The sequence below is a fragment of the Xanthomonas sp. F4 genome (assembly GCF_011761895.1).
Map to the genome: position 1 here is coordinate 857,004 of NZ_JAASQX010000002.1, position 57,326 is coordinate 914,329.

A 57,326-nucleotide genomic window follows, 5' to 3' on the forward strand; every position below is an offset into this window, starting at 1 on the left:
GCCGCCCTGTTCGCCAGCGCCAGCAGCGCTTCCGCCGCCACTGCCGGCGCCGACGATGCCACGCTCGGCTCGCTCACCCAGATCCAGCGCGCCCTGGACAGCGGCGCCTCGGTCGCCGTGGCGATCGACCTCAGCCAGTGCACGCCCACCTCCGGCGGCGCCACGCCCAGCCAGACCCGCGGCGGCCTGCGCATCGGCGCCTATCGCGTCACCGCCGACGGCACCCTGTCCTTCGCCGACGACCACGTCACCGTCGGCCGCGACGGCAAGCCGATCCAGCAGTTCCTGCGCTACCAGGTGCATCCGGACAACACCGTGGACTTCACCATGTTCGTGTTCGCCCTGCCCAGCTACCAGCAGACCGGCAGCACCCTCGGCTATCGCTGCGCGATCAACCAGGGCCTGCGCTTCAACGTGGGCTACTGAGGTCGCGATCGATCGCACGCGACAGCAGTGCAACGCCACTGTCGCAAAACGCTTGACAGCATCCGCCTCCACACGCACAATTCTCGTTCTGAGTTGCCCAGGTGGCGGAATTGGTAGACGCACTAGTTTCAGGTACTAGCGGGTAAAACCGTGGAGGTTCGAGTCCTCTCCTGGGCACCACGACCGACAGGTCGAGAAAGATCTCAAAACCCGCTTCGGCGGGTTTTTTGTTGGCTGCGCGCAGGCCGCGACGCTCAGCGCTGCGGCGGACGCAACGGACCGATGTCCACGCGCACGCCCTTCACCCACACCGCCACCTTGTAGGCACGGTAGCCCGGGTTGTGGCGTTCGGCCGCACGCGCGGCCAGGTAGGCATTGGCGGCATGCACCAGCACCTGCAAGGACGGCTCCAGTTGCGCGATGCGCCGGAGTCTCACCTCGTAGGTGGCCATGCGCCCTCCCCCACGCACCGGCAGGCGCCGCGTCGTGCCGCGATCGGCAAGCGCGGGGCGGCGGCGCACCGCGGCGCCGACACCCTCGTGTCCACAACGTCCATGTCCTGCATGCGCATCCTCGCGCGTCCGTACATTCCACACCGCGCAAGTATTGAATCTCCGAACAATTGGAGTCAAGCGTGGCTGTACGACAAGCCGACGGATGCTCCATATCTTGGTAGGCCCGCCGTCCCCCGAGGCCCACCGCGATGAATAGCTTCGGCGACCGTTTGCGCGAAGCCAGAAAAGCCGCCGGGCTCACCCAGGAACAGTTGGGCTTTGCGCTGGACGTGACCAAGTCGTCGGTGTCGGCCTGGGAGAACGACCGCGAAACGCCGAGCTTTCGCCTGCTGCCGACGCTGCGCAACGTGCTGAATCGCTCGCTCGACGAACTGGTGTGCGGCGTGGGCCCGGGCAAGCGCGTGCAGGACCTGCCCTCCGACTATCCCTTGCTGGCCCAGGATGCGCAGGAGCGTGCGCTATTGGCACGCTATCGCAACGCGCCGCCGGGCCACCGCGAAGCCGTGCTGCAACTGCTCAAGCCCAACAGCGGTTGAGTCGCGCTGGCGGCGGTTGCGGCTTGCGGGCACCGCCAGCAACGAAGGCATGCCATTCGTAGGAGCGGCTTCAGCCGCGACAGGGCGTTATCGGTAACGCCTCGTCGCGGCTGAAGCCGCTCCTACGAGGACAACGCCGCGTCCCGGTGAGCCGCGGCAAGCGTGATGTTGGAGACTCCCTTCAGCCACCGACGCCGAGCTTGCGCAGCGCCTCGCCCCAGATCGCGTAGCCCGCTTCGCTGGGATGGGTGCCGTCAGGCATCAGCGCCGCCGGCAGCGTGCCGTCCAGCTGCAGGAAGCGCGCGCCGATGTCGAGCCAGCGCACCTGCGGGTCGTGACCGAAGCGCGCGGCCAGCAGGCGGTTGGTCTCCAGGATCGGCGCACGCTGCGGCGCATCGGCGGCGAAGCCGCGCGGGAAGATCCCCATCAGCACGATCCGGCTGCGCGGCAGGCGCCGCCGGATGTCGGCGACCACCGCCGCCACGCCGTCGGCGGTCTCCTGCGGCGTATTGGTGCGCGCATGTTCGGTGCCGGCGAGATTGTTGGTGCCGAGGTTGATCACCACCCAGCGTGGCGCCAGACCGTCGACCTCGCCCTGGCGCAGCCGCCACAGCACGTTCTGGGTGCGGTCCCAGCCGAAGCCCAGATTCAGCACCCGCGCATCGCCGAAGGTGCGCTGCCAGGCCTGCGGCCCGTTCACCCGGATCGCCTGCGGCGCGCCAGCCCAGAAATGGGTGATCGAATCGCCGAGCATCACCACCTGCGGCCGCAGCTGTCGCGCCGCGTCCAGCGCGGCACGGTGGCGGCCGTACCAGTCGTAGGAATCCTGCTCCAGCCAGGGCACCGGGATGCGTGCGGTATCGACGTCGGTCATCGCGTCCAGCGGCACCCGCGGCGCTTCGTCGAGCAGCCGTGCCAGGGTCGGCTCGATGGCTTCGGCCATGCGCCGCTGCCCGCGCGTGTCCGGGTGCAGCGCACCGCTACCCGGACGCTGCCGCGGATCGTAGAACAGGCCCTGCTCCAGCGTGCCGTCGGCGCGCTGGAACACCGTGCCGATGTCCAGATAGGCCACGCGCGGATGGTCGCCGTAGCGCACCGCCAGCGCGCGGTTGACCTCGGCATCGCGCGCGCTCTTCTGCGCCGACAGCGCGCTGGGCAGCAGGCCCAGCAACAGGATGCGCGTGCGTGGCAGGCGCTGCTCCAACGTAGCCACCACCGCATCGATGCCGCGCACCGTGTCCGCGGCGCTGTGCCCGTCGCGGCCGGTGTTGTTGGTGCCGATCAGCAGAACCGCGACCTTGGGCCGCAGGCCGTCGACTTCGCCGTGCTGCAGGCGCCACAGCACGTGTTCGGTGGCGTCGCCGCTGAAGCCGAGGTTGAGTGCGCCACGGCTGCCGTAGAAAGTCTGCCAGGTCGACTGGAAGTCCTGGTCCGGCGCCTGCGCCTTCTCGTAGTTCTGGGTGATCGAATCGCCGATCAGCAGCAGCGGCGCATCCGGATGCGCGCGCACCTGCGCCAGCACTTGCTGGTGGCGCTCGGCCCACCAGGCTTCCTGCAGGCGATCGGCCGGGGTCACCGGAACCGACGAGGGCACAGGCAGCGGCACGGCCTGGGCGCTGCCCGGATGCGCACCGAGGCACAGCACTGCAAGGACGGCCGCACGCGGGAGCGATACGGCGAAGCGGGCGCCGAGGGCGCGGAGAAAGCGCTGCATGTGCGGGGCTGCCGAAGCCTGCGAAGAGCCGCATTCTGGTGTGCGGGCCGCAGCAGCGGCAAGTGCCCCGCGCAGGAGCGCGACGCCGGGCACGCATGCCGTGCCGGCAGCGTTGGCACGGCATGCCGGGCGCTACGCCAGCGTGCAATGGGACGCACGCGACGCGATCGCATCACCGGCGCGGACTGTCTGCAGCCCGCGCCGGCCGAACTCCGGACTCAGTGGCCGCCGGCCGCCGCCGCGCCACCGCCGCCGCCGAACGGCGGCTTGGCCAGCCACAGGAAGAAGATGATCCCGAGGAAGGTCCAGCCCAGCAGGTAGAAGATGTCGTTGAAGCCCATCTGCGAGGCCTGGTGGTTGATGGTGTTGTTGAGAAAGGCCGCGCCGCTCTGCAGGCTGCCGTTGCCCATCATCTGCACCTGTTCCTGCATGCCCGGCGTGTAGGTGGAGATGTGCTCGGTCAGGTGCGCATGGTGCAGCTGCGTGCGCTTGGCCCACAGGTAGGTGGTCAGCGAGGCGGCGAAGCTGCCGCCCAACGTACGCAGGAACGTGGCCAGGCCGGAACCGGCGGCGATCTCGCGCCCGTCCAGGTCCGACAGCAGGATCTGCAGCACCGGCATGAAGAACAGCGCCACGCCCACGCCCATCAGCAACTGCACCCCGGCCACGTGCGGGAAATCCACCTGCAGGTTGAAGTCCGAGCGCATGAAGCTGGTGGCGGCCATGAAGATGAAGGCGATGCTGGCCAGCATCCGCAGGTCGAAGCGCGAGGCGTACTTGCCGACGAACGGGGTCATGATCACCGGCAGGATGCCGATCGGCGCGGTGGCCAGGCCGGCCCAGATCGCGGTATAGCCCATGTCGCGCTGCAGCCACTGCGGGATCAGCAGCGACACGCTGAAGAACGCGGCGTAGGCCACGATCAGCGCCATGGTGCCGGCGCGGAAGTTGCGGTGGCGGAACAGGCGCAGGTCGACGATCGGATCCTTGTCGGTCAGTTCCCAGATCAGGAACACCGCCAGCGCCACCGCCGAGATCGCGGCCAGCACGATGATCTTGGTCGAATTGAACCAGTCTTCGTCGTTGCCCAAGTCCAGCACCACCTGCAGGCAGCCGACGCCGATGATCAGGGTGATCAGGCCGACGTAGTCCATGCGCGGGCGTTCGGTCGGCTCGGGGCGATCGCGCAACTGCGAGCCGACCACGGTCGCGGCGATGATGCCCAGCGGTACGTTGATCAGGAAGATCCATTCCCAGCTGTAGTTGTCGGTGATCCAGCCGCCGAGGATCGGCCCGGCGATGGGCGCGACCACGGTGATCATCGCCAGCAAGGCCAGCGCCTGGCCGCGTTTCTCGCGCGGGTAGATCGACACCAGCAGGCTCTGGGTGATCGGGTACATCGGGCCGCAGACGAAGCCCTGCAGCGCGCGCGACACCACCAGCATGCCCATGCTCTGGGCCAGGCCGCACAGCAGCGAGGCCGCGGTGAAGGCCAGCGTGGCCCACACGAACAGCTTGGTCTCGCCGAAGCGGCGGCTGAGGAAGCCGGTCAGCGGCAGCGCGATGGCGTTGCTGACCGCGAACGAGGTGATGACCCAGGTCGCCTGCTGCGAACTGGCGCCGAGGTTGCCGGCGATGGTGGGCAGCGAGACGTTGGCGATGGTGGTGTCGAGCACCTGCATGAACGAGGCCATCGCCAGGCCCACCGTGCACAACGCCACACTGGGCGGACGAAACGCGGCGGCCGGTGCGCCCGGAACCCCGGGCGCGGCGGGAGCGGCTGCTTGGTTGGACATGGCCGGGCTCAGTTCGCCTTGGCGGCGTCGGGCAGGTTGGCGTGGATGATCTGCTTCACGGCCGCATCGGCCTGCTGCAGTTGCTGGGCATAGACGTCGGTATCCAGCAGCACGCCGCTGGCCGGCTTGCTCGGCAGCACCGAGCCGTTCTGATCATGCAGGTTGACGTTGACCTTCATCGACAGGCCGATGCGCAGCGGGTGCTGCTCCAACTGCTTGGCGTCGATGGCGATGCGCACCGGCACGCGCTGCACGATCTTGATCCAGTTGCCGCTGGCGTTCTGCGCCGGCAGCAGCGAGAACGCGCTGCCGGTGCCGATGCCCAGGCTCTGCACGGTGCCGCGGTAGCTCACCGCGCCGCCATACAGATCCGACTCCAGCTCCACCGGCTGGCCCAGGCGCATGTGCTTGAGCTGGGTTTCCTTGAAGTTGGCGTCCACCCACACCTGGTTCAGCGGCACCACCGCCATCAGCGCGGTGCCGGGCTGCACGCGCTGGCCGACCTGCACCGAGCGCCGCGCCACATAGCCGGACACCGGCGCGACGATGGCGCTGCGGGCGTTGTTGAGGAAGGCCTGGCGCACCTGCGCGGCGGCACCCTGCACGTCGGGCTGGTCGGCCACGCCGTTTTCGTCGATCAGCGCGCGGTTGCGCGCCAGGCTCTCGCGCGACCCGCTGACCGCGGCCTCGGCAGCGGCCAGCTGATCGCGGGCATGCGCCAGCTCTTCGGCGGAGATCGCACCGGTGGCGACCAGGCTGGCGCGGCGGGCCACGTCGGCGCGGGCACGCTGCAGGGTCACCTGCTGCGCGGACAGTTCGGCCTGGGCGCCCTCGACCGAGCGGTACAGACCGCGCACCTGGCGCACGGTGCGCGCCAGATTGGCCTCGGCCTGCTGCAGCGCGACCTCGGTGTCGGCCGGGTCGAGCTTGACCAGCGGCTGGCCGCGCTCCACGCGCATGCCGTCGTCGGCGTCGATGCGCACCACGGTGCCGGCCACCATCGGGGTGATCTGCACCAGGTTGCCCTGCACGTAGGCGTCGTCGGTGTCCTCGTGCCAGCGGCCGACCAGGAAGTACCAGATCGCCAGCGCGATCAGCACCAGCACCACTACCACGGCCAGGCCGCGCAGCAGCTTGCCGCGCCGGCTGGTGGCGGGAGCGGGGGAAGCGGGGGTCGTTGTCTGATTCATTGCAGCGATCTCAGGAATGCGAAGGTGCGGAAGAAGAAGAGCTCGGCGCGTCGGCGGCGGAGGTGGCGTCGTAGCCGCCGCCCAGCGCCTGATTCAGGCGCACCGAGACCAGGATCTGGTTGGATTGCAGCGAGGCCAGGCGCTGCTGCGCGTCCAGCAACTGCTGCTGGGCGCTGAGCACGTCCAGGTAGTTGCCGATGCCGGCGCGGTAGCGCTGCTGCGACAGGTCGAAGGCGGCCTGCGCGGTCTCCAGCGCCTGCGTCTGCTGCTGCACCTGCTCGGCCAGCGAACGCGCCGCGTTGACCTGATCGGCCACCTCGCGCAACGCCGCCACCAACGTCTGGTTGTAGTTGGCCACCGCCAGGTCGTACTGCGCATCGCGCTCGGCCAACTGGCTGCGCAGCCGCCCGCTGTCGAACAGCGGCAGGCTCACGCCCGGGCTGAGCAGGCCCAGCACCGACGAACTCTTGAACAGGTCGCCCGGGTTGGTGGCGGCGACGCCGCCCAGCAGGGTCAGATTGATGCTGGGATAGAACTGCGCCTTGGCCGCATGGATGCCCTGCGAGGCGGCTTCCACCCGCCAGCGCGCGGCGACCACGTCGGGCCGGCGGCCGAGCAGGTCGCTGGGCAGCACCGAGGGCACCCGCGCGGCCTGCGGGTCGAGCAGGCGCGGCCGCTCGATCTGCAGCCCGCGGTCCGGGCCGCGGCCGAGCAAGGCGGCCAGCGCAGTGCGCGCTTCGTCGATCTGCTGCTGCGCCGCCGCCTGCTGCTGCCGCGCCGCCGGCACCCGCGCTTCGGCCTGGCGCAGTTGCAGGTTGTTGTCGATACCGGCATCGCGGCGCTGCCGCACCAGCTTCAGGCTGTTCTCCGAGCGCGCCAGTTCGGCGCCGGCCAGGTCGTACAGATGCCAGGCATACCCCAGCTGTGCGTAGGCGCGGGCGACGCCGGCCGACAGGTCCAGGCGCGCGGCCTGCGCGTCGACCTCGGCCGCATGCGCCTGGTCCACCGCCGCTTCCCAGGCCGCGCGCTTGCCGCCCCACAGGTCGAAGCCGTAGCTGAAATCCAGCAGCGCCTGTTCGTTATGGAGGTACTTGCCGCCGATCTCGTCGCCGGCCAGGCCCTTGGGCAGTTGCAGGCCGGTGTAGCCGGCCGACAGCGACAGCTTGGCACCGCGGTCGGCATCGGCGGCGCCGGCCTGCGCCTGCGCCAGGCGCAGCCGCGCATCGGCCGCGTCCAGGCTGGGCGTGCCCTGCAGGGCCTCGGCGATCAGGGCGTCGAGCTGCGGGTCGCCCAGCGCCTTCCACCAGTCCTGCTGCGGCCACGGCGCCGGCGCCAGGGCGTCGGTGGCCAGGGTCTTGCCGATGTGCAGTTGGCGATCGGCATCGAGCCGGCGCCCCTGCGGTTCCAGGCCGCGGCTGCTGGCGCAGGCGGCCAGTGCCAGGGTGAGAGCCGCGACCGCGAACGGGAGCAGGCGGGAGAGAGAAGGAGACAGAGTCATGTGGGCGGGTTCAGGGCGAATTGAGGGAATCGCGGACGCGGGCCAACAACGAAAACAGGTGCTCGCGCTCTTCGGCGGACAGATCGCGCAAGGCGTCGGCGATGGCGTCGTCGCCGCGGCGCTTGAGCTGCTGCCACAACGCCTGGCCTTCGTCGGTGAGCACCAGCCGCAGCGCGCGGCGGTCCTGCGCGTGCGCCTCGCGGCGTACCCAGCCCAGGTCTTCCAGCTTGTCCAGCAGGCGCGTCACCGCGCTGGGGTTCTGGTCGATGGCCTGGGCCAGTTCGTTGGCGGTGCACGGCGCCATGTGGGCCAGGGCTTTCATGCCGATGTAGTGGCTGAAGCCCAGGTCCGGCTCCAGCCCGGCCATGGCCTGGTCGAGACGGCGCATCAGGCCGTCACGCACCTGGCGCAGCAACAGGCCGAACGACGGCGGGCCAGGCAGGGAGGGAGCGCAATTCATGGGCGCCTATTATTTTCATTTAGAAATATATGTCAAGAAAATATCCCTAAGGAAAGTAGATGCTGCGTTGCAGCGGAGGAACGCTGGCGGCGAACGCACTGTAGCGGCGCACGGTCATGGCTCGGTATTACAATCCGGACAATGGATATCGAAATCGAGCCATCCCACTCCACCCCCACCCCCGCTACTGCCGGCTCCGACAGCGCCCTGGACCCGCGCGCCATGCAGTGGTTCGAACGCGCCGATGGCCCGCCCGCGCTGGCGTTCATGGCGCATTCGCCGGTGTCGCTGCGGCGCGAGGTGGACTGGCATCGCCACGTGCGCGGGCAGTTGATCTACGTGGAGGACGGCGTACTGGGCACCCGCACCGCGCACGGCCAGTGGTCGTTGCCGCCGGGCTGCGCCGGCTGGATGCCGCCGCAGGAACTGCACACCGTGCAGGTGTCCGGGCGGGTGCGCAGCTACCTGGTGCTGATCCGCCCCGACGTCTGCGCCGACCTGCCGCCGCGGACCTGCGTGATCGGCATGAACGGCCTGTTCCGGGAGCTGCTGCGGCGGATGACCCAGTGGGGCGTGCCGCTGGAACTGGAAGCCGAGCAGCAGCGCCTGTGCGCGGTGCTGCTGGACGAGGTCCGCAATGCCCCGGTCGAGCACCTGCACCTGCCGATGCCGCGCGACCGGCGCCTGCTGCGCATCGCCACCCAGTTGCTGGAAACCCCCGCCGACGACCGCTCGCTGGCGCAATGGGCGCACTGGGCCGGGCTGTCGCCGCGCAGCCTGAGCCGGCACTTCCGCGACGAGACCGGCTTCGGCTTCGCCGGCTGGCGCCAGCAGGCGCGGCTGGCCGAGGCGCTGCGCCGGCTCAGCGACGGCGCCAGCGTCGCCGACACCGCCTTCCGCCTGGGCTACAGCAGCCCCAGCGCCTTCGTCACCGCCTTCCGCGGCCGTTTCGGCCATCCTCCGGCCCGTTACCTGGCCAGCGCCGGCGGCACGCGCGGCTTGGCATCGCCGGCCGCATCCGGATAATCGACCGGCTGACCTGCGGCGCCTGGCGCCGCGTCCCCCTATAGGTACTTCCTGCGCATGACCGATCTCGCCCGCCCCGCCTTCCATGGCTTCGAACAGCTGCCGCTGCGCGAATACGCCGAACGCGCCTACCTCGACTACTCCATGTACGTGGTGCTGGACCGCGCCCTGCCCTTCCTCGGCGACGGGCTCAAGCCGGTGCAGCGGCGCATCATCTATGCGATGAGCGAGCTGGGCCTGAACGCGACGGCCAAGCCGAAGAAGTCCGCGCGCACCGTCGGCGACGTGATCGGCAAGTACCACCCGCACGGCGACAGCGCCTGCTACGAAGCGCTGGTGCTGATGGCGCAGCCGTTCTCCTACCGTTACCCGCTGATCGAAGGCCAGGGCAACTTCGGCTCCACCGACGACCCGAAGTCGTTCGCGGCGATGCGCTACACCGAATCCAAGCTGACCCCGATCGCCGAAGTGCTGCTGGGCGAACTGGGCCAGGGCACGGTGGACTGGTCGCCGAACTTCGACGGCACCATGGACGAGCCGACCTGGATGCCGGCGCGGCTGCCGCACCTGCTGCTCAACGGCACCACCGGCATCGCCGTGGGTATGGCCACCGACGTGCCGCCGCACAACCTCAACGAGATCGTCAGCGCGCTGATCCGCCTGCTCGACGACCCCGACGCCAGCGTCGCCGACCTGTGCGAACACGTGCGCGGCCCGGACTACCCGACCACCGCCGAGATCATCACCCCGGCCGCCGACCTGCGCACCCTCTACGAGACCGGCCATGGCAGCGTGCGCGCCCGCGCCACCTACCAGAAGGAAAACGCCAACATCGTGGTCACGGCGCTGCCCTACCAGGTGTCGCCGTCCAAGGTGATCGAGCAGATCGCCCAGCAGATGCGCGCCAAGAAGCTGCCGTGGCTGGAAGACATCCGCGACGAGTCCGACCACGCCAACCCGGTGCGGGTGGTGCTGGTGCCGCGCTCCAACCGGGTCGATGCCGACCAGTTGATGGGCCACCTGTTCGCCACCACCGACCTGGAGCGCAGCTACCGGGTCAACCTCAACGTGATCGGCCTGGACGGCCGTCCGCAGGTCAAGAACCTCAAGACCCTGCTGGAGGAATGGCTGCGCTTCCGCAGCGACACCGTGGTGCGCCGCCTCAACCATCGGCTGGAGAAGGTCGAGCGCCGCCTGCACCTGTTGGAAGGCCTGCTGACCGCGTTCCTCAACCTGGACGAAGTGATCCGCATCATCCGCAGCGAGGACGAGCCGAAGCCGGCGCTGATCGCGCGCTTCGCGCTCAGCGAGGAACAGGCCGACTACATCCTGGAGACGCGCCTGCGCCAGCTGGCGCGGCTGGAAGAGATGAAGATCCGCGGCGAGCAGGACGCGCTGGCCAAGGAACGCGAGCAGTTGCAGGCGGTGCTGGCCAGCAAGACCAAGCTGAAGAAGCTGATCAAGGACGAACTGATGGCCGACGCCAAGAAGTTCGGCGACGCGCGGCGCTCGCCGCTGGTGCAGCGTGGCGCGGCCCAGGCCATCGACGAGACCGAACTGGTGCCGAGCGAGCCGATGACGGTCGTGATGTCGGAGAAGGGCTGGATCCGCGCGGCCAAGGGCCACGACGTGGACCCGGCGGCGCTGTCCTACCGCGACGGCGACGGTCTGCTGGCCGCGGTGCGCGGACGCAGCACGCAACAGGTGGCGTTCCTGGATTCGGAAGGCCGTGCCTATTCGACCCTGGTGCATACCCTGCCCTCGGCGCGTGGCAACGGCGAACCGCTGACCGGACGCTTCTCGCCCGCGGCCGGCGCGTCGTTCCAGGCGCTGGCGAGCGGCGAGAGCGATTCCCGCCTGGTGCTGGCGTCCTCGCACGGCTACGGCTTCGTCACCCGCTTCGAGAACCTGACCAGCCGCAACAAGGCCGGCAAGGCCATGCTCAACCTGACCCCGAACGCCAAGGTGCTGCCGCCGGCACCGGTGAGCGGCGCCGGCAGCGACCGCATCGTCGCGGTCACCAGCGCCGGCCACCTGCTGGCCTTTCCGGTCGCCGACCTGCCCGAGCTGGACAAGGGCAAGGGCAACAAGATCATCGACATCCCCAAGGCCAAGCTCAGCACCGAACGGGTGGTGGCGATCGCCGCGGTGGCGCCGGGCAACACGCTGCTGGTGAAGAGCGGCCAGCGCACCATGTCGCTGTCGTTCAAGGACCTGGACGCCTACCTCGGCGCCCGCGCCAGCCGCGGCGGGCTGCTGCCGCGCGGCTGGCAGAAGGTCGACGATCTGGCGGTGGAGTAAGCGCTTGCGCTTGGCGCTTGGCGCCAAGCGCGGGATTGGGGATTCGGGATTGGGGATGTGGGTTTCGCGCAAGTGCGGCGTTTGCGTGCGGCCCGGCATCCCGCTTTTCGTAGGAGCGGCTTCAGCCGCGAAGCCTTACCGCTGAACCATGGCGGTTGAAGCGTAAAAAACAACCACGAGCTGCACGCGCATCGCGTGCGACGCCAAGCGTCCCGAATACCTGCACGTCACGCGGCTTTTTGTGGGAGGGGCTTCAGCCCCGACGCGCATCACCTGCAGCGCGTCGGGGCTGAAGCCACTCCCACAACACGGCCATCCGATCAGCCGAGCACACGCATCGCCTACCCAGCCGATGCTCCATCGCGCAGCTGCTCGATATGGCTGGCGATCATCGCCGCCACGGTGTCGGCCACCGCGCGGGCGCTCAGGCGGGTGTCGAACAACAGTTCCACGGTGGCGTAGATCAGGTCGACCACGATGCGGCTGACCAGTCGCAACTGGCGCGGATCGGCGTCGGGAAAGGCCTCGCTGAGGAAGCGCACCTGGCCCTTGGTCACCTGCGCATGCGAATCCAGGCGCACCTGCTGCAACGCCGGCACCGCGCGCAGCGCGCGCAGCACCCACACCCCGCCCTCGGTCGCCTTGGTGACGCGGTAGGTATCCAGCACCAATCCGGCCAGCGCACGCTGCAGGTCATCGCGCGTGCCGCTCATCGCCGACAGGGTGATCCACTTGGGGATGAGCTGGTTCTGCCGCTCCATCAGCCTCCGGCCCAATTCCGACAGCAGCGCGTACTTGTTGGGGAAATAGCGGTACAACGCCGGCGGCGTCAGCCCGGCACGCGCGCACACCAGGTTGGTGGACAGCCGCTCCACGCCGACGTCGCCGAGCAGTTGCGCGGTGACCGAAAGGATCTGTTCGTAGGTCTCGGTGGCGCGATGCTGGGCCGGCACCTTGTTCCCGGTCAGGCGCGGGCGGTGCGGTGCGGAGGGACGCGGCGTGTCGGCGGGCATGGGATCTCGATGGTGGTGAAGCGGCAGGCGCCGCGGTGGCGGCACTACGCCAGCCTCACGGCACGCATCGTCGCGGCAATGGGCGCGCGGACTGCGCCGCGACGTCGTTGCACGCGCCGACATCGCATCTTACCGCGCCCGTACCTGACACACCGGCAGCAATGATCAGCGCCGCGCCAGCCACGCGCTGAGTCCGGCCGCCAAGCGCTGTTGCAACCTGGTGTACGGAGGAAAGAACGCCTTGACGATCGGCAGGCGGCCGCCCTGCAGCAGCGCGCGTTCGTGCGAGAAGGCGCGGAATCCGTGCACGCCGTGCGCGCTGCCGAAGCCCGAGGCGCCAACGCCGCCGAACGGCAAACCGCTGTGCACGAACTGCTGCAGGCAATGGTTGACGACCGCGCTGCCGGAACTGGTACGCGCCAGCACCCGCGCGATGCCGGCGCGGTCGCGGCTCCACAGATACAGCGCCAGCGGCTTGGGCGCGGCGTCGAGGCGGTCGAGCACGTCGTCGAGACGTTCGAACTCGATCACCGGCAACACCGGACCGAAGATCTCTTCCTGCGCGATCCGTGCCTGCGCTGGCACCTGCGCCAGCAGCGTCGGCGCCACGTAGCGCCGCCCCGCGTCGTGCTCGCCACCGGCCAGCAGCTGCGCGCCGCCGGCGCGCGCCTCGTCGATCAGCGCGGCCACGCGCGCCGCATGCGCCGGGTGGATCATGCGCGCCAGGTGCGGACTGGCGGCGACCGCCTGCGCATCGGCGCCGTAGCGCTGCGCCAGCAGGGCGCGACAGTGGTCGAGCAGACGCGCGCTGACGTCGCGATGCACGAACAAGGTATCCGGCGCGATGCAGGTCTGCCCGGCGTTGACCAGCTTGGCCCAGACGATCACCTCGGCGGCACGGCGCAGGTCGGCGCTGCGGTCGACGATCACCGGCGACTTGCCGCCCAGCTCCAGCGTCACCGGCGTCAACTGCCGCGCTGCCGCGGCCATCACCTGCCGACCGACCGATGCCGAGCCGGTGAAGAACACATGGTCGAACGGACACGCCAGCAAGGCCTGCGCGGTCGCCGCGCCGCCTTGCACCAGGGCCACCTCCTCCGGCGCGAACGCTTCCTCCAGCACCGCCTGCAGCACCGCATTGACCTGCGGGGTGAACTCGGAGGGCTTGATCAACGCCGTGTTGCCGGCGGCCAGCGCCGACACCAGCGGCCCCAGCACGGTGGCTACCGGGTAGTTCCAGGGCCCGATGATCAGGCAGCGGCCCTTGGGCTGGAACGCGATGCGCGCGCGCGTGCCCAGGGCCAGCAGGGTCGGCGCGACCTTGCGCGGACGCATCCAGCGCGGCAGCTGCGCGATGGCGGTGGCGATCTCGTCGACCACCGGCAACACCTCGGTCAATTCGACTTCCAGCGCGGGCTTGGCGAAATCGGCGGCGAAGGCCGCGATCAGCGCCTGCCGCCGCGCCAGCAGCGCATCGCGCAGCGCACGCAGATGTGCGCGCCGTGCGTTCGCCGAGGAGTCGCGCCAGGCCAGCGCGGTGGCCTGCTGCGCGGCGAACAGCGCCACGATCGTCTCCGGCGCGGTGTCCTGCACGGGCTCAGGCGACATCGCCACGCTCCTGCTTGTCGGACATCGGCCATCGCCCTGTGCGTGGCAGCACCCTGCCCTGCACCACGCGCGGCCTACCGGCGCGCGTCGCGATGGCGGCCAGCGCGCTCACACGGCCACCATCACCGCGCATGCGATCCAGCCTCCACGACCGCCAGGCGATGTTGCCGCCGGCCGATCCACAGCGCCAGCAGCGCCGCGGCCAGCGCAAATCCCAGGCCGACCAGCGGCACCGGCGCCGGATCGTCGGCGTGCAGCAGCAGCGAGGCCAGCAACGGCCCGCAGGCCGATCCGATCAACTGCGCGGCCGGCACCAGCACCGCCACCCGCCCCTGCGCATCGGCGCGCAGCGCCAGTCCGACATGGAACGGCATCAGGAACATCCAGGCGAAGCCGAACGCCACGCACACCGCGGCAAAGCCCAGCGCCGCATTGCCGGGAACCCGGTACATCGCCGCGGCGACCAGGCACAGCGCCACGCTGCCCAGGGTCAGGGTCGCCGTCACCGACAACCGGCGCACCCAGTAGATCGCCGCCAGCCCGCCGACGATCTGCATGCCCAGCACCCACGAGGTCTGCAGCTGCGCCGCGTGCGCATCCAGCCCCGCGCGCAGCGCCAGCGGCTCCAGATAGGCCCACAGCGCGCCGATCGCCGACATCTGCAGGAAGGCGACCAACAACGGCGCCAGCGTCGCCGGCGACCAGCGCAGCCTGGCGGTGGCGGTCGCCGCGCAGTGGGCAGCGGCTGCGGGGGCCAGGCGCGCCGGCGCCGGCAGCGCCGCCGTCAGCGGCAGCACCAGCAGGCAGGTCGCGGCCATCGCGACGAAACCGCCCTTCCAGCCGGCCGCCGGCAACACCCACAGCGCCAGCGCCGACGCCAGCGCGATCTGCGCCAGCGCCTGCAGCACCATGAACACCGCGGTGATCCGGTCCGGCGTGGCCGCGCGCACGATGCTCACCGTGGCCACCCAGACCAGCAGGCCCTCGGCCAGGCCGGCGATGGCGCGCAGCGCGACGAAGGCCGCATCGCCCTGCGCCTGCACTGTGGCCAGGTTCAGCAGCGCCGCCAGCAGCGCCGCCACGATCGCCGTGTTGCGCTGCCAGGACACCGGCAGCAGCGCATCGCCCAGCGCCACCCCGATGCCCAGCGCGATGATCTCGCCCATCGCCACCACGCCCACCCCGGGCAGGGTGATCAGGTGCTGCTCGACCAGCGCGCCGAGCACGATCGGCTGCACACCGAGGATCAGCAGGGCGATGGCGCCGATCGACAAGGCCGCAGCGAGCGGACGCGCCGCCTGCGCGGCGGCGGGCAGGATGGACGTTGGAGAGGGCGTGGCGGTCATCGCAGCGATTCCTCAATACCCGGTGGTTTCGGCCGGCAGTTCGCCTGCGGCAAAGGCCGCGGCGGCACGCGTCTGGTCCTTGCGCAAGCGCCCGTTGGCGATGCGCCGCACCCACCATGGCAGTTCCCGCACCTGCCCGCCGGTGGCCGCGGCAAGCACATAGGCCTTGGCGCACTTTTCGAACAGTTCCACGTTCAGTGCCAGCCGTTGCGCACTGGTCCCCAGGCACAGCGGGCGCCCGCCCAGCAGCAGGGCGTTGCCGATCTGCGACGGCGCACCGGCCAAGGCGTCCGCGGCCGCCAGCGGCGCCGGCATCGGCCCGATGTGCCGGGCCTGCTCGTCGAACACCTGCGGCAGCACGCCGCCGACGTCGGCCAGGCGGTTGCCGAACGCGCCGGCCGACCAGGCGCTGGCGCCGACGTCGGGACGCCGCAGGTAGACCTGCGCGTGCACCTGCGCCGACGCCGGCAGCGCCGGGTCGCGCCAGTCCAGCCATTGCGGCCGCTCCGCGTCGAGCGTGCCGCAGCACATCGCCGTGGTGCCTGGGCAGCGCAGCGAAAGCGCTGCCGCATCGTCGCCGAGCAGGCGCTTGGCCACGAGCCGCTCGCGTGTGTGCAGCCACAGCGCTTCGATTTGCTGGACGGTGGGCATGCGCTACACCAGCTTGAACACGTCGTCGAAGCGATTCAGCGCCTCGTCGATCACCGCGTCGGTATCGGCGCGACTGGTGTAGATGCGGCTGCCGGCCAGGGTGATCAGCCCGTGTGCCGAGTACGCCGCGCCCATCTCCTCCATCATGTGCTTGCGCTCCTTGGCCTCGTTGCGCACGCGCCACAACTTGTACAGGTTGCCGGTGTCCAGCAGCAGCACGCCGGAGGTCTGCAGGTGCACGATCGAGCCCATGTTGTAGACCACGTACGGCAGGCCGAGACGGCGGATGATCGCCTCCAGGCCCTGGCGCAGGCGATCGCCGGCCCGGCCGGCCTGGCCGGCGGCGTCGCTGCGCTGCGCCTCCAGCAAGGCGTGGTAGCCGGCCACGCAGGACAGCGGATTGGCCGACAGCGTGCCGCCGACGAAGGCGCGTCGCGCGGTGGTGCCGATGCCACCGACCAGGCTCATCATCACCTCGCGGCGGCCGCCGATCGCCCCGGCCATCGGATAGCCACCGGCCAGGCATTTGCCGAGCACGGTGATGTCCGGCAGCACCCCGAAGTAGCCCTGCGCACCGCCCGGGCCGAGCCGGAAGCCGGTGACCACTTCGTCGAAGATCAGCAGCGCGCCGAACTCGTCGCACAACTTGCGCACCTGCCGGTTGTAGTCGTGGTGCACCGGCCGCGTGCCGCTCTCCGGCCCCAGCGGCTCCAGCAGCACCGCCGCGGTGCCGCCGCGCAGGCGATTGAATTGCAGCTTGCGGCGCAATGCCTCCAGATCGTTGGGATGGCATTCCTGGGTGTAGGCGGTGGCGCCGCGCGGGATGCCGATCGCCTCCATGCGCCCGGTGCCCGGCAGGCGCATGCCGTACACCAGCTGATCGCTCCAGCCGTGGTATGCGCCGCCGATCTTGATGATCCATTTCTTGCGGGTGTGGGTGCGGGCCAGGCGCACCGCGCCCATCACCGCCTCGGTGCCGGAGCCGAGCAGGCGCAGCATCTCCACGGCCGGCATGCTGGCGCAGACCAGTTCGGCCAGCTTGACCTCGTACTCGTGCAGCAGGCCGGTCACCGGGCCGCACTGGTCCAGCACCGCCTGCACGTGCTCGCGCAGTTCCGGCGGATTGGAGCCGAGCAGGGTCGGGCCACCGGCCTGCAGGAAGTCGATGTAGCGGTTGCCGTCCACGTCGGTCAGGTACGCGCCCTCGGCGCTGTGCATCGCCAGCGGGAACGGATGGTTGAACGCCAGGTTGTGCTGCACGCCGCCGGGGATCACCTGCTTGGCCGCCTCGCCCAAGCGCCTGGAGCCCTGGCAGCGCTCGTCGAAATAGCGCATCACCTTGGCCATGCCGGCGGCGCCGATCGGCCGCATCGGCTGGTTCACCAGTGCATGGAAACGCGCGTACAGCTGGTCCACATCGGGCCATTGCGAAATGGCGGGAGTCTGGCTCATGGTCGGTGCCGGGTTCGGGGGAACGGAAACGGAAAGGGCGTGCATGGGTTCAGGCCTCCAGTGCGGTGAGGACGGCGCGCAACGGCGCAGCCATTCCGGCGTCGTGCAGCGCGCGGCGTTCGATGCGGCGTGCCAGGTGATCGCGCGCCACCTGCTCCAGCGCATCGACCGCGGCCACCGCCTGTTCCAGGCTGCGGCCGCAGCACAGCACGCCGTGGTTGCGCATCAGATAGGCGTGGCTTGACGGGCGCAGTTGCCGCGCCAGCAGCCAGGCCAGCAGCCCGGTGCCGGACGGGAAGTAGCCGACCATCGGCACGCGTGCGCCGATTACCGCCTGCAACGCGGTGTCCTCCACCGGCAGCGCCGCGCCGAGCAGCGCGCAGGCGCTGGCCACCGGCTGATGGGTGTGGATGCTGCAGGCCACGTCGGGCCGGCGGCGCAGCACCTGCGCATGCAGGCCGGTCTCCACCGACGGCGTGGCGGCACCGTCCAGTTGCCGCAGATCGGCCAGGCGCACCACGCAAATGTCCTCGGCGCGCATCGCCAGGTAGTCGGTGGCCGACGGCGTCACCGCGAAGCGCTCGGCGTCCAGGCGCAGCGCGACGTTGCCGCCGGTGCCGGCCAGGTAGCCGCGCCGCGACAGCTCCACGCACAGCGCGACCACGCGCGCGCGTTGTTCATGGGCAAACATGCTGAGGAACCTCCGGCACGCACTCGGGAGCGGGATTCATGCGCCGGTAGATCGGCGCCAGGGTGCGCTGCAATTCGCGGAACGTCGCATAGCGGTCGTCGTACAGCGCGCGGTTGCGCGGCGACGGCTCGTATACCCGGCGCGCGCGTTGCAACGCCGGCAGGTCGGCGAAGCGCAGCCGGCCCAGGCCAACGCCGGCGATGAAAGTGGCGCCGATCGCATTGGCCTGGATCGGATTGTGCAGTTGCCGGATCGGCTGGCCGCCGACGTCGGCGATGATCTGGCACCACAGGTCCGACTGCGCACCGCCGCCGACCGCGGCGATCACGCCGGGATCGCGGCCGAGCAGGCGCGCGAATGGCTCCATCATCCAGCGCGTGTTCAACGCCACCCCTTCCATGAAGGCGCGGATGATGTCCTCGCGGGTATGCATCAGCGACAGATTGACCAGCCCGGCGCGCAGGCTGTGGTCCTCCACCGGGGTGCGCTCCCCGAACAGCCACGGCATGTACACCAGGCCGTTGGCCCCGGGCGGCACGCGCGCGGCGATGACGTTGAGCACTTCGTACACGTCCGGACGATCCTCGTCGCGGAGCAACTCATCGGGATGGAACAGGATGCGGTCGCGCAGGAACGACAGGTTGGCGCCGGCGGTGGACTGCAGCGCGGTGGCCAGGTAGCGCCCGCTCACCGCACACGGCACCGCGGCGATGTTGCTGAACACGTCGGTCTTCATCCGCGGCACGTGCGCGCCCAGCCACGACGAGGTGCCCAGATACAGATGCGCGGCATAGTCGTCGACCGCCGCGGCCACCGCCACCGCCGAGTTGTCGATGGCGCCGGCGATCACCCGGGTCTGCGGCGATAGCCCCAACTGCGCGGCCACCTGCGGCAGCAGCGGCCCCAGCACCTCGGTGGAGGCCACCAGGTCCGGCAGCTTGTCGCGCTCGATGCCCAGCAGCCGCAGCAAGCCATCGTCGTAGCGGATGCGCATCGGGTCGCGGTTGTCGGTGACCCAGGTGGTCAGCACCGAATCGGCGGTGGCGCAGAAGCGCCCGGTCAGCCGCAGGTTGAGATAGTCCAGCGCGTTGAGGAACTTGTGCGTGCGCTGGTAGCGCTGCGGTTCGTGGTCGCGCAGGTAGGCGATGTGGCCGGCGCAATCCTTGCCGCTGCCGGCCGGCGCGCCGCCGCTCAGGCGCAGCCAGCGCAACAGTTTCACCGGCGCATAGCCGCGCACGTTGAGCCAGCGCCCGCGCAGGCGCCGCGCGATCGCCGCCTGCCCGCGCATGTCCAGCCACAGCATGGCGTTGCCCAGCGCCTGGCCGTCGTGGTCCACGCACACGGTGCACTCGCCCTGGGTCGAGCAGCACACCGCGGTCACCCGACGGCGCAGCGCCTCGCCCCCTTGCAGCACCGCCGCGGCGGTGACCAGCAGCGCGTTCCACCAGTCGCGCGGATCCTGCTCGGCACAGACCCCGTGCACGTGCAGCGGCACCGGTTCGAACGCCCAGGCGATCACCTGGCCGTCCAGCGTGACCAGCGCGCACTTGCAGCCGGAGGTTCCCAGATCCACCGCCAGCACCAGCGGCTGGTCGCCGCCACGGTCAGCATCGAGCAGTTCGCTGCGCATGGGTCAGAACGTGTAGCCGATCGAGGCCACGAGGGTGTCGCCGTCGGTCTTGCGGATGCGTCCGCCGTCCTGCACCCAGTACAGTTCGTGCGCGTTGACCCGGGTGCTGACCCAGTCCAGGTTCCAGTCCAGGCCCCAACGCTTGTGGGTGACGCCGATCTGGTAGTCGGCGAAGCTGCCCTCGCTGAAATTGCGCAGCTTCTGGTAGCCGGCGTGCAGGCGCAGCGTGGTCGACGGCAGCAGCGACGGCAGCAGCGGGGTCTGGTAGTTGAGATCGCCCAGCAGGGTGCCGCGCGAGTCATGTTCGCCGCGGGCGAAGCAGCGCAGCGCCGTCGTCGGGTCGGCGGCGAACTGCAGGATCTGCGCGCACACGCCGCCGGTGTCGGCGCCGCGGTAGGTCTTGGAGAACACGTACAGCACGCGGCCTTCGATCGCGCCGTAGCCGAGTTCCAGCACGCCGAAATTGCTGTCGTAGTCGGTGCGGCGGACATCCGCCGGCGTGCCGGTCTGCAGATCGATCTGGTGCGGGGCCAGGAAGCTGGCGCCGGGGAAGCGCTCGGTGGCCAGGCCGACGCCGGCATGCCAGGCATCGGGATTGCCGAAGCGGTAGCCGGCCGCCGCGGTGATACCCAGGCCGTCGCCGTCGAGGAACTGCTTCTTGCTGACCTTGGCCACCTCCAATAGCGCAACGAAGCCGCTGGCATGCACGAACTGGGTGGTCCACTTCAGCGACGGACGCATCAGCGAGTCGGACACGCCGCGCGTGCGCTGCTCGCTCATCAGCTTGATCTGGTTCTGGAACTCGTAGTTGACCATGCCATCGGTCTCGGTCTGCTGGGCGTGGGCCTGGGCGCAGCACGCGCCGTGCAGGGCCAGTGCGCCCGCGAGGGTCGCCATGAAGCGGACTGCCGTCATCTCAATCTCCCCTGGTTCGCTGAGGAAGGTGGGACGCGCGGTGGCCGTCGTCGGCCCCGCACGTCGATGGCGCCGGCGCGTTGCGCGCGCGGCGAGTCGACTACTTGGCGCAGACCGGCGTGCTGGGCAGCGCCTGCACGCGGGTGAAGCGTTCGGTCTCGCCGAGCACTTCCACGCCGACGAAGGCGCGCAGGTCCAGCGACTTGCCGCTGGCGCGCAGCGTGGCCTTGTAGCGCTTGCCGCTGCGCGGATCGAAGGCCCAGCCGTCGCGCCAGGTGTCGCCGTCCTCGCGGCCCAGGCGCGCGATCTGCACGCCGCAGGTATCGGTGGCGGTGCCGGCGTCCTTGTCCCAGACGATGCGCCCGCACAAGGCGGTGGCCGCATCCGCGCAGGGCGCGAACTCCACCACCGCATCCTTGGCCGCGGTCAGCCACAGCCCCTGCGCCGCGGCCGGTGCGGCGCCCGCCGCGGCCGGCGCCAGCAACCATCCTGCGACGAACGCACCGACCGCGCCGTACCGCTTCATTCCCAGATTCGCCTGCATCGAACGCCCCCTCGCCATCGCGCAATTCAGTAGTGAAAACTACCGTATAGCGATCACTACTGTTTTGCAAGCATTGCCGGTACGGCGCTTGGCGCGGACCTGACGAGGCGCACAAGTGACTGTATTTCAAGGGATTCCGTGCGTAGCGCCATGCCGGCGCCGGCCGTTTTTTGCGGCATTGCAACAGCAGCCAGCGGGGGCTTCGAAGTGGAGCAGTCCGCTTTGCGGCCATGTCCCAACGCCTCGAACCCGCTGAATGCGTCGATCACACGTCCTCGGACAACGCAACCACACGTGCGCAGCCGAACACGGTCGGCAACGGCACGAAACGACCAGGGAAGCTGAGGTTGGTCCGCGTTCGCTGCAGCCTGGCTACAGCGACCAACGCGACGACATCGATGACACGCATCGCCCGCGAGTGCGGCAGTGCCGATGCGGGCCAACGAGAGAGATGGCGACGGGCACGATCGACCGGTCGCAAGCGGCCGGCGATGGCGCGGCCGCGGTGGCGGGAAGCTCCCGCTCAACGCATCGGCGCCTCCCGCAGGCGGGAGACGCGCGCTTGGATCAGGCGTCCTTGCCGGACACGTGCCCGTCGATCTTCGAGGTCTGGTACAGCGCCATGCCGATGCGCTTGATCAGGCCAAGCTGCTGCTCCAGCCACCACGCATGGTCTTCCTCGGTGTCGCGCAACTGGGCCAGCAGCACGTCGCGGCTGACGTAGTCGCCGTGCTGCTCGCACAGCTTCATGCCCGCAGCCAGGTTGGCGCGCACTTCGTACTCGACCTTCAGGTCCTTCTCCAGCATCTCCTCGACCGTGCGCCCGGGTTCGAACGCATGCGGACGCATGTCCGGGTCGCCCTCCAGGAACAGGATGCGCCGCAGCAGCGCATCGGCGTGCTCGGTTTCCTCTTCCATTTCATGGTTGATGCGCTCGTACAGCGCCTGCAGGCCCTGGTCCTCGTAACGCCGCGAGTGGATGAAATACTGGTCGCGCGCGGCCAGTTCGCCGCGCAGCAGCTCCTTGAGGCATTGCACAACGTCGGGGTGTCCCTTCATGGGGCGGGCTCCGTGGGGTCGACTGAGGGCGCCATAGTGCCCGATGCCGCCACGCCGCGTTCCAATCGGAATCATTCACATCCCGACTCGCACGTCCGCGATGCGTGACCCCGCGCACAGCGCGCCGCACCTACGCGGGAACGACACGCACTCGTGTCTAGAATCGGAGACTTGCCTATCCGGAGAGAGACGATGCGCGGTCGATGGAAACGCCTGCTGCTGGGGACGCTGCTGCTGGCGGCGGCCGTGGCGCTGGGCGTCTGGCTGCTGCTGCGCGGCAGCCTGGCCACGCTCGACGGCACCGCGCCGCTGCAAGGCCTGCGGGCGCCGGCGAGCATCCAGCGCGACGCGCTGGGCGTGGTCACCATCGATGCCGCCGACGAGGCCGATGCGATGCGCGCGCTCGGCTACGTGCACGCGCAGGAACGCTTCTTCGAGATGGACCTGCTGCGCCGCGCCGCCGCCGGCGAACTGTCCGAGCTGGTCGGCCCACATGCGCTGGGCGTGGACAAGGCGCGGCGCGCGCAGCGCCTGCGCGCCCGCAGCAGCGCGCAACTGGCCACGTTCGCCGGCACGCATACAGCGGCGCTGCAGGCCTACAGCGCCGGCGTCAACCAGGGCCTTCACGCATTGCGGGTGCGGCCGTGGCCGTACCTGATGCTGTTCGCCACGCCGCGCGACTGGCAGCCGGTGGATTCGGCGCTGGCCGGCCAGGCGATGTACTTCGATCTGCAGGGCAAGCAACTCGAGCGCAAGCTGGACCTGTACCGCCTGCAGCAGCGCTTGCCGGCGCCGCTGTATGCCTTGCTGCGCCACGAAGGCAGCAGTTGGGACGCGACACTGGACGGCAGCGTGCGCGGCGACGCGGTGCTGCCCGATGCCGGCCAGGTCGATCTGCGCCGCCTGGCCGACGCGCCCGCGCCGGCCGCGACGGAAGCGGTCGCCACCAGCGCGCCCGGCAGCAACAACTGGGCCATCGCCGGCAGCCGCACCGCCGACGGCCGTGCCATCGTCGCCAACGATATGCACCTGGCCCTGCGCGCGCCCAGTCTGTGGTTCCGGGTGCGCCTGCGCTATGCCGATGCGCAGGCACCGGGCGGCCGCGTGGACGTGTCGGGGTTCTCGCTGCCGGGCCTGCCGGCAGTGATCGTCGGCAGCAACGGCCACATCGCCTGGGGCTTCACCAACAGCTATGCCGATACCGCCGATTGGTACCGACTGACCCCATGCGCCGCCGTGGCCCAACCCGGCTGCACGCCGGTCACCGTGCATCGCGAACTGATCCGCGTCTCCGGCGCTCCCGACACCACGCTGCAGGTGGAGGACACCGCTTACGGCCCGATCCTGCAGCACGAGCCGGACGGCAGCGCGCTGGCGCTGCGCTGGGCCGCGCAGTTGCCGGGTGCGCTGAACCTGGGCCTGGCCGACTTCGCCCGCACCGAGACGCTGGGCAGCGCCTTCGCCCACGCGCAAGCCATCGCCACGCCGGCGCAGAACCTGGTGCTGGCCGACCGCGACGGCCACATCGGCTGGCGCGTACTCGGCCCGCTGCCGCTGCGCGGCCCGCACTGCGCGGCCGATGCGGTGATGCACGACGTGCGCGCGACGGTGCCGGCGCAGGCCCGCTGCGCGCCATGGCCGCTGTCCACCACCCAGTCGCCGCAGCGCATCGATCCCGCCGACGGGCAACTGTGGACCGCCAACGCTCGCGTGGTCGGCGGCGCCGAACTGGCCCCGATCGGCGACGGCGGCTACGCGCTGGGCGCGCGCGCGCAGCAGATCCGCGACGACCTGCGCCTGCACCCGCATCTCGACGAACAACAGTTGCTGGCGATCCAGCTCGACGACCGCGCGTTGTTCCTGCAGCGCTGGTGGGCACTGCTACGGCAACGCGATGCCGGCGCGGCCACGCCGGCGCTGCACGCCGTGTCGCAGGCGGCCGCGCACTGGGAAGGCCGCGCCAGCACCGGTTCGGTCAGCTACACCCTGGTGCGCGCATGGCGCCTGGCGGTGCTGACCCGGATCCGCGACGGCCTGATCGCGCCGGCCCGGACAGGATCGGACGCCGATGCCGCGCCACCGCCGCTGCCGCAACTGGAAGGCGTGGCCTGGCCGCTGCTGCAGCAACAGCCCCTGCACCTGTTGCCGCGCCGCTACGGCAGTTGGCAGGCGCTGCTGGAGGACGCCGCCGCCGAGGTGCGCACGACGCTGCAGGCCGACGGCCCGCTGGACACGCGCCGCTGGGGCCAGCAGAACCGTGCGGCGATCTGCCACCCGCTGGCGCAGGGCCTGCCGGCGCCGCTGCGCGGCTGGCTGTGCATGCCGGACACGCCGCTGGCGGGCGACGACGACATGCCACGGGTGCAGCGCCCGGCCTTCGGCGCCTCCGAGCGCATGGTGGTGGCACCCGGCCACGAGGCCGACGGCATCGTGCACATGCCGGGCGGCCAGAGCGGCCATCCGCTGTCGCCGTTCTGGGGCGCCGGCCACGCCGACTGGGTGCAGGGCCGCGCCACAAAGTTCCTGCCCGGTCAAACCCGGCACACGCTGACATTAAGCCCGTCCACGCCACAATGACCCGATGTTTTCGCGCCGGCGTTCGTCCCATGCGCCGGTCCGCCGCCTCCCCTCCCCCCACTGCCGAGTCTGCCTACCGATGAAGCGCCCTCCCCTGCTCGCCCTGTTGCTGCCGCTCGCCGCGGCCGTGTCGTTCTCCGCCTGTGCCACGCCGGCCGCCGACGCGGCCAGTGCCAACTCCGACTGCAGCGTGCGCGCCGAACCCGGCGACGATCTGCAAGCCGCCATCGACCGCGTCCCCAACGACGGCAAGCCCGCCACCGTGTGCCTGAGCGCCGGCGAATTCCCGGTCAGCAAGCTGATCTCGATCCAGCGCGACGGCCTGCGCCTGCGCGGCCAGGGCGACAGCACCGTGCTGCGCATGCGCGACCACGTGCAGCAACCGACCATCGTCATCGGCGATTACCAAAACGAGCGCCCGCTGAAGCCGATCCGCGACGTCCGCGTGGAGCAGTTGCAGATCGTCGGCGGCACCATCGACAAGGAGTTCATGCCCGAGCGCCCGTACCTGAGCAACAGCCTGGTGGTGGTGCGCAACGGCCAGGACATCCAACTGACCCACCTGCGGGTGAGCAAGTGCCGCAGCGCCTGCCTGCTCAGCGAGTTCGACAGCCGCGACCTGCTGATCGCGCACAACGACGTGTCCGGCGCAACCTGGGATGGCGTGTCGTTCAACCGCACCGCCAAGGTCAAGCTGATCGACAACGTGATCCACGACAACGTCGCCGCCGGCATCACCACCGAGCACCTGGAAGACAGCGAGATCCGCGACAACCGGCTGGAGCGCAACGGCAGCCAGGGCGTGTACCTGGCCGACGCGCGGCGCAACCTGTTCGCCGGCAACCAGTTCATCGACAACAAGGGCGCCGGGCTCTACCTGACCTGCTCGATCCGCCAGCGCACGCCGCAGATCCTGTGCTGGGACAACAGCATGAGCCAGGACAACACCTTCGAGAACAACACCTTCCGCGGCAATCCCTACACCTACACCATCGGCGTGGACAGTGCGGCCAACTGCACCGGCCCTGACTTCCGCCCCAACCTGTGGCGCAAGAACAACCAGGCCGACGCCTCGGGCATCGACATCCAGCCCGAACGCTACGGCCACTGCGTGCGCTTCGAGTAAGGCCGGGACCCGGGACGCGGCCCCCGGAAAGGCGGTGCCGCGATCCGAAGCACCGCCGACTCCCGTTGCTTGGATCCCGAGTCCGGCACGTCCCGCCGGCGCATCGCCGGCGGGACGTGCGAGTTCAGGCTCCCAGCGCCTGCGCGTGCACACCCGCCACCGCACGGCCGGAGGGATCGGCCATGGCCGCGAAGCTGGCGTCCCAGGCGATCGCCGCCGGCGAGGAGCAGGCGATCGACTTGCCTCCAGGCACGGTCTCGGCCGCGGCCGGCGTCGGGAACGCGCGCTCGAACAGGCTGCGGTAGTAATAGGCTTCCTTGGTCTGCGGCGGGTTCACCGGGAAGCGCTTGTCGGCCGCGGCCAGTTCGCGGTCGCTGACCTGGGCTTCGGCATGCGCCTTCAGGCCGTCGATCCAGCCGTAGCCGACGCCGTCGCTGAACTGCTCCTTCTGCCGCCACAGGATCGACTCGGGCAGATAGCCTTCGAAGGCGTCGCGCAGCACCCCTTTCTCCATGCGCGCCGCGCCGCCACTGGCCTTGTCGATCATCTTGTACTGGGCATCCATGCGCATGGCCACGTCCAGGAACTCCACGTCCAGGAACGGCACACGCGGCTCCACCCCCCAGGCCATCATCGACTTGTTGGCGCGCAGGCAATCGTAGTTGTACAGCGCGTCGAGCTTGCGGATCAGTTCCTCGTGGAATTCGCGCGCGTTCGGCGCCTTGTGGAAATACAGGTAGCCGCCGAAGATCTCGTCGCTGCCTTCGCCGGACAGCACCATCTTCACGCCCATCGCCTTGATCCGCCGCGCCAGCAGGAACATCGGCGTGGAGGCGCGGATGGTGGTGACGTCGTAGGTCTCGATGTGCCGGATGACTTCCGGCAATGCGTCCAGGCCTTCCTCGAAGGTGTATTCGAAGCCGTGGTGCACGGTCCCCAGGGCCTCGGCCGCGATCGCCGCGGCGGCCAGATCCGGCGAGCCCTTCAGGCCGATCGCGAACGAGTGCAGACGTGGCCACCAGGCCTCGGCCTCGTCGTTCTCTTCGATGCGCTTGCGCGCGAAACGCGCCGCCACCGCTGCCACCAGCGAGGAATCCAGCCCACCGGAGAGCAGCACGCCGTACGGCACGTCGGTCATCAACTGCCGATGCACGGCACGCTCGAACGCCTCGCGCAGTTCCTGCTTGCCGACCTCCACGCCCTGCACCGCCGCATAGTCGCGCCAGGGCTTGCGGTAGTACTGCACGAGTTCGCCGCTGGCGCTGTCGTAATAGTGGCCCGGCGGGAACTGGGCGACGTCGGCGCAGCTGTCGGCCAGCGATTTCATCTCCGAGGCCACCCGCAGCCGGCCCTGCGCGTCGTGGCCCCAGTACAGCGGGCACACGCCCATCGGATCGCGCGCGATCAGCACGCGGCCCGCGGCCTTGTCCCACAGTGCGAACGCGAAGATGCCGTTGAGGCGGTTCAGCAGCGCGTCCGGCGTGGTTTCGCGGTACAGCGCATTGATCACCTCGCAGTCCGAACCGGTCTGGAAGGCGTAAGGCTGGACGAGTTCCTTCTTCAGCTCGCGATGGTTGTAGATCTCGCCGTTGACCGCCAGCGCCAGGCGTCCGTCGTCGGAGAGCAGCGGCTGCGAGCCGCCGGCCGGGTCGACGATGGCCAGGCGCTCATGGACCAGGATCGCGCCGTCGTCGACATACACGCCGCTCCAGTCCGGGCCGCGATGGCGCTGCCGCTGCGAGCAGTCCAGCGCCTGCCGCCGCAGCGCCTGCAGGTCGTCGCCCGGTTGCAGGCCGAAGATGCCGAAGATCGAACACATGGGGAAACTCCTGATCGTGGGGTAAGGGTTGCGAGGGAATCCACACGCCCAGGCACAAAAAAACCCGCATCGGCCGATGCGGGTTTTCTGGTGGCTGGGCGTGGTGTTTCTGGTAGCGCCTAGTCGCAGACCCGCATCGGCCGCGCACGATTATTCGCCAGCGCATTGTTGCGGCCGTTGGCGGTGGTCGAGCGGAGGACGGACAGCGAGGTCATGCGGCGACCGTAACCCGGCGCGCGGGCCGGTGCAACTGTTACCGCAGCAACCGTTCGATCAGGCGCAGGTACAGATCCGGCAGCGCCTCCAGGTCGGCCACGCGCACGTGCTCGTCGACCTGGTGGATGCTGGCGTTGACCGGGCCGACTTCGATGCACTGCGCGCCCAGTGGCGCGATGAAGCGCGCATCGGAGGTGCCGCCGCCGGTGCTCTCCTCCGGCGGCGCGCCGGCGACCTCGCCCAGCACCTCGCGCGCTACCCGGCGCAGCGTGCCTTCCGGTGTGTAGAACGGCTCGCCGCTGCGGTGCCAGCGCAGGTCGTAGTCCAGGCCATGGCGATCGAACAGCGCGGCGATCTCCGCTTCCAGCCGCGGCGCATCCCAGTGCGGGGTGTAGCGCAGGTTGAAGGCGACCTGCAGTTCGCCGGGGATCACGTTGTTGGCGCCGGTGCCGGCATGCACGTTGGAGATCTGCAGGCTGGTCGGCGGGAAGCTTTCGTAGCCGTCGTCCCAATGCCGCGCGACAAGTTGGGCCAGCGCCGGCGCAGCAAGGTGGATCGGGTTGCGCGCCTTGTGCGGATAGGCCACATGCCCCTGCACGCCACGCACGCGCAGCGCGCCGGAGAGGCTACCGCGGCGGCCGACCCGCAGCAGGTCGCCGAGCCGCTCGGTGGACGAGGGTTCGCCGGTGATGCACCAGTCGATGCGTTCGCCGCGCTCGGCGAACAATCGCGCCACGTGGCGCACGCCGTCGATCGCATCGCCTTCCTCGTCGCTGGTCAGCAGCACCGCCAGCGTGCCCGGGTGCTGCGGCTGCGCGGCCACGAACCGTTCGGCGGCGACGACGAACGCGGCCACGCTGCCTTTCATGTCGGCAGCGCCGCGCCCGTACAGCACGCCGTCGCGAATCTGCGGCGCGAACGGATCGCTGGCCCAGGCCTCGCGCGGCCCCGGCGGCACCACGTCGGTATGGCCGAGCAGTGCCAGCACCGGGCCATCGCCACCGCGATGGGTCGCCCACAGGTTGTCGACCTGGCCGCAGCGCAAATGCTCGATGGCGAAACCAGCGCGTTCCAGCCGCTGCGCGATCAGTGCCTGGCACCCGGCATCGTCGGGAGTGACCGACGGGCGGGCGATCAGGTCGCGGGCGAGTTCAAGGACATCGGACATGCAAGGGACACCGTTTGGGAAAGCGCTAGGGCGCGATGATGATGATCGGGGCCGGTAACGTCGCGGGCGGGCGACGCAGCAAGTGCAGTGTACGAGCGGGACTGGCGGATTCGAAGTCTCTGCCAGGGTCTCCCTGGCGGATGCACGTTCGCGATCCTGGCCTTCGCTACGGCGCGACACCCGGCCAGCGCATGCAGCGCACGCGTACCGCGAAGGCCTCGTTGCCGGGCATGCGCCCATGCTGCACGCCGGTTTCGACGAAGCCGCAGGCACGGTAGAACGCGAGTGCCGCGACATTGCCATCCAGCAATTCCAGCGTCAGGCCAGCCGGGCTGGCGTCCTGCACCGCGGTCACCAGCGCCTGGCCGACGCCGCGCCGGCGCGCGGCCGGATCCACGTACAGCCAGGCCAGTTCCTCGCCATCGTCGGCGACGAAGCCGAGCACCTGGCCCTGCCACTCGGCGACCTGCACGCGGTAGTCGAACAGGTGTTCACGCTCGGCCGCGATCGGCAGCGGCAGGAACGCATCCGCCAACCCCGCCGCCTGCAGTTCCTCCAGGCGCGCGGCGTCGTGGATGGCGCACAGGCGTGCCCAGTCGTCTGCCCGGTACGGGCGGATGTTCACTCGATACCGAATCGCTGCTTGAAGCCGTTGTCGGAGAAGCCCTGGCTGAGCCGGCCGTCGTCGGTCACCACCACCGGCCGCCGGATCAGTTGCGGATACTCGCGCAGCAGCAGCTTCCACTCGGCATCGGAGCCAGGCGCTTTCTTGTTATCGGGCAGTTGCCGCCAGGTGGTGGAGGACTTGTTGACCAGCGCGTCGAAGCCACCGGCCTGGCCGGCCCATTCCAGCAGCGTTTCCGGGGTCGGCTTGTGCTCGCGGTAGTCGACGAAGGTGTAGGCCACGCCGAAGCGGTCCAGCCACTTGGTCGCCTTCTTGCAGGTGTCGCAGTTCTTCAATCCGTACAACGTCGTCATCGAAATGTCCCATCAAGCGAATAAAGCCCCTCTCTCGCCGGGAGAGGGGTTGGGGTCAGGGGTCGGCGCGCCACAGTGACATGGCACACGCAGACATCGCGCGTGATCTTACCCGGCGCACGCGCCGTCGGTTCCCCCCAAGCAGAGAGAAAACGCACTCGACCCGACCGCGCCTTACTGCGCTGGCACGTCCTTGAGCCGGGCCGAGTCGATGCGCCAGCGCAGTTGCGCGGCCGAGGCACCGTCGACACCGTTGACTCGACGCAGGACGTAGTCGCCACGGAAGCGTTGCCGCGTGCCGTCGGCCAGCGTCGCCTCCACGGTGACCGGCACTGGCTGATACACCGAGCCGGCGGCACCGTCGTTGGCACCGAGCGCGCCGATCGTCACCTTCACCGCGCGCGTCTGGGCGAAGCCGGCCTTGAACGCGTCGTAGGACTGCCCCGGGCGCCCGTCCTCGCCCCATTGCTGCCAGGCCACCGCGTAGTCGCGCGCGTTGATCGCCGCGTAATAACGCCGCACCACGTCGGCCGCGGCCTGCGGGCTGTCGGCGGCCGGGCCGCAACCGGCAGTGTGTGGTCCGTCGCGGCCGAGCAGCGCGCAGCTACGGGCGATCTCGTCGTCGATCATGGCGCAACTGTTCGCGGCATTGCAGGGCGGATGCGTGGCCGGCGACACCGAGCGACAGGTCGCCACGCGCGCCGCCGCAGCGTCGGCACCGATCTCGGCAGCGCAGGACAGTGGTTCGCTTGCCACGCTGGCGCTTTCCGTCGTCGCAGGCGCTTTTGCAGGCGCAGCGGTCGCAGCAGGCACGGGGTTTGGCGCAGCGCCCGTCTCGGTGAGCGTATGACCGTCCGCAGGTGCCGCTGGCGTCGGCGCGCCCTCGCGACCGCACCCGGACAGCGCGAACGCCACCGTCATCCAGCAAGCCCATTTCATCTTCCGCATTGGTGTCTCCCTGTCAGGGCAGTGCAGCACCCGGCAACAGTCCGCACCGGGCATCGTCGGTCCAATGCACACTGCCGCGGCAGCGCTCGAACCCGCGTGTGGCAGCGTATCCGGCCACCGATGTACGTCGGGTGTGCGCCCGCTCTGCCCTTGGTTCGGAATCGCGAACCCTACGATGAACCAGTCGACCAACTCTTACGGGCGACAGCCATCAGTTGAGCTTGCCTACCTACAAGCGGCACAGTGCCACTAGGCCGAACGCCGCGTTCTTGCCGACGCACGGCTGTTCGCACTGGAGCCGAATCCGCCGAAGACTTTGCATGCGGGTCCCGACGACAGAAGCCACCGCGTGCTTTACCGCCTTTGCGTTTGCTTTTGATTTACCGGGTTCCCTTCCGCAGCGGCGGGTGGACCGGGGAAAAACCCCGAAGGGGCGGCGCACATGGACATGCGCCGTTCGCGGCAGGGGCAGGGCTCGCCGGAAAAAGGCGAAGCACTGCTTCGCCCCGGCGGGCGGGCTGGCGCCGTGAGGCGCCTGCCCCGGACTTGGCTGCAAAGCAGCCAAGCCCCTTCCGCGAATCCCCGGTGCATCCGCGGACCCGGAGCGCGCAGCGCGGAGGGCGCAAGGCAGGGCGTGCTTGACCAGCCTTCGGCTGTGGTAAAGCGCTTCTTTTGGTTACTTTTCTTTGCACGAGCAAAGAAGCGCTTCTCAGCAGCCAAAGGCTGATCAAAGTAACTCGCCCGCAAGGGCGAAAGCTTTTGTCGTTGCCTCGCAGCGCGCCTTTGCGAATGCCAATGCCCTAGACACTCAGACACCGACGCGCGCAATAGCTACGCAACGCGCGAAGAAGTACCGCGCCTGACCATAAAGTCGACAGGAAGCAGCACACCAGAGCGAAACCGGGCTTAGCCCGGTCTCACCATCCTCAGTCAGCCAACCCACGCAGCAGATCGTTGACGCTGGTCTTGCTGCGGGTCTTGGCGTCGACCTGCTTGACGATCACCGCGCAGTACAGCGAGTGCGAACCGTCCTTGGCCGGCAGTTGCCCGGACACCACCACGCTGTACGGCGGCACGTAGCCGTAGGAGATCTCGCCGGTGGCGCGGTTGTAGATGCGCGTGCTCTGGCCCAGGAACACGCCCATGCCGATCACGCTGTGGTGGCCGACCACCACGCCCTCCACCACTTCCGAGCGCGCGCCGATGAAGCAGTGGTCCTCGATGATGGTGGGGCTGGCCTGCAGCGGCTCGAGCACGCCGCCGATGCCGGCGCCGCCGGAGAGGTGGCAATGCTTGCCGATCTGCGCGCAGGACCCGACCGTGGCCCAGGTGTCGACCATGGTGCCCTCGCCGACGTGCGCGCCGATGTTGGTGAAGCTCGGCATCAGCACCACGTCCTTGCCGAAGTAGCTGCCGCGGCGCGCCACCGCGCCCGGTACCACGCGCACCCCGGCCTTGCGGAACTCGGCCTCGTGGTAGCCGGCGAAGCGCGACTCCACCTTGTCCCAGAACGGCGCCGGCTGCGCTTCCACCACCGCCATCTCGTTGACCCGGAAGTACAGCAGCACCGCCTTCTTCAGCCACTCGTTGACCTTCCAGCCGCCGTGCCCGTCCGGCTCGGCGACGCGGAACTCGCCGCTTTCCAGGCCGTCGATGACCCGGTTGACCACCGGCCGGGTCGATCCCTCGATCTCGTCCAGGGTCAGCGTGGCGCGGCGCTCGAACGCGCTGTCGATGGTGAACTTCAGTTCGTCGGCGCTGGGCATGGCGACCGGCTTGGCGCGCAGCGGCTTCGGCGCGGGCTTGGCCGCCGCGGTCGGTGCCGCAGGCTTCGCGGCGACCGGCTTGGCGGACTTGGCCGGCTTCGCGGTCTTCTTGGTGGCCGGCTTCTTCGCAGCGGGCGTCTTGGCGGCAGGCTTCTTGGTGGCCATCAGCGGGGGTCTCCAGGCGGGGTATCGGGGTCCAGGCAGGCCTGCAGCGCGGCCTGCAGCGCCTGGCGGCAGGCGTCGGGCAACGGCAGGTTGTGCTCGTCGGTGATGTGGAACAGATCCTCGGCGCGCTCGCCGAAGGTGGCGATGCGCGCGTCGTGCACGCGCAGCTGGTGCCGGCGCAGCACCTGGGCCACGTCCGACAGCAGCCCGGGGCGGTCTGGCGCGACCAGGCTGAGCCGGGTCAGGCGGCCGTCGAGGCTCTCGCGGAATTCGATGCGCGGGGCGAAGCGGAAATGCCGCAGCTGGCGCGGCACCACGCGCCGCGCCGGACGCAGCCGCGCCAGGTCGCCGGCCAGCGCCTCGCGCAGCCCGGCCTGCAGCTGCGCGATGTCGCCGCTGGCGAAGGCATCGGCCGGCATCACCTCGAAGGTGTCGAAGATCGCCTCATGCGGTGCATCGAGCACCCGCGCGCGATGGATGCCGTAGCCGAGCCGGTCCAGGGTCATCACGATCGCGGCGAACAGGCCGTCGCGGTCCGGCGAGTACACGAACACTTCCAGCGCCGCGTCGTCGGGGGTGACCGGACGCACCTTGACCAGGGTGCCGCCCAGTTCCACCTCCATCAGCGAGGTCGCCTGCCAGGCCAGTTGCTCGGGACGGAAGCGCAGGAAACTCTCGTCCGGCATGCCGGCGAACTGGCGGTCGATGGTGACGTCGTCGTGGCCCTGCAGGTGCATCAGCGCACGCGTGGCCTCGCGTGCCTCCTGCAGGCGCTCGGCCACCGGCAGCGGGTGTTCCAGGCCCTCGCGCAGCGCGCGGCGGGCGGCGAAGTACAGGTCGGCCAGCAGCCGGTCCTTCCACGCGTTCCACAGCTTGGGGCTGGTGCCGGCGATGTCGGCACAGGTCAGCAGATACAGATGATCCAGCCGCTCGCGGTCGCCGACCAGGCTGGCGAAGCGATGGATCACGTCCGGATCGGCGATGTCCTGCTTCTGCGCGGTCACCGACATGCGCAGGTGCTGCTCGACCAGCCAGGCGACCAGATCGGTGTCGGCGGCGCTGAGCGCGTGCGCGGCGCAGAACGCGCGCGCATCCACCGCGCCCAGCTCCGAATGGTCGCCACCGCGGCCCTTGGCGATGTCGTGGAACAGGCCGGCCAGCAGCAGCAGTTCCGGCTTGCGCAGCCGCGGCCAGACCTCATGCGCGATCGAGAAGCGGTCGTCGGCGCGCGCGCTGGCGAACACCGCCATGTTCTTCAACACCATCAGCGTGTGCTGGTCGACCGTGTACACATGGAACAGGTCGAACTGCATGCGCCCGGACACCTGCGCGAACGCCGGGATCCACTGCCCGAGCACGCCCAGCCGCGCCATCCGGGTCAGCGTCTGCACCGCGCGCGGGCCGCGCAACAGCGCCAAAAAGCGCTCGCGCGCGGTCGTGCTGGCGCTGGCGTAGGCCGGCAGGTGCGGCAGCGCCTCGGCCAGCGCGCGCGCGGTCAGCGAATGCAGGCCGCGGATCTCGCCGTGTGCGGCCCAGGTGGCGAACAGCGCGAACACCTGCACCGGGTCGGCTTGCGGCCAGTGCTCGTCGTCGGCGGCTAGGTAGCCGCGGCGCAGCGAGAAGCCGCCGGCCAGCGGCTGCGGCTGCGCCTCGCCATCGAACTGTTCCTCGAAGCGCTGCAGCAGCCGATCGCTGAGCCGGCGCACGATCGCCGCGCTGCGGTAGAAGCGCTGCATCATCTTCTCGACGCCCAGGCTCTCGACGTCGTCGGAGAAGCCCAGGCGCTGCGCCAGGGTCTTCTGGTAATCGAAGCGCAGGCGCTCTTCGGGGCGGTTGGCGACCAGGTGCAGGCCGTAGCGCAAGCGCGCCAGTTCGCGGCGCTCGCGGCGCAGCGCGGCGGCTTCGTCACCGCCGACATGGCCCAGCCCGATCAACGGCTCCAGGTCGCGCACGCCGAACGCGCGCAACGCCATCCAGCCCAGGGTGTGCAGGTCGCGCAGGCCGCCGGGGCCGTCCTTGATGTCCGGCTCCAGGTTGTCGGCGGTATCGCCGAAACGCTGGTGGCGGGCCTGCAGCTCCTCGCGCTTGGCCATGAAGAATTCGCGTGGCGGCCACACCCGCTGCGGCGCGATGGATGCGGCCAGCGCCGCCTTGGCGGCGGCGTCGGCCTGCAGCGGGCGCGCCTCGATCAACGCGGTCAGCACGGTCTGGTCGGCGCAGGCCGCGGTGCACTGCGCGGCCGAGCGCACTGCGTGGCTCACCGGCACCCCGGCATCCCACAGCAGCGGGAACAGCCGCGCCAGCGCCGGTTCGTAGACGGGGTCGAGCTCGCCGAACACCAGCAGGTCGATGTCCGAGCGCGGGAACAGTTCGCCGCGTCCGTAACCGCCCACTGCGAACAGGGCCAGCCCGGCCTCGCGCGGCACGCAGCGGCTCCAGGCGTGACGGATCAGTTGGTCCAGCGCGCGCGCGCGCAGCGCCAGCAGGCGGTCGATGTCGTCGCCCTGGTCGAAGCGCTTGCTCAGCCGCGCATCGGTCTGCGCCAGCAGTTGCCGCACCGCGGCCGCCCAGCCGGCGTCGTCGACACCGGCATCGGGCATGCCGGCATCGGCACCGGCCGGCAGCAGGCTCACGGCTCGCCGAGGCCGCCCGGCGACAGGGTCAGTACCTCCACCCCATCCTCGGTGACGGCGACCATGTGCTCCCATTGCGCCGAGAGCTTGCGGTCCTTGGTCACCACGGTCCAGCCGTCCGGCAGCACGCGGGTATAGCGCGTGCCCTCGTTGATCATCGGCTCGATGGTGAAGGTCATGCCCGGCTTCAGCACCAGGCCATCGCCCGGCCGGCCGTAGTGCAGCACCTGCGGCTCGTCGTGGTAGACCTTGCCGATGCCGTGGCCGCAGTACTCGCGCACCACGCTGAAGCGCTCGCTCTCGGCGTACTGCTGGATGGCATGGCCGATGTCGCCGAGCGTGGCGCCCGGCTTCACCGCGCGGATGCCGCGCCACATGGCCTCGTAGGTGGCCTCGATCAGGCGCCGCGCCATCACCGAGGGCGTGCCCGCGCAGTACATGCGGCTGGTGTCGCCGTGCCAGCCGTCCTTGATCACGGTGACGTCGATGTTGACGATGTCGCCGTCCTTCAGGACCTTGCTTTCACTGGGGATGCCGTGGCAGATCACGTTGTTCACCGACGTGCACACGGTCTTCGGAAAGCCGCGGTAGCCGACGTTGGCCGGCACCGCCTGCTGCACCTTGACGATATGGTCGTGACAGATGCGGTCCAGCTCGGCGGTGGTGACGCCGGGCTTCACGTACGGGCCGATCAGGTCCAGTACCTCGGCGGCCAGGCGGCCGGCCACGCGCATCTTCTCGATGTCCTGCGGAGTTTTCAGATTGACGGTCATGGTCGTCATTATCGCTCATCCCGGCGCTGGCTGAACGCGCCGGGCGCATCGGTGGTTTTCCGGCGCGTTGCCCTGACCACCATCGTCTTCATCGCACTGAACGCGCTGTCCTGTGGTCGCCATCTCATGTGAAATCTAGATGACGATCCAAAAAAATGTGAACTGGCCCGCAGTTTGCATTGATGGCGACACCGGCGGTTGTCCGCCCTCACCGAAGAACCCTGCCATGTACCTCTTCCATCGCGTTCTCGCCTTCCTCGTGCTGTTCGTCGCCGGGACCGGCCTGGCCTGGGCCCAGTCCGACTCGCGCACCTTCAACGTCAAGATCCAGATCACCAGCGTCTGCGACATCCAGACGGCCCCCACCGACGTGGATTTCGGCAGCGTCAATTCCAACCAGACGGCGATCAACAGCACCGGCACCTTGAACGTGCGTTGCACCTCCGGCACGCCGTACAACATCGCGCTCAACGCCGGTTCCGGCTCCGGCGCCACGGTCACCACCCGCACCATGGGCAGCGCCGTCGCCGGCAACACCACGCGGGTGCCTTACTCGCTGTATCGCAATGCCGCGCGCACGCAGAACTGGGGCTCGACCATCGGCACCGACACCCAGGCCGGCACCGGCAATGGTGCAGTGCAGCCGATCACCGTCTACGGCCAGGTCGCCAACACCAACTACCCTGCCGGTTCATACAGCGACATCGTCACCGCCACCGTCAGTTGGTAACCGGAGCCGCCTGCATGCATGTGCGACTGCATTCCTTCCTGCGCCTGCCGGCGCTCGCCGCGTTGTGGCTGGCGGCAGCCGGCGCGGCAGTGGCGGCGAGCCTGCAGGTGGCGCCGACCTCGGTGTCGCTGCGCGCCGAGGAGACCGCCCAGGGCGTGTGGCTGAGCAACAGCGGCGACGTGCCGCTGCGTGCGCAGGTCCGCGTGTTCCATTGGCAGCAGCGCGACGGCGAGGATGTGCTCGACCCCAGCGACCGCATCGCGCTCAGCCCGCCGATGCTGGAGCTGGCGCCGCATTCGCGGCAGTTGGTCCGCGTGATCCGCCTGGATCCCGCGCCCGGCGCCGGCGAGGACGCCTACCGCATCCTGGTCGACGAGTTGCCCAGCCAGGACGCCAGCGGCAACGCCAGCGCCGGGCTGCAGTTCGTGCTGCGCTATTCGGTGCCGGTGTTCCTCAAGCCGGCCGTGGCCACTGCGCCGGCACTGCGCGCGCGGCTGGTCCGCGACGGCGCGGGCACGGCGCTGGAAGTGCTCAACCAGGGCAACGGCCACGCGCAATTGGTGGACCTTCAGTTCGTCGCCAGCGATGGCCAGCGCAGCGCCATCGCCCAAGGCCTGGCCGGCTATGTGCTGCCGGGCCAGCGCAAGCGCTGGCCGCTGCCGGCGGCGCTGGCGCAGCCACAAGGAACGTTCGAGGCAAGGATCAATGGCGAGCCGCGCGCGCAGTCGCTGGTCGTGGACGCGGCGGCGCCCTGAGCTGTTGCTGGCCCTGTGGGCCGGCACTGCCGCGCTCGCCGTCGCCCAGCCTCAGCCCTCCACCCCGCCCCAGGCCGCTGCGCCGGCGCAGGAGACCCTGTACCTGGAGGTCACCCTGAACCAGACCCGGCAGCCGGGCCTGTTCCAGTTCCAGCGCGACGGCGAGCAACTGCGCGCCAGTGCCGCAACCTTGCGCCAGCTCGGTCTGCGCGTGGACGGCAGCGACGCCACCGCGGCGATCGCCCTGGGCGATCTGGACGGCGTGCGCTTCCGCTACGACGCCAGCCTGCAGCAGCTGGCCATCGACGCGCCGGTGGCGCTGCTCGACGTCGCCACCACCCGGATCGACGCCCGCGGCGGCGTGCCGTCGCTACCGGCGACCAGCTCGCCCGGCGCCCTGCTCGACTACGACCTCTATGCCAGCCGCCAGGGCAGCGCCAGCAATCTCACCGCCAGCGGCGAACTGCGCGTGTTCGGCCTGGGCGATGGCCTGCTGCGGCAGTCCTTCGTCGGCAGGCTGTACCGCGAGCCGCAGCAGAACTGGCATACCGAGGCGATCCGCCTGGACACGCAGTGGCAATGGTCGTTGCCCGAGCGCATGACCAGCGTGGTGCTGGGCGACACCTTCAGCAGCAGCACCAGTTGGAGCCGCACGCTGCGCCTGGGCGGGGTACGGGTGGGCAGCGATTTCGGCCTGCAGCCGTACCGCGCGCTCACCCCGTTGCCGGAATTCCTCGGCGAAGTGGCGGTGCCGTCCAGCGTGGACCTGTACGTCAACGGCATCCGCCAGTACGGCGCGCAGCTGCCGGCCGGGCCGTTCCAACTGTCCGCCGCGCCGGGCGTGGACGGCGCCGGCAATGCCCAGGTGGTGATCACCGACGCCTACGGCCGCACCCGCTCGCTGGCCTTTCCTTTCTATGCGACCCAGGATCTGCTGGCCAGCGGCCTGACCGACTGGTCGCTGGCGCTGGGCCGGGTGCGCGAGGACTACGGCGTCGCCGACTTCGCCTATGCCGGCGACACGGTCGGCAGCGCCAGCTGGCGGCGCGGTGTCAGCCCGCGCTTCACCGCCGAGGCGCACGCCGAGGCCGGGGCCGGCGTGCGCAACGCCGGCGTCGGCGGCCTGTGGCTGCTGCCGCGCGCCGGCGTGTTCGGCGCCTCGCTGGCGCACGGCGGCGATGCCGGCCAGCAAGGCCTGCAGTACGCGCTCAGCTACCGATGGAACAACGGCCGCTTCAACCTGGCGTTGGATACCCAGCGCGCGCAATCGGGCTACCGCGACGTGGCCGCGCGTTACGGCGCCGCGCCGCCGCGGGTCAGCGAGCGCGCCCTGTTCGGCAGCACCTGGGACGGCCTGGGCAGCATCGCCCTGAGCTATGTGCGCCTGGCCTATCCGGACAGCGGCGACCAGCGCTACGCCAGCCTGTTCTGGACCCGGGCCCTGCCGCGGCAGTCGTCGTTGAACCTGAGCATCAACCAGAACCTGGACCAGGCCAGCGACCGCAGCGTGTATCTGGGCTGGTCGATCGCGCTGGAGGGGCGCCGCCAGGCCGGCGTCGCCCTGCAGCGTTTCGGCGAACGCACCAGTGCGACGGCCGATCTCAGTCAGGCGGCGGCCGCCGACGGCGGCAGCGGCTGGCGGCTGCAGGCGCGTGGCGGGCAGGACGGCGGCGGCGGCCTGGCCGAAGCCAGCTGGCGCGGCGCCAGCGCCCGCTACGCCGGCGGCATCGCCAGCGCCGGCGGCCAGACCTACGGCTACGCCGAAGCCTCGGGCGGCGTGGCCTGGATCGGTGGCGGCTGGTTCCCTGGCCGCGATCTCGACCAGGCCTTCGCCCTGGTCTCCACCGGCGGCGTCGCCGACGTGCCGGTGTTGCTGGAGAACCGGCCGATCGGCCGTACCGATGCGCGTGGCTTCCTGTTGGTCACGCCGCTGCTGGCCTGGCAGCACAACCAGCTGTCGATTGATCCGATGCGCCTGCCGGCGGAGTTGCGGCCGGAGCAGGTCGACCAGATCGTGGTGCCGCGCGACCGCACCGGGGTCGTGGTGGCGTTCCCGATCCGCCGCAGCGACGGCGTGCTGGTGCAACTGCGCGATGCCGACGGCGTGCCGCTGCCAGTCGGCAGCCGGATACGTGGACCGGGGGTCGACACGGTGGTCGGCTACGATGGTCAGGCCTATGTGGAAGGACTCGGGCCCGGCCGCAACGATCTGGAGGTGGACATGCACGGCAGCCGTTGTCGATTCCGGATCGACCGCGCGACGCAGGCGCGGCCTACCGGGCTGGAGCCGCTGCGCTGCCTGCCGGAGACCACGCCATGAGCGCGCGCGCCTGGCGAATGCTGCTGCCGGCCCTGCTGTTGGCGGTCACACTGCTGCTGCCCTCGCGCGCCGCGGCCACCACCACCTGCACCGCGCAGGCCACGGCGCTGAGCTTCGGCACCCTCTCCGACACCGCCGCCACCGACGCCACCGCGCAGATCGTGGTCACCTGCCAGACCGGCGCGCTGAGCATCCTGGGCACCATCTATGTGCGCATGTGCCTGAACATCGGCGAGGGTGCCCAGGGCGGCGGCCTGGGCATCGCGCCGCGGCGCATGCTCAACCCGCTCAACGACAGCCTCGGCTTCCAGCTCTACCGCGACAGCGCGCGCAGCCTGATCTGGGGCAGCACGCTGGCCGGCTCCACCCCGCTCCAGGTCGATCTGACCTACTCCTCGCTGGCGACCGGCGGCAGCGGCAGCGCCAGCTACACCTTATATGGACGCATCCCGCTGCAGAGCGGCATCGCCACCGGGCTCTACCAGAACAACTTCAGCGGGGTGTTCACCAACCTGCAGTACCGCTACGACGAGCCGTTGATCGGGACCCCGGCGAGCATGCCCGCCTCCTGCACCACCGGCGGCGCCGGCGGCGGCACCTCGGTGCAGTTCCCGTTCGTGGCCAGCGTCACCGCCGCACCGACCTGCACCATCGCCAGCATCGCCGACCTGGATTTCGGTACGCAGTCGGGCCTGATCGACAATCCGCTGAACTACACCACCGCGCTCAGCATGAACTGCCGCTACCGCACCGCCTGGCAGGTGAGCCTGGACAACGGCCAGAACGCCAGCGGCAACGTGCGCCGCATGCGCAACGCCAACGGCCAGTTCCTGACCTACGAGCTGTACCGCGACGCCGCCCGCACCCAACGCTGGGGCAGCACCCTGAACACCGATACCCAGACCGGCACCGGGACCGGCAGCGCGCAATCGCTCACCCTGTATGGCCAGGTGCCGGCCCAGCAGACCCCGGCCCCGGGCAGCTACAGTGACGTGGTCAAGGTCACCGTCACCTACTGACGGCTGAACAGCGCGGCCGCGCCGGTCAAGTTGCCCGGATGGGAGCCGTTATCAGTTGTGTCTACCGCGGAGTCCCGATCGATGCGCCTGCCGTTCTTACGACCGCTGTTGTTGGCGAGCCTGTGCGTGGCCGGCGTCGATGCGGCGGCACAACCGACCGCCGGCAGCGGCAGCGCTGCATTGCGGATCGGCATCCGCATCGAGCGCAGTTGCGAGGTCGGCACCGAGGTCCGCGCGCAGCCCGGAGCGATGCCGACGATCGCCTGCAACCGCCCGATGGCCTACCAGGTCAGCGTCGACGGCGCGCCCGCGCCCAGTGCCGGCACCGCGCTGGCGTTGAGCCTGTCCACGACCGGCGCCGCGCCGCGCGACCCGGCGCGCTACGCCACGGTCGCGTTCTAGTGGGCGGTGCCCGTGGCTTGCTCATGCGCCTGCTGCCGGCGCTGCTGCTGGCGTTGGCCGGCAGCGCCCATGCGGGTGGAGTGCGGATCAGCCCGACCCTGGTACAACTGGCCCCCGACGAGACCAGCACCGAGATCTGGCTCGACAATACCCAGGACCGCACCTGGCAGGCGCAGGTACAGGTCTATCGCTGGCAGCAGACCAACGGGCTGGAACAGTTGGACAGTACCGACGACCTCCATGCCAGTCCGCAGTGGATCACGATTCCGGCACAGGGGCGGCAACTGTTACGCCTGGTACGCAGCGCCCCCGCCGATACCGCCGAGCGTGCCTACCGGCTGGTGGTGGAAGAACGCACCGCGCCGGCCGACGTTGCATCGGCACCCGCGGCGACGCCCCCTCCCCTGCTGCTGCGCTATTCCACGCCGGTGTTCCTAAGTGCATCGGACCCCGCGGCGGCGCCGCGCCTCAGCGTCCACCTGCTCGCCGGCGCGGGCGGGCCGGAGCTGGTGGTGCACAACCGCGGCACCGCCCATGCCCGCCTCAGCGACCTGAGCTTTATCGGTGCCGACGGCCATACCCTGACCCTGTTCCCCAGCCTAGCCGGCTACGTCCTGCCCGGCGAATACAAGCGCTGGCCGCTGCCGGCCGCCGCGACCGCACCCGGCGGCCACTTCGCGGCACGGCTCGACGAGCAGTCAGCGCTGCAGCCGCTGCCGGCCGAGTGAGCCACCCGGCGCATTGCGCCGCCCACCGCCGCCAGGTATAGTGCGCGGCTTCGTCGTGCCTGTCATGGCCCGATGGACCGTCCACGCCGGACGCACCGGCGAATTCACACCTGCTGCCATCGCCCGTGCCGGGGTGCTCCGCAAGGAGTTCGGCCACGGAGACAGCAGGGAGGCCCAACCCCGGAATCGTCGTGCGGACCCACAAGGCCGCACCGTCATGCGCGCGCTTCACCCATTCCTGCCCGCGCACGGCCGGTTCCCCATCAGGAGTCACTGCAATGCCCCAGGTCACCATGCGTCAGATGCTGGAAGCCGGCGTCCACTTCGGCCACCAGACCCGCTACTGGAACCCCAAGATGGCGCCGTACATCTTCGGCGCGCGCGGCAAGATCCACATCATCAACCTCGAGAAGACGGTTCCGCTGTTCAACGACGCGATGAACTTCATCTCCAGCGTCGCGCAGAAGCGCGGGACCATCCTGTTCCTGGGCACCAAGCGCAGCGCCCGCGACGCGGTGAAGGAAGAAGCCGAGCGTTGTGGCCAGCCGTTCATGACCCAGCGCTGGCTGGGCGGCACGCTGACCAACTTCCGCACCGTCAAGCAGTCGGTGGCGCGCCTGAAGGAACTGGAAGCGGCCGAGACCGACGGCACCTTCGACAAGCTGGTCAAGCACGAAGTGCTGACCCTGCGCCGCGAGCGCGACAAGCTGGAAGCCTCGCTGGGCGGCATCAAGGAAATGAACCGCCTGCCCGACGCCCTGTTCGTCATCGACATCGGCCATGAAGACATCGCCATCAAGGAAGCCAAGAAGCTCGGCATCCCGGTGATCGCGGTGGTCGACACCAACTACAACCCGGACCTGGTGGACTACGCCATCCCGGGCAACGACGACGCCATCCGCGCCGTGCAGCTGTACGCCCGTGCCGCCGCCGACGCCGTGCTGGAAGGCAAGGCCGCTGCGCCGAACGCCGCCAGCGTGCGCGAGGAAGAGTTCGCCGAGGGCGGCGACGACAAGGGCCGCGGCCCGCGCAAGAACGGCAAGAAGGCCGAAGAGACCGCTCCCGCCGCCGAGTAACCGGCGCGCCATGCGACTGCGCGATCATGCGCAGCCGCCGCCCGGCGCGTTCGGCGCGCCCGGCTTCGCGAGCGCCGCCTGCGGCGCCCGCTCCCCAGATCTTCCGGCCGGCCGCAAGCCGGCCTTTTCCCACCTTTCGTGAGGACATCCCGTGGAAATCACTGCTTCCCTGGTCAAGGAACTGCGCGAGCGCACCGGCGCCGGCATGATGGAATGCAAGAAGGCACTCACCGAGAACGCCGGCAACATCGACAACGCCGCCGAGTGGCTGCGCAAGTCGGGCCTGGCCAAGGCCGACAAGAAGGCCGACCGCGTCGCCGCCGAAGGCCGCATCGCGATGGCCCAGGACGGCGGCAAGGCGGTCCTGGTCGAAATCAACTCCGAGACCGACTTCGTCGCCAAGGACAACAACTTCCTGGCCTTCACCGACGCCGTGGTCCAGGCCGCGCTGACCTCCGGCGCCGCTGACGTGGAAGCGCTGAAGAGCGCCAAGCTGCCCGGCGGCGAGACCGTCGAGGAAGCCCGCGCCGCGGTCATCGCCAAGGTCGGCGAGAACGTGCAGGTGCGCCGCCTGGTGCGCATCGACAGCGCCAACAACGTCGCCGCCTACGTGCACGGCGGCCGCATCGGCGTGCTGGTCGAGGTCAAGGGCGGCGACGCCGACCTGGCCCGTGGCATCGCCATGCACATCGCGGCGATGAACCCGCCGCACATCAAGGCGTCCGACGTGCCGGCCGAGTTCGTGGCCAAGGAAAAGGAAATCGAGCTGGCCAAGATGTCGGAGAAGGACAAGGCCAAGCCGGCCGACATCCTGGAGAAGATCATCAGCGGCAAGATCGCCAAGATCGTCAACGAAGTCACCCTGTACGGCCAGCCCTACGTGCTGAACACCGACCAGACCGTGGAGCAGGCGGTGAAGGCCGCCGGCGCCGATGTGGTCGGCTTCCAGCGCCTGGCCGTGGGCGAAGGCATCGAGAAGGTGGTGGAAGACTACGCCGCCGAAGTGATGAAGCAGGCCGGCCTGGCCTGATCCCGCCCCCGGGAAGAAAAGAGCCGCGCATTGTCGCGGCTTTTTTTTTGCGGGTGTACGCTGCGCGGGCTGGGACAGGCCGCTGCCCCACCTCTTATTCCATGCCGTATCGGAAGTGCATGCATCCTGAACTCGAAGCGATCCTGAGCCACTCCCGCGACCTGCCCTCGCCCCCGGGCATCGCCCTGCGCATCATCGAACTCGCGCAGGATGCGGACGTGGATCTCGCTGCCACCGCCGATGCCATCGCCATGGACATGGCGCTGAGCGCGCGGATGCTGCGCATCGCCAATTCCCCGCTGTACGCCAGCCGGCGACGCATCGACAACCTCGGCCAGGCGCTGACCATGCTCGGCCTGAACGCCGCGCTGAGCCTGGCACTGGGCTTTTCGATGGTGCAGAGCCTGCGTGGCGACGCCAGCGCACCGCAGGAACGGCTGTGGCGGCGCAGCGTGCTGGCAGCCCTGGCCAGCCGCCTGCTCGGCCAGGCCGTCGGCCTGCGCAAGCACGAGGAACTGATGCTGGCCGGCCTGCTGCAGGACATGGGCGCACTGGCCCTGCTGCACGTCTGCCACGACCAGTACGCCGCACTGCTGCACGAAGCCGCCGGCGATCCGCAGCGGCTGAGCGCCCTGGAGCGCGAGCACCTGGGCGCCGACCACGCCGAGGTCGGCGCCTGGCTGGCGAAGAAATGGAAGCTGCCCGCCTACCTGCAGCGCAGCATCGCCAACGGCAACGATGCCGCGGCGAGCGAGCCCTTCGACATCTGCGTGCGCCTGTCCGGGCCGATTGCCGATATCTGGCTCAGCGAGGACACCGAAGCCGCGCGCACCTACGCCATGCAGCGCGCCTATCGCGACCTGCAGCTGGACAGCCGCCGCTTCGACGAAGTGATCGGCCACATCGCCGAGGCGCTGCCGGCGGTCAGCCCGATCTTCGACGTGCGCATCGCGCAGCCGGAGCGGGTCGACGCGATCATCAGCCACGCCCGCGAACTGATGGTGCTGCGCAACCTGCGCGACGTGCAGGAAGCCAACCGCGTGCGCCAGCGCGCCGACGAATACGAGCAGCACGCCCGGCGCCTGGCCGAGCAGGCCAGCCGCGACGCCCTCACCGGCGTGTTCAACCGGCACCAACTGGACACCCTGCTGCAGCAACAGTTCGAGCTGGCCAACCGCCACGACTGGCCGCTGTCGGTGGCCTTCATCGACCTGGACGATTTCAAGAAGATCAACGACGCCCACGGCCACCTGGTCGGCGACCAGGTGCTGCGCGCGTTCGCCCAGGCCCTGCAGCCGCTGGTGCGCAGCAGCGACATGGTGGCGCGCTTCGGTGGCGAGGAATTCCTGGTGTTGTTGCCCAATACCGGCGAAGACGCCGCGCTCGGGGTCATGCGGCGCATCCTGTCCGAGATCGCGCAGCGGCCGATGACCGAGACCAAGCACGGGCCTCTGCACATCAGCTTCTCCGCGGGCGTGGCCACCCAGGGCGGCCGCGAGCGCTTCAACAGCGCGCAGGAACTGCTGCAGGCGGCCGACGACATGCTGTACAGCGCCAAGCACGGCGGCCGCAATCGCGTCACCGCGCGCTCGTGCGGCGAGGCGCAACGCTGAAGCATCGCCGACGGCACAGACGCGCTGGCGCGCATCGGCTAAAATCGTGTGGTTTGCCCGTCATCCCCCAACGAGGTCGCCATGTCCCAGCTCGCCTATCGCCGTATCCTGTTGAAACTTTCCGGCGAAGCGCTGATGGGGGACGGGGACTACGGCATCGATCCCAAGATCATCAATCGCCTGGCCCATGAGGTGATCGAGGCGCAGCAGGCCGGCGCGGAAGTGGCGCTGGTGATCGGCGGCGGCAACATCTTCCGCGGCGCCGGCCTGGCCGCCGGCGGCATGGACCGGGTCACCGGCGACCACATGGGCATGCTCGCCACCGTCATCAACGCGCTGGCGATGCAGGACGCGCTGGAGAAGCTCGGCGCCAAGGTGCGGGTGATGAGCGCGATCAAGATCAACGACGTGTGCGAGGACTTCATCCGCCGCCGCGCGATCCGCCACCTGGAAAAGGGCCGCATCGCGATCTTCGCCGCCGGCACCGGCAACCCCTTCTTCACCACCGACTCCGGCGCGGCGCTGCGCGCGATCGAGATCGGCGCCGACCTGCTGCTGAAGGCGACCAAGGTCGACGGCGTGTACGACAAGGACCCGAAGAAGCACGCCGACGCGGTGCGCTTCGACAGCCTGACCTACGACGAGGTCATCGCCCGCAACCTCGAGGTGATGGACACCGCCGCCTTCGCCCTGGCCCGCGACAGCGACCTGCCGCTGCGCATCTTCAACATGGGCCAGCCCGGCGAACTGCTGAAGATCCTGCGCGGCGCCGAGATCGGCACGTTGGTGAAGGGTCGGGGCTGAAAAGCCGGGAATGGGGAATCGAGATTAGGGAATCGCAACAGCGTTGCGCACTGCAACATTGGCGCTAGCCCCGATTCTCGCAACATTGGCGTTCAGTTAGGCGCGCAGGGATCCGCCTTTGCCATTCCCCATTCCCGATTCCCCACTCCCAGCAGGCTATAATCGTCCGATTCAGATTCAGCACGGACACCGGCGATGCTCAACGAAATCAAGCAAGACGCACAGACCCGCATGGCCAAGAGCATCGACGCGCTGCGTCATACGCTCGTCAAGGTGCGCACCGGGCGCGCGTCGACCGCGCTGGTCGAGCACCTGAAGGTCAACTACTACGGCTCGGACATGCCGCTGAGCCAGGTCGCCAGCGTGGCCGTCGCCGACGCCCGCTCGCTGACCATCACCCCGTGGGAAAAGCAGATGGTCAGCGCGGTCGAGAAGGCGATCCTGGCCTCGGACCTGGGCCTGACCCCGAACACCGCCGGCACCACCATCCGCCTCAACCTGCCTGCCCTCACCGAGGAGCGCCGCCGCGAGCTGTCCAAGGTCGTGCACGGCGAAGGCGAGGACACCAAGGTCGCGATCCGCAACATCCGCCGCGACGCCAACCAGCAGGTCAAGGATCTGCTGAAGGACAAGAAGGTCACCGAGGACGAAGCCCGCGCCAGCGAGGACGACATCCAGAAGCTGACCGACAAGGCGATCAAGGACGTGGACGAGGTGGTCAAGGGCAAGGAACAGGAACTGATGGCGGTCTGAGCCTGCGCCTGCCGGCCATGCCTTCCGACCCCGTCCCCATGTCCCTGCCCCGCCATCTGGCCATCATCATGGATGGCAACGGCCGCTGGGCGCAGCGCCGCCGTCGGCCGCGCGTGATCGGCCATCGCGCCGGCGCCCGCGCGGTCAACCGCACCATCGATTTCTGCCTGGAGCGTGGCATCGGCGCGCTGACCCTGTTCGCCTTTTCCAGCGAGAACTGGGGGCGCCCGCAGGAGGAAGTGGACGCGCTGATGAAGCTGTTCCTGCACGCACTCGACCGCGAGGTCGAGGAGCTGCAGCGGCGCGGGGTGCGCGTGCGCTTCATCGGCGACCGTTCGCGCTTCGCGCCGTCGCTGTGCGAGCGCATGGCCCAGGCCGAGGCGCGCACCCGCGACAACCAGGCCCTGCACCTGTCGATCGCCGCCAGCTACGGCGGCCGCCAGGACATCGCCCTGGCCGCACGCGCGCTGGCCGAGGACGTCGCCGCCGGGCGCCTGCGCCCGGAGCAGATCGACGAGGACGCCCTGTCGGCGCGCATGGCGCTGGCCGACCTGCCGCCGCCGGACCTGTTCATCCGCACCGGCGGCGACCTGCGCATCAGCAACTTCCTGCTGTGGCAGCTGGCCTATACCGAACTGTGGTTCACCGAGACCCTCTGGCCCGAGTTCGGACCGGAGGTGCTGCAACAAGCCCTGGACGACTACGCCCGCCGCGAGCGGCGTTTCGGCCTCACCAGCGCGCAGGTCGCCGAAGCGGCGACGGAGAACGTTTCCGCATGACCCGTACCCGCGTCATCGCCGCGCTGATCATGGCCCCGCTGGCCATCTGCGCCATTCTGCTGCTGCCGACCCAGTGGCTGGTCGCGCTGGCCGCGTTGATCTTCCTGATCGGCCTGTGGGAATGGCTGAAGCTGGCCGAGGTCGACGACACCCTGCCGCGCACCATCCTGCTGATGCTCAACCTGCTGCTGATGGTGCTGCTGGTGTGGGCCTCGGCCGGCTCGCTGGTGCTGTTCCAGCTGACCACCCTGATCGGCGTCGGCTGGTGGTGCGCGGCGCTGCTGTGGCTGGGCTTCTACCGCTTCGGCTCCGACCACGCCACCTATGCGCGGGTGTTCAAGCTCGCCGCCGGCACCCTGGCGATCGTCCCGGCCTGGGCCGCGCTGGGCCTGATCCACGCCAGCGAGCCTAATGGCCACCGCTGGCTGCTGACCGCGCTGGCCACGGTGTGGGCCGCCGATTCCGGCGCCTATTTCGCCGGCCGCCAGTTCGGCAAGCACAAGCTGGCGCCGCGGATCAGCCCCAACAAGACCGTGGAAGGCCTGATCGGCGGCTTGCTGGCCGGCCTGATCGTGGCCGCCGGCTTCGGCTGGCTGGCCGGCGTGACCCTGCCGCACCTGCCCGGGCTGCTGATCGTGGCCGCGGTCAGCGTGCTGGCCTCGGTGGTCGGCGACCTGTTCGAAAGCCTGCTCAAGCGCCACGTCGGCGCCAAGGACTCGGGCAACGTGATTCCCGGTCACGGCGGCGTGCTGGACCGGATCGACGGCGTGCTGGCGGCGCTGCCGATCTTCGCGCTGGGCAAGGACATCTTCGGGTTCTGAGGCCAGTGAACACGCAACGCAGCAAAGCCGACACGGTGCGCACCATCGCCGTGCTCGGCGCCACCGGCTCGATCGGCGCCTCGGCGCTGGACGTGATCGCGCGTCATCCGCAGCGCCTGCGCGCCGGCGTGCTGGCGGCCGGGCGCAATGTCGACGCGCTGCTGGCGCTGTGCGCCACGCATCGCCCCGCCCATGCGGTGATCGCCGATCCCGACCTGTACCCGGCGCTGCGCGACGGTCTGCGCGCGGCCGGGCTGGCGACCCAGGCGCATGCCGGCGACGCCGCGCTGGACCAGCTGGTGGCCAGCGACGCCTGCGACAGCGTGGTCGCCGCCATCGTCGGCGCCGCCGGCCTCGCCTCGACCCTGGCCGCGGCCCGCGCCGGCAAGCGCCTGCTGCTGGCCAACAAGGAAGCGCTGGTGCTGGCCGGCGAGCTGGTCACGGCTGCCGCCGCGGCGGCCGGCGCCGAGATCATCCCGATCGACAGCGAGCACAACGCCATCTTCCAGTGCCTGCGTTCGCGCCAGACCGGTGCCGAAGTAAGGCGTGTGCTGCTGACCGCCTCCGGCGGTCCGTTCCGCGGCTGGGACCGCGCGCGCCTGCAGGCGGTGACCCCGGCGCAGGCCGTTGCGCACCCGAAGTGGTCGATGGGGCCGAAGATCTCCGTCGATTCGGCGACGTTGATGAACAAGGGCCTGGAAGTGATCGAGGCCCACCACCTGTTCGCGCTGGCGCCCGAGCGCATCGAGGTGCTGGTGCACCCGCAGAGCCTGGTGCATTCGCTGGTCGAGTTCATCGACGGCTCGACCCTGGCGCAGATGGGCCTGCCGGACATGCGCACCACCCTGGCGGTGGGCCTGGGCTGGCCGGACCGGATCGCCTCCGGGGTCGCCGGGCTGGACCTGCTGGCGCAGGGCCGGCTGGATTTCGAGGCGCCTGATCTGGACGCCTTCCCCTGCCTGGGCCTGGCCTGGCGCGCGATGCAGGCCGGCGGCAGCGCCCCGGCGATCCTGAACGCGGCCAACGAAGTGGCTGTTTCAGCCTTTCTTCAGGGCCGGATCGGTTTCCTATCGATTCCTGCGCTGGTCGAGAACGCCCTGACCGAGCTGCCTGCGGTCGCGGCCGATTCCCTGGACGCATTGCTGGCGGCGGATGCGCAATCGCGCAAGATCACCGAACTCGCCATTGCCCGCCAATTCGCCCATGCTTGATTCCCACGCCGCCATGAGCCACGCGCATGGGTAACTTCTTTGGCTCCATCTGGTGGATGCTGGTCAGCCTGGGCATCCTGGTGACCTTCCACGAGTTCGGCCATTTCTGGGTCGCCCGCCGCTGCGGGGTCAAGGTGCTGCGCTTCTCGGTGGGCTTCGGCAAGCCGCTGTGGTCGCGCTACGACCGCCACGGCACCGAGTTCGCGATCGCCGCGATCCCGCTCGGCGGCTACGTGAAGATGCTCGACGAGCGCGAGGGCGAGGTGGCCCCGGCCGAGCGATCGCAGGCCTTCAACAACAAGAGCGTGTGGCAGCGCATCGCCATCGTCGCCGCCGGCCCCATCGCCAACCTGATCCTGTGCGTGGCGCTGCTGTGGGCCATGTTCGTGATCGGCAAGCAGGACTACGCGCCCATCGTCGGCCGCGCCGAGGGCCTGGCCCAGCAGGCCGGGTTCCAGCCCGGCGAGCGCATCGTCCGCGTCGGCGACCGCGACGTCGCGACCTGGAGCGAGGCAGCCATGCAGCTGACGGTCGCCGCCATGGACCGCGAGGACGTGCCGGTGCAGACCGAGGACGCGCAGGACGGCGCCAGCCGCACCCATACCCTGCGCCTGTCGCAGCTGCCGGTCGGCTTCGACGAGCAGCAGGTGCCGGCCCTGTCCGGCCTGACCTGGCGCTTCACCCTGCAGCCGGCAGTCATCGCCAACGTCGCCGCCGGCTCGGCCGCCGACGGCGTGCTTCGCCCCGGCGACCGCGTGCTGGCGGTGGACGGCGCCCCGATCACCAGCGCCGACCAGGTTGCGCCACGGGTGCAGGCGCTGGGCCGCGACGGCGGCAACGGCCTGATCGAGGTCGAGCGCAACGGCGAGCGGCTGGCGCTGGAAGTCCATCTCAAGCCGACCGCCGGCCCCGGCGCGCCGAGCTGGAAGCTGGGCGTGGGCATCGGCGAGCAGCGCCGGCCGGCCTACGACGCCACCCTGCGCTACGGCCCGCTGGCGGCGATCCCGGTCGCCTTCCGCGAGACCGGCCGGCTGGCCGGCGACACCCTGGGCATCCTGCGCCGCATGCTGACCGGCGAGGCCTCGCTGAAGAACGTGTCCGGCCCGATCACCATCGCCAAGGTCGCCAACGTCTCGGCCAAGCAGGGCCCGGACTGGTTCCTGAATTTCCTGGCCCTGCTGTCGCTGAGCCTGGCGATCATGAACCTGCTGCCGATCCCGATCTTGGACGGCGGGCACTTGCTGTATTACCTTATCGAGTTGGTCAAGGGCAGCCCGCTGAGCGAGCGCGCCATGGCGGCAGGGCAGTTCGTGGGCCTGACGTTGCTGGCAGGACTGATGGGGTTGGCGTTCTACAACGACCTCTTCGGCCAGGCACTGCGATGACCCGCGCCGATCCACTCGACCCGCTGTCGTCTTGCGCCGGCGCCCATGCAACAACGATATCGACCTCTACCGGACGTGACATGACGAGATTTCCCACTCGCCGCCTGCTTGCCCTCGCCCTCGCCGCCAGCCTCAGCCTGCCGGCCATGGCCCAGGTAGCGGAGCCCTTCACCGCCAGCGACATCCGCGTCGACGGGCTGCAACGCATTTCGTCCGGCACCGTGTTCACCTACCTGCCGGTGGAACGCGGCGACAGCGTGGACGAGGCCAAGGTCGCCGAGGCGATCCGTGCGCTGTACCGCACCGGCTTCTTCGAGGACGTGCGCGTCGACCGCCAGGGCAACATCCTGGTGGTCACGGTCAAGGAACGTCCGGCGATCAACAAGCTGACCGTCACCGGCAACAAGGACATCAAGAGCGAGGAACTGCTCAAGGGCCTGTCCGACATCGGCCTCAGCGAGGGCGGCACCTTCGACCGGCTGAGCCTGGACCGGGTGACCCAGGAGCTGACCCGCCAGTACAACAACCGCGGCAAGTACAACGTCGAGATCACCCCGACGGTGAGCCCGCTGGACCGCAACCGCGTCGACGTGGCCATCGCGATCAAGGAAGGCAAGGCGGCCAAGATCCGCCACGTCAACCTGATCGGCACCGAGAAGTTCCTCAACCAGGACATCATGGAGAACTGGGAGTCGCGCGAGCACAATTGGCTGTCCTGGTACCGCCGCGACGACCAATACTCCAAGGAAAAGCTGTCCGGCGACCTGGAGAAGCTCAACTCCTGGTACCTGGACCGCGGCTACGTCGACTTCAGCGTCGACTCCACCCAGGTCGCGATCAGCCCCGACAAGCGCGACATGTACCTGACCGCCGGCATCACCGAAGGCGAGCAGTACAAGATCTCCGACATCAAGGTCACCGGCGACACCATCCTGCCGCAGGAAGAGATCGAGAAGCTGGTGATCCCCAAGCCGGGCGACACCTTCTCGCGCGCGCTGCTGGAATACAGCTCCGACGCGATCACCAACACCCTGAGCAACATCGGCTACGCCTTCGCCAAGGTCACCCCGATCCCGACCACCGACCGCGAGAAGCGCACGGTGGCGGTGAACCTGCAGGTGACCCCGGGTCCGCGCGTGTCGGTGCGGCGCATCGTGTTCCGCGGCAACACCCGCACCTCCGACGAAGTGCTGCGCCGCGAAATGCGCCAGTTCGAGGACACCTGGTACTCGCAGGCCGCGATCGACCGCTCCAAGATCCGCCTGCAGCGCCTGGGCTACTTCGAGTCGGTGGACGTGGAAACCCCGCCGGTGCCGGGCAGCAACGACAAGGTCGACGTGGTCTACAACGTCAAGGAGACCACCTCGGGCAGCTTCACCTTCGGCCTGGGCTACTCGCAGACCTACGGCGTCACCACCTCGGTGCAGCTGTCGCAGAACAACTTCCTCGGTGGCGGCAACCGCGTCTCGGTGGACGCCTCGCGCAGCAGCTACCAGGAGCGCTACGCGTTCTCCTACACCAATCCGTTCTTCACCGACGACGGGGTGTCGCTGGGCTACAACCTGTCGTGGCGCAAGCTGGACTACTCCGACTTCGGCACCGCGCAGTACAACAGCACCAATGGCGCGGCGCAGGTGATCTTCGGCGTGCCGATCACCGAGACCGACAGCGTCTCGCTGATGTTCGGCATCGACAGCAACCAGATCACCACCTACCCCGGCTTCACTCCGCAGGCGATCATCAACTACATCGATGCGATGGGGACCAAGACCTTCCACGCCTGGCGCAGCGAACTGGGCTGGGCGCGCGACACCCGCAACGACTACTTCATGCCAACCCGCGGCATGTACCAGCGCGTGGGCCTGGAAGCCACCCTGCCCGGCTCGACCGTGGAGTACTGGAAGCTCAACTACCAGATCTCCAAGTACTGGCCGATCTCGCCGGCGCTGGTGCTGAACACCCGTGCCGAATTCGGCTACGGCGACAGCTACGGCAGCGACGTCTCGCGCGACATCTGCGGTGTCACCGTGCCCGATGCGCAGGGCACGCCGGTCTACAACCCGCAGGCCTGCGACGGCACCAACCTGGTCCGCCGCGTCACCGCCTCGGGCCTGCCGTTCTACGAGAACTTCTACGCCGGCGGCACCAACTCGGTCCGCGGCTTCGAGGACAACACCCTCGGCCCGCGCTCGGAGGCCACCGCCTCGTACAGCCGCGGCCAGCCGCTGGGCGGCTCGTTCAAGACCGTGGGTTCGGCGGAAATGTACTTCCCGAAGCTGTTCGACAGCCCGTCGGCGCGCATTTCGGCGTTCGTGGACGTCGGCAACGTGTTCAACGGCGTGGACAATTTCAAGTCCAACGAACTGCGTGCCTCCACCGGCATCGCGTTGCTGTGGCGCGCGCCGGTCGGTCCGATCTCGATCAGCTATGCGGTTCCGCTGAAGAAGGAAGACAACGACGAGATCGAGCGTCTGCAGTTCACCTTTGGTGGTCAGTTCTAAATAACTGCCCACCCGCTGCCAGGGCGTTGCCCTGGCAGCCAGGTTTTCGCGACGCGAAAACCTGCTGGGGCTTGGCTTGCCTAATCCCCGCGCCTTCGGCGCGCCCCCTTTACCAAAGGGGCCTTTGCTCCAGCAGGCTGATCCTCACCTGTAGATTGATCGAGGCTGTTCGAGACGGTGTTGCGCGAGCGGGTCACGCGCCCTACGCGGCCGTACGTATGACCGTGTCGATGGCACACGGTAGAATCCCCCGGTGAATACTTCGACCTATACCGCTGACGAGATCGCCGAGCGTTTCGGCCTGCAGGTGCATGGCGACGGCAGCGTCGCGGTGCATGGCGTGGCCACGCTGGCGCAGGCCGGCCCGGGACAGCTCAGCTTCCTGGCCAATCCCCGCTATCGCGCACAACTGGCCGACAGCACCGCGGCGATCGTGGTGCTGCGCGCCCAAGACGCCGAGGCGGCGCCGGGCACGGCGCTGATCGCGCGCGATCCGTATGTCGCCTTCGCCAAGATCGCCGCGCTGTTCGATGTGGCGCCGGCGCGTCCGCCGGGCGTCCATCCCAGCGCCAGCATCGATCCCAGCGCACAGGTGGCGCCAACCGCGCACATCGGCGCCTTCGTCAGCATCGGCGCGCGCAGCGTGGTCGGCGATGGCTGCGTGATCGGCCCCGGCTGCGTGATCGGCGAAGACTGCCAGGTCGGCGCCGGCAGCGAACTGATCGCCCGCGTCACCCTGGTCACCCGGGTGCGCCTGGGCCAGCGCGTGCGCGTGCACCCAGGCGCGGTGCTCGGTGCCGACGGCTTTGGCCTGGCGATGGACGCCGGCCGCTGGATCAAGGTGCCGCAGCTGGGCGGGGTCAGCATCGGCGACGATTGCGAGATCGGCGCCAACACCTGCGTGGACCGCGGCGCGCTGGAAGACACCACCCTCGAAGAAGACGTGCGCCTGGACAACCTGGTGCAGGTCGCGCACAACGTGCACATCGGCGCGCACAGCGCCATCGCCGGCTGCACCGGCATCGCCGGCAGCGCCAAGATCGGCCGCTACGTGATGCTCGGCGGCGCGGTCGGCGTGGTCGGCCACCTGGAGATCTGCGACAAGGTCGTGGTCACCGGCAAGTCGGTCGTGCGCAACTCCATCCACGAGCCGGGCGAGTACTCGTCCGGCACCCCATTGACCGACAACCGCACGTGGCGCAAGAACGCCGCGCGCTTCAAGCAGCTCGATGCCCTGGCCCGTCGCATCCTGTCTGTCAGCAAGGAGAAGGAATGAGCCACGATCAGCCCCTGCCGGACATCGCCCAGATCCGCGCACTGCTCCCGCACCGCTACCCGTTCCTGCTGGTGGACAAGGTGGTCTCGCTGGATTTCGAGAACCGCCGGATCGTCGCGCACAAGAATGTGAGCATCAACGAGCCGTACTTCCAGGGCCATTTCCCGGGCCAGCCGATCATGCCGGGCGTGCTGATCATCGAGGCGCTGGCGCAGGCCGGCGGCATCCTGACCCAACTGGCGATGGGCCGCGACGCGCAGTCCAAGCTGTTCTACATGGTCAAGGTCGACAACGCCCGCTTCAGCGCCCAGGTGGTGCCCGGCGACGTGCTGGAGCTGCACGTGGAGATCAAGCGGGTGATCCGCAACATGGCGGTGTACTACGGCGAAGCCAAGGTCGACGGCAAGGTCGTGGCCTGCGCCGAAGTGCTGTGCGCCGGCACCCGCGAATGACCCTGGCAGGAGATCTGCGATGAGCGCCAACGCCCCTCTGATCCACCCGTCCGCCGTCATCGACCCTGCGGCGACGCTGGCGGCCGACGTGCGCGTCGGCGCCTTCACCGTGATCGGCGCCGAGGTGGAGATCGGCGAAGGTTGCGAGATCGGCTCGCATTGCAGCATCGTCGGCCCGACCCGGCTCGGCCGCGACAACCGCCTGGTCGGCCACGTCGCGCTCGGCGGCGACCCGCAGGACAAGAAGTTCGCCGGCGAACGCACCGAACTGGTGATCGGCGACCGCAACGTGATCCGCGAGTTCGTCACCATCAGCCGCGGCACCGGCAGCGGCGGCGGCATCACCCGCGTCGGCAGCGACAACTGGTTCCTGGCCTACACCCACGTCGCCCACGACTGCATCGTCGGCAACCACTGCGTGTTCTCCAACAACACCACCCTGGCCGGGCACGTGGAAGTGGGCGACCACGTGATCATCAGCGGCTTCGCCGGCGCGCATCAGTTCTGCCGGATCGGCGATCACGCCTTCCTCGGCATGGGCGCGCTGATCAACGGCGACGTGCCGCCGTTCACCATGGTCGGCGGCAATTCGCTGGGGCGCCCGCGCGGCATCAACAGCGAAGGCCTGAAGCGCCGCGGCTTCGATCCCGAGCGCGTGGCCGCGATCAAGCGCGCCTACCGCGCGCTGTACGTTGCCGGCCTGCCGCTGGCCGAGGCCAAGCACCAGCTGGCGGTGCTGGCCGAAGGCAGCGAGGACGTGCGCGCGATGCTGGAATTCATCGAATCCAGCGAGCGGCCGTTGTTGCGATGACGGCCGCGAATGGGGAATCGGGAATGGGGAATGGGAAGAGCGGTCGCCCGCCCGGACCGGGCTCCGCTGTTGCTTCAACCATTCCCCATTCCCCACTCCCGATTCCCGGCGCAGCAAAGCTGCGCATCGCCCTGGTCGCCGGCGAAGCCTCCGGCGACCTGCTGGGCGCGGGGCTGATCGAGGCGCTGCGCGCGCGCTACCCCGACGCCGAGTTCGCCGGGGTCGGGGGCGAGGCGATGCGCCAGGCCGGTTGCCAGACCTGGTTCGACGCCAGCGAGCTGGCGGTGATGGGCCTGCTGGAAGTGCTGCGGCACCTGCCG

At 69.6% G+C, this 57,326-nt stretch carries 51 protein-coding genes and 1 tRNA gene (2 of these 52 cut by a window edge); 28 read left to right on the top strand and 24 right to left on the bottom strand.

Annotated features, from left to right (window positions below):
- A protein-coding gene (locus FHR66_RS11640; protein ID WP_160965716.1) for a VirK family protein crosses the window boundary here: on the top strand, positions 1-426 show its 3' portion. The gene continues 30 nt to the left of window position 1, outside the view; 426 of the gene's 456 nt are visible here — the last part of the coding sequence; its start codon lies off the left edge, out of view; the stop codon is at positions 424-426.
- Positions 427-521: 95 nt separating this feature from the next.
- Positions 522-606 (top strand) — tRNA-Leu (locus tag FHR66_RS11645).
- Between the two features lie 74 nt (positions 607-680).
- Here the strand turns inward: FHR66_RS11645 and FHR66_RS11650 are convergent.
- Positions 681-878: a hypothetical protein gene (locus tag FHR66_RS11650; RefSeq protein ID WP_048491806.1), complete on the bottom strand. Its 198-nt coding sequence runs from the start codon at positions 876-878 to the stop codon at positions 681-683.
- A 251-nt stretch (positions 879-1,129) separates the two neighbouring features.
- Here FHR66_RS11650 and FHR66_RS11655 point away from each other — a divergent pair, with 251 nt between their 5' ends.
- Positions 1,130-1,477: a helix-turn-helix domain-containing protein gene (locus FHR66_RS11655; protein ID WP_160965714.1), complete on the top strand. Its 348-nt coding sequence runs from the start codon at positions 1,130-1,132 to the stop codon at positions 1,475-1,477.
- A gap of 181 nt (positions 1,478-1,658) precedes the next feature.
- Here the strand turns inward: FHR66_RS11655 and FHR66_RS11660 are convergent, their stop codons facing one another.
- From FHR66_RS11660 to FHR66_RS11680, 5 genes are all read right to left on the bottom strand, one after another.
- The gene (locus tag FHR66_RS11660; RefSeq protein ID WP_167087806.1) at positions 1,659-3,191 is read right to left on the bottom strand and encodes a GDSL-type esterase/lipase family protein; all 1,533 of its coding nucleotides are present in this window, start codon (positions 3,189-3,191) and stop codon (positions 1,659-1,661) included.
- A 218-nt stretch (positions 3,192-3,409) separates the two neighbouring features.
- The gene (locus FHR66_RS11665; RefSeq protein WP_160965710.1) at positions 3,410-4,987 is read right to left on the bottom strand and encodes a DHA2 family efflux MFS transporter permease subunit; all 1,578 of its coding nucleotides are present in this window, start codon (positions 4,985-4,987) and stop codon (positions 3,410-3,412) included.
- An 8-nt stretch (positions 4,988-4,995) separates the two neighbouring features.
- Entirely contained in the window at positions 4,996-6,177 is a 1,182-nt protein-coding gene (locus FHR66_RS11670; RefSeq protein ID WP_160965708.1) for an efflux RND transporter periplasmic adaptor subunit, read from the bottom strand.
- Between the two features lie 10 nt (positions 6,178-6,187).
- Positions 6,188-7,675: an efflux transporter outer membrane subunit gene (locus FHR66_RS11675; RefSeq protein WP_160965706.1), complete on the bottom strand. Its 1,488-nt coding sequence runs from the start codon at positions 7,673-7,675 to the stop codon at positions 6,188-6,190.
- A 10-nt stretch (positions 7,676-7,685) separates the two neighbouring features.
- Entirely contained in the window at positions 7,686-8,135 is a 450-nt protein-coding gene (locus FHR66_RS11680) for a MarR family winged helix-turn-helix transcriptional regulator (protein ID WP_160965704.1), read from the bottom strand.
- A gap of 141 nt (positions 8,136-8,276) precedes the next feature.
- On the opposite strand from FHR66_RS11680, the gene FHR66_RS11685 reads away from it, so the two are divergent.
- Both FHR66_RS11685 and parC read left to right on the top strand, forming a co-directional pair.
- Positions 8,277-9,161: an AraC family transcriptional regulator gene (locus FHR66_RS11685; RefSeq protein ID WP_160965702.1), complete on the top strand. Its 885-nt coding sequence runs from the start codon at positions 8,277-8,279 to the stop codon at positions 9,159-9,161.
- A gap of 57 nt (positions 9,162-9,218) precedes the next feature.
- Positions 9,219-11,462: a DNA topoisomerase IV subunit A gene (gene parC / locus FHR66_RS11690; RefSeq protein ID WP_160965700.1), complete on the top strand. Its 2,244-nt coding sequence runs from the start codon at positions 9,219-9,221 to the stop codon at positions 11,460-11,462.
- Between the two features lie 341 nt (positions 11,463-11,803).
- On the opposite strand, the gene FHR66_RS11695 is transcribed toward parC, so the two are convergent.
- From FHR66_RS11695 to bfr, 10 genes are all read right to left on the bottom strand, one after another.
- Entirely contained in the window at positions 11,804-12,475 is a 672-nt protein-coding gene (locus FHR66_RS11695) for a TetR/AcrR family transcriptional regulator (RefSeq protein ID WP_160965698.1), read from the bottom strand.
- Positions 12,476-12,640: 165 nt separating this feature from the next.
- Complete coding sequence (locus tag FHR66_RS11700) at positions 12,641-14,083, bottom strand: aldehyde dehydrogenase family protein (RefSeq protein ID WP_167087808.1); 1,443 nt, start codon at positions 14,081-14,083, stop codon at positions 12,641-12,643.
- 122 nt (positions 14,084-14,205) lie between these two features.
- Positions 14,206-15,357 carry an MFS transporter gene (locus FHR66_RS11705; RefSeq protein ID WP_160965887.1) on the bottom strand — a complete coding sequence of 384 codons (1,152 nt, stop codon included), beginning with the start codon at positions 15,355-15,357 and terminating at the stop codon, positions 14,206-14,208.
- Between the two features lie 84 nt (positions 15,358-15,441).
- A complete protein-coding gene (locus FHR66_RS11710) occupies positions 15,442-16,080 on the bottom strand; it encodes a hypothetical protein (RefSeq protein ID WP_160965696.1) in 639 nt (212 codons plus the stop codon).
- A gap of 3 nt (positions 16,081-16,083) precedes the next feature.
- The gene (locus FHR66_RS11715) at positions 16,084-17,532 is read right to left on the bottom strand and encodes an aspartate aminotransferase family protein (protein ID WP_160965694.1); all 1,449 of its coding nucleotides are present in this window, start codon (positions 17,530-17,532) and stop codon (positions 16,084-16,086) included.
- A gap of 49 nt (positions 17,533-17,581) precedes the next feature.
- Positions 17,582-18,223, bottom strand: coding sequence for a class II aldolase/adducin family protein (locus FHR66_RS11720; protein WP_160965692.1), 642 nt, complete (start codon positions 18,221-18,223; stop codon positions 17,582-17,584).
- On the bottom strand, positions 18,210-19,853 hold the full coding sequence (locus FHR66_RS11725) for a xylulokinase (RefSeq protein ID WP_160965690.1): 1,644 nt from the start codon (positions 19,851-19,853) through the stop codon (positions 18,210-18,212). The genes FHR66_RS11720 and FHR66_RS11725 overlap by 14 nt, the downstream gene beginning before the upstream one ends.
- Before the next feature lie 3 nt (positions 19,854-19,856).
- Complete coding sequence (locus tag FHR66_RS11730) at positions 19,857-20,750, bottom strand: TorF family putative porin (RefSeq protein WP_160965885.1); 894 nt, start codon at positions 20,748-20,750, stop codon at positions 19,857-19,859.
- A 118-nt stretch (positions 20,751-20,868) separates the two neighbouring features.
- Positions 20,869-21,294, bottom strand: coding sequence for a DUF2147 domain-containing protein (locus FHR66_RS11735; RefSeq protein ID WP_160965688.1), 426 nt, complete (start codon positions 21,292-21,294; stop codon positions 20,869-20,871).
- A 585-nt stretch (positions 21,295-21,879) separates the two neighbouring features.
- On the bottom strand, positions 21,880-22,371 hold the full coding sequence (bfr, locus tag FHR66_RS11740; protein ID WP_160965686.1) for a bacterioferritin: 492 nt from the start codon (positions 22,369-22,371) through the stop codon (positions 21,880-21,882).
- Positions 22,372-22,563: 192 nt separating this feature from the next.
- On the opposite strand from bfr, the gene FHR66_RS11745 reads away from it, so the two are divergent.
- Positions 22,564-24,948, top strand: a complete 2,385-nt coding sequence (locus FHR66_RS11745; protein WP_160965684.1) for a penicillin acylase family protein — start codon at positions 22,564-22,566, stop codon at positions 24,946-24,948.
- A 79-nt stretch (positions 24,949-25,027) separates the two neighbouring features.
- On the top strand, positions 25,028-26,074 hold the full coding sequence (locus FHR66_RS11750) for a right-handed parallel beta-helix repeat-containing protein (protein WP_160965682.1): 1,047 nt from the start codon (positions 25,028-25,030) through the stop codon (positions 26,072-26,074).
- Between the two features lie 124 nt (positions 26,075-26,198).
- Here FHR66_RS11750 and asnB read toward each other — a convergent pair whose 3' ends face one another.
- From asnB to FHR66_RS20925, 5 genes are all read right to left on the bottom strand, one after another.
- Entirely contained in the window at positions 26,199-27,893 is a 1,695-nt protein-coding gene (gene asnB / locus FHR66_RS11755; RefSeq protein WP_160965680.1) for an asparagine synthase B, read from the bottom strand.
- 253 nt (positions 27,894-28,146) lie between these two features.
- A complete protein-coding gene (gene dapE, locus FHR66_RS11760; protein ID WP_160965678.1) occupies positions 28,147-29,277 on the bottom strand; it encodes a succinyl-diaminopimelate desuccinylase in 1,131 nt (376 codons plus the stop codon).
- A gap of 166 nt (positions 29,278-29,443) precedes the next feature.
- Positions 29,444-29,902, bottom strand: coding sequence for a GNAT family N-acetyltransferase (locus FHR66_RS11765; RefSeq protein WP_160965676.1), 459 nt, complete (start codon positions 29,900-29,902; stop codon positions 29,444-29,446).
- Positions 29,899-30,255: an arsenate reductase gene (locus tag FHR66_RS11770; RefSeq protein WP_160965674.1), complete on the bottom strand. Its 357-nt coding sequence runs from the start codon at positions 30,253-30,255 to the stop codon at positions 29,899-29,901. Before FHR66_RS11770 ends, FHR66_RS11765 begins: the two co-directional genes overlap by 4 nt.
- 174 nt (positions 30,256-30,429) lie before the next feature.
- Positions 30,430-30,885 carry a hypothetical protein gene (locus tag FHR66_RS20925; RefSeq protein WP_202394586.1) on the bottom strand — a complete coding sequence of 152 codons (456 nt, stop codon included), beginning with the start codon at positions 30,883-30,885 and terminating at the stop codon, positions 30,430-30,432.
- Here FHR66_RS20925 and FHR66_RS20930 point away from each other — a divergent pair.
- Positions 30,884-31,105, top strand: a complete 222-nt coding sequence (locus tag FHR66_RS20930; protein WP_202394585.1) for a hypothetical protein — start codon at positions 30,884-30,886, stop codon at positions 31,103-31,105. The two genes, FHR66_RS20925 and FHR66_RS20930, sit on opposite strands and share 2 nt — an antisense overlap.
- A 1,024-nt stretch (positions 31,106-32,129) precedes the next feature.
- On the opposite strand, the gene dapD is transcribed toward FHR66_RS20930, so the two are convergent.
- Genes dapD through map form a run of 3 tightly spaced genes read right to left on the bottom strand, consistent with a single transcriptional unit; the run spans position 32,130 to position 36,540 of the window.
- Positions 32,130-33,134 carry a 2,3,4,5-tetrahydropyridine-2,6-dicarboxylate N-succinyltransferase gene (dapD, locus tag FHR66_RS11780; protein ID WP_160965672.1) on the bottom strand — a complete coding sequence of 335 codons (1,005 nt, stop codon included), beginning with the start codon at positions 33,132-33,134 and terminating at the stop codon, positions 32,130-32,132.
- The gene (locus FHR66_RS11785; protein ID WP_160965881.1) at positions 33,134-35,734 is read right to left on the bottom strand and encodes a [protein-PII] uridylyltransferase; all 2,601 of its coding nucleotides are present in this window, start codon (positions 35,732-35,734) and stop codon (positions 33,134-33,136) included. Before FHR66_RS11785 ends, dapD begins: the two co-directional genes overlap by 1 nt.
- A gap of 29 nt (positions 35,735-35,763) precedes the next feature.
- Positions 35,764-36,540, bottom strand: coding sequence for a type I methionyl aminopeptidase (map, locus tag FHR66_RS11790; RefSeq protein ID WP_237474207.1), 777 nt, complete (start codon positions 36,538-36,540; stop codon positions 35,764-35,766).
- A gap of 226 nt (positions 36,541-36,766) precedes the next feature.
- Here map and FHR66_RS11795 point away from each other — a divergent pair, with 226 nt between their 5' ends.
- The 20 genes from FHR66_RS11795 to lpxB all read left to right on the top strand — a co-directional run.
- Positions 36,767-37,270 carry a Csu type fimbrial protein gene (locus FHR66_RS11795; RefSeq protein ID WP_160965670.1) on the top strand — a complete coding sequence of 168 codons (504 nt, stop codon included), beginning with the start codon at positions 36,767-36,769 and terminating at the stop codon, positions 37,268-37,270.
- A 14-nt stretch (positions 37,271-37,284) separates the two neighbouring features.
- On the top strand, positions 37,285-38,025 hold the full coding sequence (locus tag FHR66_RS11800) for a fimbrial biogenesis chaperone (protein ID WP_160965668.1): 741 nt from the start codon (positions 37,285-37,287) through the stop codon (positions 38,023-38,025).
- A gap of 4 nt (positions 38,026-38,029) precedes the next feature.
- On the top strand, positions 38,030-40,345 hold the full coding sequence (locus FHR66_RS11805; RefSeq protein ID WP_167087812.1) for a fimbria/pilus outer membrane usher protein: 2,316 nt from the start codon (positions 38,030-38,032) through the stop codon (positions 40,343-40,345).
- On the top strand, positions 40,342-41,364 hold the full coding sequence (locus FHR66_RS11810; protein ID WP_160970856.1) for a Csu type fimbrial protein: 1,023 nt from the start codon (positions 40,342-40,344) through the stop codon (positions 41,362-41,364). Before FHR66_RS11805 ends, FHR66_RS11810 begins: the two co-directional genes overlap by 4 nt.
- A gap of 81 nt (positions 41,365-41,445) precedes the next feature.
- Positions 41,446-41,766 (top strand): hypothetical protein, encoded by a 321-nt coding sequence (locus FHR66_RS11815; protein WP_160970854.1) that lies wholly within the window; start codon positions 41,446-41,448, stop codon positions 41,764-41,766.
- 23 nt (positions 41,767-41,789) lie between these two features.
- On the top strand, positions 41,790-42,494 hold the full coding sequence (locus tag FHR66_RS11820; protein ID WP_160970862.1) for a fimbrial biogenesis chaperone: 705 nt from the start codon (positions 41,790-41,792) through the stop codon (positions 42,492-42,494).
- A gap of 278 nt (positions 42,495-42,772) precedes the next feature.
- Complete coding sequence (gene rpsB, locus FHR66_RS11825) at positions 42,773-43,570, top strand: 30S ribosomal protein S2 (RefSeq protein ID WP_017908839.1); 798 nt, start codon at positions 42,773-42,775, stop codon at positions 43,568-43,570.
- 151 nt (positions 43,571-43,721) lie between these two features.
- On the top strand, positions 43,722-44,600 hold the full coding sequence (gene tsf / locus FHR66_RS11830) for a translation elongation factor Ts (protein WP_160970852.1): 879 nt from the start codon (positions 43,722-43,724) through the stop codon (positions 44,598-44,600).
- Between the two features lie 119 nt (positions 44,601-44,719).
- Positions 44,720-46,213, top strand: coding sequence for a GGDEF domain-containing protein (locus tag FHR66_RS11835; RefSeq protein WP_160970850.1), 1,494 nt, complete (start codon positions 44,720-44,722; stop codon positions 46,211-46,213).
- An 81-nt stretch (positions 46,214-46,294) separates the two neighbouring features.
- The gene (gene pyrH, locus FHR66_RS11840; RefSeq protein ID WP_160970848.1) at positions 46,295-47,017 is read left to right on the top strand and encodes a UMP kinase; all 723 of its coding nucleotides are present in this window, start codon (positions 46,295-46,297) and stop codon (positions 47,015-47,017) included.
- 195 nt (positions 47,018-47,212) lie between these two features.
- Entirely contained in the window at positions 47,213-47,770 is a 558-nt protein-coding gene (gene frr / locus FHR66_RS11845; protein ID WP_160970846.1) for a ribosome recycling factor, read from the top strand.
- Between the two features lie 38 nt (positions 47,771-47,808).
- A complete protein-coding gene (gene uppS / locus FHR66_RS11850) occupies positions 47,809-48,549 on the top strand; it encodes a polyprenyl diphosphate synthase (RefSeq protein ID WP_160970844.1) in 741 nt (246 codons plus the stop codon).
- The gene (locus tag FHR66_RS11855; RefSeq protein WP_160970842.1) at positions 48,546-49,370 is read left to right on the top strand and encodes a phosphatidate cytidylyltransferase; all 825 of its coding nucleotides are present in this window, start codon (positions 48,546-48,548) and stop codon (positions 49,368-49,370) included. The genes uppS and FHR66_RS11855 overlap by 4 nt, the downstream gene beginning before the upstream one ends.
- A gap of 5 nt (positions 49,371-49,375) precedes the next feature.
- Positions 49,376-50,581: a 1-deoxy-D-xylulose-5-phosphate reductoisomerase gene (locus FHR66_RS11860; protein WP_160970840.1), complete on the top strand. Its 1,206-nt coding sequence runs from the start codon at positions 49,376-49,378 to the stop codon at positions 50,579-50,581.
- 26 nt (positions 50,582-50,607) lie between these two features.
- Positions 50,608-51,966: an RIP metalloprotease RseP gene (gene rseP / locus FHR66_RS11865; protein ID WP_160970838.1), complete on the top strand. Its 1,359-nt coding sequence runs from the start codon at positions 50,608-50,610 to the stop codon at positions 51,964-51,966.
- Between the two features lie 80 nt (positions 51,967-52,046).
- Entirely contained in the window at positions 52,047-54,467 is a 2,421-nt protein-coding gene (gene bamA, locus FHR66_RS11870) for an outer membrane protein assembly factor BamA (RefSeq protein ID WP_160970836.1), read from the top strand.
- Positions 54,468-54,720: 253 nt separating this feature from the next.
- Entirely contained in the window at positions 54,721-55,743 is a 1,023-nt protein-coding gene (gene lpxD, locus FHR66_RS11875; RefSeq protein ID WP_160970834.1) for a UDP-3-O-(3-hydroxymyristoyl)glucosamine N-acyltransferase, read from the top strand.
- Entirely contained in the window at positions 55,740-56,195 is a 456-nt protein-coding gene (gene fabZ, locus FHR66_RS11880) for a 3-hydroxyacyl-ACP dehydratase FabZ (protein ID WP_160970832.1), read from the top strand. Before lpxD ends, fabZ begins: the two co-directional genes overlap by 4 nt.
- Positions 56,196-56,214: 19 nt before the next feature.
- The gene (gene lpxA / locus FHR66_RS11885) at positions 56,215-57,006 is read left to right on the top strand and encodes an acyl-ACP--UDP-N-acetylglucosamine O-acyltransferase (RefSeq protein ID WP_160963990.1); all 792 of its coding nucleotides are present in this window, start codon (positions 56,215-56,217) and stop codon (positions 57,004-57,006) included.
- 23 nt (positions 57,007-57,029) lie between these two features.
- Positions 57,030-57,326, top strand: partial view of a lipid-A-disaccharide synthase gene (gene lpxB / locus FHR66_RS11890; protein ID WP_167087814.1) — the start only. Its footprint extends 987 nt past the window's final position; only the first 297 of its 1,284 coding nucleotides appear in the window; the start codon lies at positions 57,030-57,032; the stop codon falls past the right edge of the window.

Coding starts and splice junctions, on each gene's coding strand:
- FHR66_RS11650 (WP_048491806.1), bottom strand. CDS start 878: ATGGCCACCTACGAGGTGAGACTCCGGCGCATCGCGCAACTGGAGCCG.
- FHR66_RS11655 (WP_160965714.1), top strand. CDS start 1,130: ATGAATAGCTTCGGCGACCGTTTGCGCGAAGCCAGAAAAGCCGCCGGG.
- FHR66_RS11660 (WP_167087806.1), bottom strand. CDS start 3,191: ATGCAGCGCTTTCTCCGCGCCCTCGGCGCCCGCTTCGCCGTATCGCTC.
- FHR66_RS11665 (WP_160965710.1), bottom strand. CDS start 4,987: ATGTCCAACCAAGCAGCCGCTCCCGCCGCGCCCGGGGTTCCGGGCGCA.
- FHR66_RS11670 (WP_160965708.1), bottom strand. CDS start 6,177: ATGAATCAGACAACGACCCCCGCTTCCCCCGCTCCCGCCACCAGCCGG.
- FHR66_RS11675 (WP_160965706.1), bottom strand. CDS start 7,675: ATGACTCTGTCTCCTTCTCTCTCCCGCCTGCTCCCGTTCGCGGTCGCG.
- FHR66_RS11680 (WP_160965704.1), bottom strand. CDS start 8,135: ATGAATTGCGCTCCCTCCCTGCCTGGCCCGCCGTCGTTCGGCCTGTTG.
- FHR66_RS11685 (WP_160965702.1), top strand. CDS start 8,277: ATGGATATCGAAATCGAGCCATCCCACTCCACCCCCACCCCCGCTACT.
- parC (WP_160965700.1), top strand. CDS start 9,219: ATGACCGATCTCGCCCGCCCCGCCTTCCATGGCTTCGAACAGCTGCCG.
- FHR66_RS11695 (WP_160965698.1), bottom strand. CDS start 12,475: ATGCCCGCCGACACGCCGCGTCCCTCCGCACCGCACCGCCCGCGCCTG.
- FHR66_RS11700 (WP_167087808.1), bottom strand. CDS start 14,083: ATGTCGCCTGAGCCCGTGCAGGACACCGCGCCGGAGACGATCGTGGCG.
- FHR66_RS11710 (WP_160965696.1), bottom strand. CDS start 16,080: ATGCCCACCGTCCAGCAAATCGAAGCGCTGTGGCTGCACACACGCGAG.
- FHR66_RS11715 (WP_160965694.1), bottom strand. CDS start 17,532: ATGAGCCAGACTCCCGCCATTTCGCAATGGCCCGATGTGGACCAGCTG.
- FHR66_RS11720 (WP_160965692.1), bottom strand. CDS start 18,223: ATGTTTGCCCATGAACAACGCGCGCGCGTGGTCGCGCTGTGCGTGGAG.
- FHR66_RS11725 (WP_160965690.1), bottom strand. CDS start 19,853: ATGCGCAGCGAACTGCTCGATGCTGACCGTGGCGGCGACCAGCCGCTG.
- FHR66_RS11730 (WP_160965885.1), bottom strand. CDS start 20,750: ATGGCGACCCTCGCGGGCGCACTGGCCCTGCACGGCGCGTGCTGCGCC.
- FHR66_RS11735 (WP_160965688.1), bottom strand. CDS start 21,294: ATGAAGCGGTACGGCGCGGTCGGTGCGTTCGTCGCAGGATGGTTGCTG.
- bfr (WP_160965686.1), bottom strand. CDS start 22,371: ATGAAGGGACACCCCGACGTTGTGCAATGCCTCAAGGAGCTGCTGCGC.
- FHR66_RS11745 (WP_160965684.1), top strand. CDS start 22,564: ATGCGCGGTCGATGGAAACGCCTGCTGCTGGGGACGCTGCTGCTGGCG.
- FHR66_RS11750 (WP_160965682.1), top strand. CDS start 25,028: ATGAAGCGCCCTCCCCTGCTCGCCCTGTTGCTGCCGCTCGCCGCGGCC.
- asnB (WP_160965680.1), bottom strand. CDS start 27,893: ATGTGTTCGATCTTCGGCATCTTCGGCCTGCAACCGGGCGACGACCTG.
- dapE (WP_160965678.1), bottom strand. CDS start 29,277: ATGTCCGATGTCCTTGAACTCGCCCGCGACCTGATCGCCCGCCCGTCG.
- FHR66_RS11770 (WP_160965674.1), bottom strand. CDS start 30,255: ATGACGACGTTGTACGGATTGAAGAACTGCGACACCTGCAAGAAGGCG.
- FHR66_RS20930 (WP_202394585.1), top strand. CDS start 30,884: ATGGCGCAACTGTTCGCGGCATTGCAGGGCGGATGCGTGGCCGGCGAC.
- FHR66_RS20925 (WP_202394586.1), bottom strand. CDS start 30,885: ATGATCGACGACGAGATCGCCCGTAGCTGCGCGCTGCTCGGCCGCGAC.
- dapD (WP_160965672.1), bottom strand. CDS start 33,134: ATGGCCACCAAGAAGCCTGCCGCCAAGACGCCCGCTGCGAAGAAGCCG.
- FHR66_RS11785 (WP_160965881.1), bottom strand. CDS start 35,734: ATGCCCGATGCCGGTGTCGACGACGCCGGCTGGGCGGCCGCGGTGCGG.
- map (WP_237474207.1), bottom strand. CDS start 36,540: ATGACCGTCAATCTGAAAACTCCGCAGGACATCGAGAAGATGCGCGTG.
- FHR66_RS11795 (WP_160965670.1), top strand. CDS start 36,767: ATGTACCTCTTCCATCGCGTTCTCGCCTTCCTCGTGCTGTTCGTCGCC.
- FHR66_RS11800 (WP_160965668.1), top strand. CDS start 37,285: ATGCATGTGCGACTGCATTCCTTCCTGCGCCTGCCGGCGCTCGCCGCG.
- FHR66_RS11810 (WP_160970856.1), top strand. CDS start 40,342: ATGAGCGCGCGCGCCTGGCGAATGCTGCTGCCGGCCCTGCTGTTGGCG.
- FHR66_RS11815 (WP_160970854.1), top strand. CDS start 41,446: ATGCGCCTGCCGTTCTTACGACCGCTGTTGTTGGCGAGCCTGTGCGTG.
- FHR66_RS11820 (WP_160970862.1), top strand. CDS start 41,790: ATGCGCCTGCTGCCGGCGCTGCTGCTGGCGTTGGCCGGCAGCGCCCAT.
- rpsB (WP_017908839.1), top strand. CDS start 42,773: ATGCCCCAGGTCACCATGCGTCAGATGCTGGAAGCCGGCGTCCACTTC.
- FHR66_RS11835 (WP_160970850.1), top strand. CDS start 44,720: ATGCATCCTGAACTCGAAGCGATCCTGAGCCACTCCCGCGACCTGCCC.
- pyrH (WP_160970848.1), top strand. CDS start 46,295: ATGTCCCAGCTCGCCTATCGCCGTATCCTGTTGAAACTTTCCGGCGAA.
- frr (WP_160970846.1), top strand. CDS start 47,213: ATGCTCAACGAAATCAAGCAAGACGCACAGACCCGCATGGCCAAGAGC.
- uppS (WP_160970844.1), top strand. CDS start 47,809: ATGTCCCTGCCCCGCCATCTGGCCATCATCATGGATGGCAACGGCCGC.
- FHR66_RS11855 (WP_160970842.1), top strand. CDS start 48,546: ATGACCCGTACCCGCGTCATCGCCGCGCTGATCATGGCCCCGCTGGCC.
- rseP (WP_160970838.1), top strand. CDS start 50,608: ATGGGTAACTTCTTTGGCTCCATCTGGTGGATGCTGGTCAGCCTGGGC.
- bamA (WP_160970836.1), top strand. CDS start 52,047: ATGACGAGATTTCCCACTCGCCGCCTGCTTGCCCTCGCCCTCGCCGCC.
- fabZ (WP_160970832.1), top strand. CDS start 55,740: ATGAGCCACGATCAGCCCCTGCCGGACATCGCCCAGATCCGCGCACTG.
- lpxA (WP_160963990.1), top strand. CDS start 56,215: ATGAGCGCCAACGCCCCTCTGATCCACCCGTCCGCCGTCATCGACCCT.